This window comes from Cupriavidus sp. SK-3 (assembly GCF_000611145.1).
GTDB lineage: Bacteria > Pseudomonadota > Gammaproteobacteria > Burkholderiales > Burkholderiaceae > Cupriavidus.
Map to the genome: position 1 here is coordinate 78056 of NZ_JFJV02000075.1, position 55821 is coordinate 133876.

Here is a 55821-nt window from a genome sequence, read left to right on the forward strand (position 1 = left end):
CGGGGCGCCCTTGTTTCCCTGAGCGAATACGGCTTTCCACAGGTCTCTGTCTCTACAGCCTACAGCCGACCCATCACGACCAGGACCACGATGATCAGCAGGACCAGTCCAAGGCCGCCGCTCGGGTAGTAGCCCCACCCGGTGCTGTACGGCCAGGTTGGCAATGCGCCGACGAGCAGCAGGATGAGGAGGATAAGCAAGATCGTACCGATGGCCATGACGGGCTCCTTGGCGAATGGATAAGCGTGAGGTGCTTATGGGTTGCCTATGGGGTGCTTATGGTTGTTCTGTGCGGGCTATGCAATGCGGTGCGGACTGGGGCCAGCGTTACTTGCCCAGTTCGTGGCCGATTACGCCGCCAGCCACCGCGCCGCCGATGGTTGCCGCCGTATTGCCGTGCGACAGTTCATGGCCTGCAACACCGCCGGCCACGGCGCCGGTAGCGGTACAGCCGTTCAGCCCGATCAGAAGTGCCGCGCCCGCGATGAGCGCGCTTGCCAGTCTCAGCATGTTGGTCTCCTTGATGCGTGGTGCCGGTCGCGTGACAGGCACGCCAGCCATGCCTACAAGATAGCCGGGCAGGTTGGCGGCACCAGCGGGGCTGCCTCTGATAAGGATGTAGGAATTGGACGACGCCGCGAGCGCGGCGTCAGGGAGGGGGGCGGTCCAGGCGGAAGGGGAAGTCAGCGGGCAAGGGCTGCCCGCCAGCTGTTACCGCAAGCGCTTGATCAGCGCGGAGGTGTCGGCGCGGCCGCAGCCGTCTTGCTGCAGGTCCGCGTAGAACTGGTCGACCACAGCCGTGACGGGCAGACTGGCGCCGTTGCGGCGCGCTTCGTCCAGGCAGAGGCCAAGATCCTTGCGCATCCAGTCCACCGCGAAGCCGAAGTCGAACTTGCCTTCGATCATGGTGGGGCCGCGATTTTCCAGTTGCCACGAGCCCGCGGCGCCCTTGCTGATCACGTCGAGCACGACCTTCATGTCCAGCCCGGCGCGCTCGCCGAAGGCGATGGCTTCCGACAGGCCCTGCAGCAGGCCGGCAATGCAGATCTGGTTGACCATCTTGGCCAGCTGGCCGGCGCCCGCGCCGCCGATCCGGGTGACCGCGCGCGCATAGGCGCCCAGCACCGGCTCGATCTGGGTGAACACGGCCTCGTCGGCGCCGCACATGATGGTCAGGATGCCCTTTTGCGCGCCGACTTCGCCGCCCGACACCGGCGCATCGACAAAGTGCAGCCCTCGCTCGCCGGCGGCGGCGTACAACTCGCGCGCGACATTGGCGCTGGCGGTAGTGTGATCCACGAACACACAGCCTGCCGGCGCCGTGCCGAAAGCGCCATTGGCGCCGGTGAGCACCGCGCGCAGGTCATCGTCGTTGCCCACGCAGGAGCAGACCACTTCGGCGTCCCGGGCGGCCAGCGCCGGGGTGGCCGCCGATTTGCCGCCGAAGGCCGCGACCCACTGCTCGGCCTTGCTTGCCGTGCGGTTGTACACGGTGACCTGATGGCCCTTGGCGGCGAGATGGGCCGCCATGTGATAGCCCATGACACCCAGGCCGATAAATGCAACACGCATGACTAGGAAACTCCAGGACCCGCGGTGAGCGCGGGCGAATGTGACAAAGTGGGCAGCCCCCCCGAAGCCGGGAATGCTGCCATTCTTGCAATGCAGCGTCAACAAGCCTTGCCGGTGCTCCCGGTTGTCAGCATGCGGGCGATTGACGCGGCTGTGGCGGGAGCAAATTGTTGCACGCACTCGCGCGTCAGCGCCAGCGTGTAGGCCAGCGCCGTGATCCAATTGTCGAAAGTGCGGTTGAGCATGAATTGTGAGGAGAGCTCCATGCCGTTGCCCGGCTTGCATAAGCGGACGAGTGCGCCCCAGCGGCCGTCCTCCACCGGCAAGATATCCACGTCAATCGCATATTCTCCCTCCGTGCAGGTCCAGGCGGGCCCCGCGAGCCGCCGTTCCGCTTTGTCAGTCACCATGTCGTTCCTCCGCGCTATTCTGGCGAGAATCCCCGCGCACCGGGCCGTCCCGATGCCATGACTCCCGCTTCCTGGTCCGCGGTCATTGCCACGGGCCATGACTTCGTTGCAGGCGCCGGGCTATTTGCCGGCAGCCCGCGCATGTCCGCCAGCGGGCACACCGCGCAGGCGCGGCAACCGGCTGGCATGTTCGGCGTTGACGGCGCCATCGGGTATGCATCCGCGCAGCAGGTCTTCCACCTGGCGCACGGCACCCATGGCCTGGTGGATCGTGCCCCCGTCCGACATCCAGCGCGCACCCGCCGAGATGCCCCCGGTTCAACGCGTGCAGCAGTGCCGGCTCATCCACCAGATCACCACGTGAAGCGTTGATGAAGCAGACGCCGCGATCGAACAGATTGAGGGTGCCCGGCATGACCGCAGCAAGGCAGACCACGAAGTCGGCGCGCGACAGCAGGGTGGGCAAGTCCAGGCGCTCCAGCGTGAGGTCATCGATGTCCGCATAGGGATCGCTGACCAGCACCTTCATGCCGAGTGCACGGCCGAGTGAGGCGAGATAGCGGCCGATGGTGCCGTAGCCCACGATGCCGAGGCTGGCGCCCCGCAACTCGCAGCCCATCGCGGGCGTCGCGTGGCCCCAGTTGCGATAGCTGGCGCTGGCCCGGCTGATGCCGCGGCCCAGGCCGATCATCACTCCCACCACCCGTTCGGACACCGAGGCGGCGAATCCGGGCGAGGCTCGCGTCACCAAGACGCCGTGACGGCTTGCCGCCTGGACGTCGATCTCCCGTATGTCCACGGCAACCCGGCACACCGCCACCAGGTCCGGCAATGCCTGGAACACTGCGGCGGACACCGCCAGCTCGCGCGAGGCGACAATGATGTTGCAGCCCGCCGCGGCGCTTGCCAGTTCGTCCGGCGCGAGCCCGGCCTCGCTGTCATTGAGCCTGAGCGCGGCCACCGCACCGAGCCTGGCGAGCGCGTGGCAGCTGAAGTACAGCGCGCGCGCTGGGCCCATGCGTCAGGCAGATCGTGCGCATGACAACTGTCTTGCATGGGTTCGATGCATTCCGCTCCCTCGCCGTCGTAAGCAACGCTTGAGTAAATCGATTTACTAAATCGATTTACTAAATCGATTTACAGGATCATAGGCGAATGCCTGGCAAATGCAAGCGGGTATCGGAACGGGCCAGGACAACGGGCTTTGTGGCGTTCAGTCAGGGGATCATCAGAGGCCAGCCTGCGCCCAATCGGGTTCGGCGGCGGCAGGCGAGACCCCGGCGGTCCTTGCCAGGCCCGCCGCCTGCCTGCCCGGCACCGCTGCCAGCAAGGCCTGCGTGTACGGATGGCGGGGCGAGCCGAACAGCGCTGCGGTATCCGCTTGCTCCACCACGCGCCCGTCCTTCATGACAGCGACGCGGTCGCAGACTTGGGCGGCCACGCGCAGGTCGTGGGTGATCAGGATCAGCGACAAGCCGGTGCGCGAGCGCAGGTCGTCGAGCAGCGCCAGGACCTGGGCTTGCACGGAGACGTCCAGCGCCGAGACCGGCTCGTCGGCCACCAGCACGTCAGGCTCGAGCGCCAGCGCCCTGGCCAGGCCGATGCGCTGGCGCTGGCCGCCGGAGAACTCATGCGGATAGCGGTCGAGCGCGCTGGGGTCCAGTCCCACCTGCTCGAACAGCTCAGCCGCTCGCTGGCGTGCCCGCAGCGGGTGCTCCCCGTGAATCAGCGGTCCCTGCGCAACGAGTTCCCCCACGCGCCGGCGCGGGTTGAGCGAACCGAACGGGTCCTGGAACACCATCTGGATGCGGCGGGCGCGTCGTCGGCGCCGCGCCGCGCCGCCGGCGAGAAGATCTTCGCCATCGAGCCGCAGGCTGCCGCGGTCCGGGTCTAGCAGTCCCACCAGGCAACGTGCCAGCGTGCTCTTGCCAGAGCCGCTCTCGCCCACGATGCCCAGCGCGCCGCCGCGCGGCAGCGTCAGGCAGACCTGGTCGAGTGCATGGACCTGGCGCTGGCCCCGGCCGAGCCAACTGCCGCTGCGATAGGTCTTGCCGATACCGTCGATGGCGAGCAGCGTGTCACCCGCCACCACGCGTGGCGCCGGCGGCTCCAGCGCGGGCACGGCGGCCAGCAGCGCCTGCGTATAGGGGTGCCGCGGCCGCGCCAGGATCTCGGCGGCGGGCCCGGTTTCCACCACTTCCCCCTGGCGCATGACCGCGATGCGGTCGGCGATCTCCGCCACCACGCCGAAGTCATGCGTGATGAATAGCACCGCCGTGCCTTTGCGCCGCTGCAGTTCGCGGATCAGCCGCAGGGTCTGGCCCTGGGTAGTGACGTCGAGCGCGGTGGTGGGCTCGTCGGCAATCAGCAGGCTGGGTTCGAGCGCCAGCGCCATGGCGATCATGGCGCGCTGGCGCTGCCCGCCCGACAACTCGTGCGGATAGGCGCCGGCGGCAGCATGTGGCTGCGGGATCTGCACGTCGTCCAGCAGACCCAGCACCTTGCGCGCGATTTCCGCCTTGCCCAGCCGGGTGTGGGTGCGGAACACCTCGCCAATCTGGTCACCGATGGTGCGCAGCGGGTTGAGCGCCGTCATCGGCTCCTGGAAGATCATGCCGATGCGGGCGCCGCGTATGCGCCGCAACCCGGCTTCCGACAGGGCGGTGAGCTCGCGGCCTTCGAACAGGATGTGGCCGGCGCTGCGCCGCACCCCGTCGGGCAGCAAGCCAAGCACGGCACCGGCGGTCATCGACTTGCCGGAGCCGCTCTCGCCGACCACGCACAGGACTTCGCCAGGCGCCAGCGCCAGCGAAACGTTGTTCAGCGCCAGCCCGCGATCGGCGCCGGCAGGCAAGGCGACGCTCAGCGCGTCGATACTGAGAAGAAAGGGCAAGGGTCCGCTCATGGGCGCTTCAGCCTGGGGTTGAGTGCATCGTTCAGGCCTTGTCCGACCAGCGACACCGCCAGCACGGTCAGCAGGATGGCAATGCCGGGAATGGCCGATACATACCATTGCGAACGCAGCACGCCGCGCCCGCCGCCGATCAGGTTGCCCCAGGAGGCCACGTTCGGGTCGGACAGGTTGAGGAAGGCCAGTGCGCTTTCCAGCAGGATTGCCAGCGCCATCACCACGCTGGCGTACACCACCACCGGCGGCAGCGCATTCGGCAGGATCTCGCGGAAGATGATCTGCAGGTCGCGCATGCCCAGCGAGCGGCACGAGTGGACGAAGTCGCGGTTGCGCAGCGTCAGGAACTCGGCACGGGTCAGCCGTGCCGTGGCGGGCCAGGACACGGCCCCGATCGCCAGCGTCACGGTGGCGATGCCGGAGCCGAATACCGAAACCAGCACCAGCAGCAACAGGAAGCTGGGCAGTGTCTGGAAGCCTTCGGTCAGCCGCATCAGCAGGTTGTCGGCCCAGCCGCCGTAATAACCGGCGAATGCCCCGATCAGGATGCCGATGCAGACGGCGATCAGCGTGGCCACGAAGCCGATCAGCAGCGATACGCGCGCGCCATGGAAGATCTGGGCGGCAATGTCGCGGCCGGTCTGGTCGGTGCCGAGCCAGAAGCGCGGGTCCTCCAGCGGCCATTGCAACGGGCGCCCGGCCAGCGAAAGCGGGTCGGCCGGGAACAAGAGCGGGGCGGAGGCCGCCATGGCGATGACCGCCAGCAACACCAGCAGGCCGAAGCAGGCGGCCGGGTTGTGCAGATAGCGTTGGAGCAGCTTCATGCCTTGCGTTCGTGAAGGATGCGGGGGTCGAGCAGCGCATACAGCATGTCGACCATGAAATTGATCGCGATCACCAGCAGCGCGCTGATAAAGACAATGCCCAGCAGGGTGTTCAGGTCGCGCTGCACCACCGAGTCATAGGCAAGCCGGCCCAGGCCGGGCAGCGCGAACACGCTCTCGATCACCACCGAGCCGCCCAGCATGGTGCCGAACTGCAGCCCCGCCAGCGTCAGCAGCGGCAGCAGCGCGTTGCGCAAGACATGCCGCACCAGCACCGCGTATTCCGCCAGCCCCTTGGCACGCGCGCTGCGCACGAAATCCAGGCTCAGCACTTCGAGCATCGACGCGCGCATGATGCGCAGGTAGATGGCCAGGTAGATCAGCGCCAGCGTCACGGTGGGCAGCACCAGGTGCCAGGCGATGTCGGCGATGCGCTCCAGCCCCTTGTATCCTGCGGCCACATCCAGGTAGCCGCCCGGCGGCAGCCACCCGAGGTGGATGGCGAATACCACGATGCCCATCAGGCCGAACCAGAACGACGGCGTGGCATAGAACACCAGGCCGAGCATGGACACCAGCGTATCCGGCCAGCGGCCGGCCCGGCGCGCCGCGGCGACGCCCAGCGCGACGCCGCACACGGCGGCCAGCACCTGGGCACAGCCCATCAGCACCAGCGTGACTGGCAGGCGCTCCAGGATCACCGCTGCCACCGGCTTGCCATAGATGGCGGAGTAGCCCAGGTCCAGATGCACGAGACGCCACAGGTAGCGGCCGAGCTGCACCGTGGTGGAGGCGTCCAGTCCATAGAACTGCCGCAACTGGCCAATGACCGCCGCATCGGCGCCACCCATCTCCGCCACCAGCGCGTCGACGGTGTCGCCGGGGGCGAATTGCAGCAGCAGGAACAGGCCGCACAGGATCAGCAGCAGGGACGGCAGGCTGGTGGCCAGCCTGCGCAGCGCGAGCAACAACACACGCATGGCCGGCTCAGGCCGAAAGCCAGGTGTCATACCAGCTGCTGGAGGGCCAGCGCGGCGTGTTGTGGTCGTTGTGCACGCGCTTGCTGGTGATCGAGTAGAACTCGCGCTCCGTCACCATCCAGACCGGCAACTCGTCGTTGACCTCCTTGACCCATTCGGCATAGAGCGCCTTGCGCCTGGCCGGGTTGATTTCCGAAGCGGCATCGTCGATCAGCTTGTCGACCTTGGCCGATTGCCAGCCGTACTGGTTAGTCCAGGGCGCGCCCTTGGGGCTGCCGGAGCGGTACCAGACGGTGGTCGAGACCGCCGGATCGCCGCGGTACTGGTGCCAGCCCGTGGCCAGGTCGAAATTCCAGTCGCGGTAGACGGTCGACAGCGCGCCGGCGATGTCGAGCTGCTGCACCGTGACCTTGATGCCCACCTGGGCCAGCGACTGCTGCACGAAGGTGGCGAACAGCGGCACGTCCTCGCCGTTCTGGATCGGCACCAGCTTGAGCGTGAAGCGGTTGCCGTCGGCGCCGCGCTTGAAGCCGGCTTCGTCGAGCAGGGCCTCGGCGCGTTTGCGGTCGAACGGGTAGGGCTGCTTGCCACCCGGATAGAAGGACGACGTCGATGGGATCGGGCCGGTGGCCGGCTTTGCGGTGCCGTACAGGAAATTCTTGATGAAGAATTCCACGTCGATGGCATGCGCGATGGCGCGGCGTACCCGTACGTCCGACAGCTCCTTGCGGCGCACGTTGAACTCCAGCGTGTTGTTGTACGAATTTGCCTCCAGGCCCCTGGTGGACACCTTGAAGCGACCGTCCTTCTTGAAGCGCTCGAGGTCGGCCAGCCCCACGTGCGAATAGGTGGTCAGCTGTGCCTCGCCGGTTTCGATCGCGGCGGCAGCGGCGGATTTGTCGGTGACGATGCGCCACACCACGCGGTCCAGGTAAGGCGTGTTCTTGCGCCAGTAAGCGGCATTGCGCTCGGCGATCACGAACTGACCCCGCTCATACTGGACGAAGCGGAAGGGACCCGTGCCGATGGGCGCGGTATTGGCCGGATTTTCCAATACGCTGGTGCCTTCGAACTTATGGCGTGGCACCACGTAGCCCAGGTCGCACAGCGCGCGCAGCAGCAGCTCGATCGGCATCGGGCGGGAATAGCGGAACACCGCGGTCTGCGCATTGGGCGTGTCGACGGCTTCCAGGTACAGGTGCAGCGCGGTGCCGTAGTTCAGGTGCTTCTTCCACAGCTCCAGCGCGTTGTACTGCACGTCGGCCGAGGTGAACGGCTTGCCGTCATGCCAGGTGACACCCTCGCGCAGCTTGAAGGTAATGATCTTGCCGTCCGGCGAGCTGCTCCAGCTGGTGGCCAGCACGGGTGCCGGCCTGCCGCTGGCGTCCAGGTCCACCAGCGATTCGATGATCTTGCTGGAGACCACGTAGACGCCGGTGGATGCGCGCAGCGCAGGGTTGAGGATGCGCTGCTCGCCGCCCAGCAGGACCGTCAGCACGCCGCCCTTGCGCGGCGCTTCGGCGGACTGTGCCAGCAGCGTGCCCGGCAGGGCGGCGCCAGCGGCAAGGGCGCCGGATTGAATCAGGAAGTCGCGTCGGGTCGGGGACATGGCTGGGGTTCCACAAGGATCGAGAAAAGCGCTAAGGCTGGACAGCCAGCGAGTGTAGGGGGCGCCGCTGCGCGAGGGAAACGCGCTTTTCGTCTAAGCAAAGACGGTAGTTGGCTGGTGGCGGCGCTCGCTGCGCTGCCGCCGCGGCATGGCATCGGCAAGCATAAGCAAAGACGAAACGCGCAGTTGGGTAACGGGCCTGGCTCACGTAATCTCCATGCGCTCCGGCCGCGGACATAGCGTTCCCATCCCAGCCCGCGCCCGTTCCAACGGAACCCTGAAATGCCGAACCTGATCCCGCTGCTCGACCACGTGGTCGTCAATGTCCACGAACGCCTGGATGACGCGGCCAGCCGCTATCGCAGGCTTGGCTTCCAGCTCACGCCGCGCGGCCACCATTCCCTCGGGTCGAGCAACCATCTGGCGATCTTCGACACGGACTACCTGGAGTTGCTGGGCTTCGAAGCCGGCAAGGCCACCACGGGCCGCGGCGACCTGCTGGCCGAGCCCCGGGGCCTGACCGGGCTGGTCTTCAAGAGCGCCGACTCGACCGGGCTGCACCGCGAGATCCTGGCGCGCGGGCTGGAGGTGGAAGGGCCCCCGCGCGAGTTCACGCGCCCGGTTGAGCTGCCCGGCGCAACCGCCGACGCGCGCTTTCGCACGGTGCGGCTGGCGGCCCACCAGGTGCCCAACGGCCGCATCTACTTCTGCCACCACTTCACGCCCGAGCTGGTCTGGCGCGGCCACTGGCAGGCGCATCCCAATGGCGTGACCGGCGTCGCGGAATACGTGATCGCGGCAGCCGACCCGGCGCGCACCATTGGCCTGCTGGCGCGGCTGTTTGGCAGCGAGCACGTGAGCCAGGGGCAGCACGGGCAACAGCTGCGCGCCGGGGGCGCCTCCGTGGTGGTGCTAAGCCCGGAAGCGGCAGTGCGCCGCTTCGGCGCCAGCGTGCCGCCACTGATCGACGGGGGGNNNNGGCGCGACCGCATGGTCGCGCTGGTACTGCGCACGACGGCGCTGGAAACGGCGCGTGCCGCACTGGCGGCGGGCGAGGTGCGCGGTATCGCGGAAATCGACGGCCTGTTAGTGGTGCCGCCGGCCGAAGCGGCGGGTGTCACCGTCGCCTTCACCGAATAATCGCGGACGATAGCCCGATGGATTTCACGGACTTCTACGCGCTGGACTACAGCGGCGCCCGCAACAAGTCTTCCAATTCGCACCGGATCAGGGATCCCTCTACCATCGCTAGCGATTACTTTAGGGCGAAGGCATTGATATTGGTAAGCTGCGCGGATAATTCCCAGAGACGCTCAGCCTGCTCAGGGTCAACGGCATAGGGCAGGACACCCGTGAAAGGTGGAAACTGCCCCTCGTTCAGCACTGCGACGTCGCAATCTTCGCAGTACACCCCCCCGATTCCGTTCAACTGCGCAGACGTCGCGGCCCACACCTGAGTGGCTGCCCCCTGTTGAGTCGTCTTGAACGTCGGATCAGCAGGATTCCCGTTGGGGTCGAGCCAGCCTGCAGCAATCATTTCATCTCGGGTTAGATGGCGCTGGAGCGGCGTAAAAATCTTGCCTGGATGGAGCGAGAAGGCGCGAACACCTGAATTCTGTCCCAGTCGATCCAAGTGGACGGCGAAGAGCGCATTTGCGGTCTTGGACTGGCCATAGGCTAACCATTTGTCGTAGCCATTGATAAGTTGCACGTCGTCCCAACGAATACCAGACTGATGATGACCCGCGGAAGACACGGACACGACCCTGGCACCACCTTGTAGTGCTGGCCAGAGCAAGTTCACAAGTGCGTAGTGCCCAAGATGGTTCGTGGCAAACTGTGCCTCCCAGCCTGAGCCCACACGAGTTTCCGGGCAAGCCATGACGCCAGCGCTGCCGATCAGGATGTCGAGGTGCCGACCTGCTGCAAGAAAGCGCTCAGAGAAATCGCGCACGCTGGCCAGATCAGCAAGATCCAGTCGGGCCGTCGCCACATTTTCCATGCCGGCAACCTTGCTACGAGCTCTATCGAGATCGCGTGCCGCGACAATGACGTGCGCGCCAGCCTCTGCCAATGCTCGCGTCGTCTCAAGTCCCAAGCCCGAATGCCCGCCGGTAACGATGGCCGTGACATTCGCAAGATCGAGCCCCTCGAGCACGTTCGCTGCTGTAGTCGCTGCGCCGAAGCCGGATTGGATGGAAGTTTGTTTATGTGCCATGCAGTCTCCTGTTAAGTTCCGGAAAGAAGCCAGAGAACGTTATAGGCGCATTGTGGAAGGTAGACTTGGGATCGTGAATGCAACAAAGTCCTATTTTCTGTCGAGAGCGTCCGGAGGCACGCATGGACCCACTTTCTGAAGTTCTTTCCCTACTGAGCACGCAAAGCTCATTTTTTTCCGGCCTGAAGGCGGGAGATGCGTGGGCCATCGACTTTCCTGCGCCGAACGGCATCAAGTTCAATGCCGTCGTTAAGGGGAGATGCTGGCTGGCCGTTGAAGGCGAGGACCAGCCTATCCAACTGGATGCAGGCGATTGCTTCCTGCTGTCCCGCAAGCGGGCGTTCTCACTTGGCAGCGATTTCGCGTTGCCAGCCGTGAAGTCTGAGACCGTTTATTGTCATGCAGTCAACGGCATAGCGCATTGCGGCAGTGCCGATGCGTTCTTCCTGATCGGCGGTCGTTTTGCCTTTGGTGAGGAAGCGCGCCTTTTGTTCGATGCGTTGCCCCCGGTGGCGGTTATCAAGAGCGGTTCGGAGCAGGCGTCCGTGCTGAGTTGGGCGTTGGAGCGGCTGGCCATTGAACTGACCAGCCCAACTCCAGGCAGCGCTCTCGTAGTCCAACACCTCGGCCACATCATGCTCGTGCAAGTCCTACGGATTTACCTGGAAAAAGAGGGAAACAGTGCACCGAGCTGGCTTCTGGCCCTATCCGACCCTCGCATCGGGTCTGTCATCCAGGCTATCCATGCGGATCCTGCTCGGCGTTGGACAGTCGCGAACCTGGCCGAGGTCGCCAGCGTCTCACGTTCGACACTTGCCCTGAAATTCAAGCTAAAGACTGGGTCCGGTCCTCTCGAATATGTTTCGCGCTGGCGTATGCAGTTAGCGACCCGTGCATTGAGAAGCAACCATGAGACGATTTCCTCCATAGCGCAAAAGCTGGGATACGACTCGGACAGTGCATTCAGCAACGCATTCAAGCGCATCATGAAATGCTCGCCACGTGAATACAGGGAAAGCCGGGGCCCCATCCTGCACCAATAGGCGGCGCAAATTGCGCACGTAACGTTGCGGGCCATGCTTCTTACCGATTTCCAAAAACCCCCACCGCCGCGCACCGTCGTGGCGATCTGCCGCCCCCGTCGGGCCTTCTGCGACACCAGACTTCAGCTGCACGCACATCTGGTAGAGCCCCTTCTTGTCGGCGATCGTTTATGGCGGCATAGCCGTCATTCGCCAGATGACTGCGAATGACAGGTGTGGGTCGATTAGAGGCGATCGCAGATTCTCGGCCAACGCCTGCCGCGTTTGGGCATCACAACATTGCCCCACTCTAGCTGGGGCACGTCGCCGGCATTGAGTTCGACCCGCCCGGCATTACGCCCGCGGCTGCCTGCGCCGTCTAAGCGCTTATCGGCGACAAGGCGATCGAATTTTTGGCTACGCCTCCCCAGGATCGCTCATGCGATCGGGCGCATCCCTGACATGTAGAGTCATTCGCTTGCTTCATTGCTCTGACATCCGCACATCCCATCCGCACCTGAAACCAGCCATTGGATTCGCGAAAACCAACCGCGAATTCGCCGGCGCGGACGTACCCAAGGCTGGGCACTCAGCGACAGTAGTCGTATTCGATCGGGGGCACGGCGCTCCCCGCCCGGCCCAGCTACGAGGCGGCTGATAACGGACAAGGCTTCATGATCGTGATGGCGTCCAGATTGTCCTTCCCCCGGCGCCTTTCCGTTCCCAAGTTGCAGGGCCGCAGCTTGTATCCTCATGCTTCTCTCCTAATATGAAGGCAATCCGCGCTGATAGTCAGCGACTGCGGAAACCGGATCTGGGAGGCTAAAAGTGAAACGGCTGGAATTTGCTCTGCTGCTTGCCTTGGCCATCGCGCCTCCTCTGTTCGGCCAGGAGGCCGCTTCGGTGGACAAGATGGAAATGCTGAATGCCGCGACCCTCAGATGGACAGATGCACCCAACGCGCTCCCAAAGGGAGCCAAGATTGCTGTGCTATACGGCGACCCGATGAAGGAGGGTTCGTATGTGATCCGGCTGAAGCTGCCGGCCGGATACGAGATCCCACCCCATTGGCACAAGCAGGACGAGAACCTTACCATTCTCTCCGGCGCACTCTATCTTGGGTCAGGCGACAAGTATGATATCAATAAAGCACATCAGCTAGTGGCCGGCGGCTTCCACCATCTACCTGGCAAGGCGCAGCATTACGCCTTTACGAAGCGGGCAACCATTGTCGAGATTCACGGAATGGGTCCGTTCGATATCCATTATCTCGAGGAAAAGAAGAAGGACTGACAGAATGCCTCAGTTGCCGTACTCCACCAAAACAAAGGCACCCCCTCGCGTTGGAGGGGCGCTACGGCAATTGGGCAGCGGGGCTCTCTTGGGATATCCAACGCCAGGTCGGACCGTGGCACGGTTCCATGGCGGCACCGTTGATCTTCTTTGGTGCCATGGCACATGGTATCGCTCAACAGCCGTGAGCCGATGACATGGCTTTGTTAGCTGCCCTTGTGCAGATGGCGGTTAACCTCGGAGAGCGGCCGTCCACATGGTGCAGAAGCCAACGGCGCAAGCGGGTCGGTCAGTGAAGGTCGCTTGTCGGCCATGAAGCGGACATCTCGTGGTGCCGCTGGATAGCGGTCAGTCGATACCCTTGTGCAGCCGCATAGCGTCAATCGGAGCGCACCCCAGCGCCGCCGATTTTCAGCACGTTGGTATAGATCAGCGTGGTCGAGACGTTGTGACCACGTAGCTCCTGCTCGGTGCGGACGTCGTAACCGCTCTACAGCAAGGCCGTCCCAAAGAAATGTCGCAAAGTGTGAGGTGTCGGACATACGCTTGCGCAGTCCGTAAGCTGTAGTGCTGATACCGAAGGCGCTACGCAATTGGTCCAGGGCCATGACCGAGCGCAACGGTGGCAGAGATTTCGGTGGTGATTTTCATGGAACGTTATTGCTGTAATTTCATACAGCATAGTGCGTTGATCGCCAGCAGACAAGCAGGTCTCGTCCGTATCACCGAGTCGATGTTATGCGGCAGCACTGTCTTCCTAAAACAAAGTTAGGCCATCCTTTACTCACCATTAGCTATTGAATATAGGAATAATTTATGACCGCCCCAGCAGGCAACGAACTACGGGATTTGCTAGCCGACGACGCTATCCCAACCCCGAAACTACTCAACGGCCAAGGCTTTCAGCTTCGCCCCAGTCGCGTCAAAGTATATAAGCCATCTGGAGCACCGGTTTATTTCTACGATGTGATGACGGATAGCAATACACGCGTTGGTATCGCAAACTTGATTCTCGAAAAGGACTCGCAACAAGTTTCCGAAATAGGTCATGTTTGTGCGAGGCTGTTAGAAGATCAGTACAGCACGGAACTACTCAAGCAGGTAGCAGAATTGCTTATTTCACATGGCCATGAATGCGGACTAACGGAAATTTGCATCGTTGTTCCTGAGCAATCAGAAGAATCAGTCAATGTATGTGAGTCGATAGGCAAAATTTGCAACAAAGCGAACTTAGATCGAGACGGGGAGAAATTTGTTTGGTTTGAATATTCTGCCAATGGGAATGCAGAACAAATGGCCTAACAATTCGGTCCAGCGGACAGTCAGCCAGGTTCGCTGTCTGACTGCCGCTGACCTCCCATGTTGAGCGACAGCTTCCTTAAGGTGCCAATGGCCGTTCTGGGTCGGGAACGGCCGCCGGATCGACCGGTTGAATCCGCAGTTGAAAACGGCCGTCCATCATCACCTTTGAGCCGCACGCGCTTGCATCGTCTGCGCAGCAATCCAGCCAATTCCGGATTCTCGGTCCAGCAAGAGCGCACCCAGTCCAGCAAATTCCGGTTACGTACAATGCGGAACTGCATGCCAGGCTGATTCCGGCGGCGTGGAGCTGGGATAGCGTTGCCGACGCGGAAGCCGCGCCGCAAGCCTACCGGGCCAGGCATGGCGCCGATGCCCTGTTCGACACGCGCGCGCGGCACCGGGCGTTATGCGCAGTTGCGGGCGGACATGCTCGATGCCTTCATCCCGCTGGCCCAGCCTTGGCGCGATGCCACGGTGCGGCATGGCGTTGCCATCACCCAACAGGCCGTGGACGGGCTGGCCGCCTGGTAGCAATCCGGCGCGCGGCTACTCGAAATACACCTGGCCCGAGCCGGTCCGGCTGACCGCGCGCTGGAGCGGCCTGCCGGCGACCACGATATCGCCCGATCCCGTCAGTGCCACGCTGACGGCATCCGAAGCGTATCCGAGGATACGTCCCGAGCCGCTCAGTTGCGCATCCAGCCTTTGCGCGCGCAGCGCGCTGGCGTCCACCTCGCCCGAGCCGGAGATGGCGGCGCGCACGCTGCCGACCTGTCCCTCGGCCACGATCGAACCGGAACCGGACAAGCGCAGGTCGATGGAAGCCTCATGCAGCCCGGACGCCCGCAAGGTGCCGGCGCCGGGAATGCTGACCGCCTGGAGCGATGGCCCGGTAATGGCTACCCTGAGCGGTGCCGCGAGCACGACTGGCGCGCTCAGGCCGATCGTCAGCCTGCCGTTGTCCAGGCTGGTGAGCACCAGCGGCAGGATGTCCGCGGGGCCGGTGATGGAAACGGAGTACGCGCGCGCAACCGAGAACACCACATCGGCCAGGGCATTGAGCTGCACGCCGGAGAACGCGCCGACCATGCGCTGCTCGGTCTTCTCGGGGCCGCCACCCTTGGTGGCGTCATGGGAAGTCACCACCTGGCCATTGACGATGACGACACTGCTCCCGGACGTGCCCGAAGCCGAAATGCCGCTCTGGTTGATAACCACGGTGCTTGACTGAGCCAGCGCCGTGCCGGCAAGGCAGGCGGATGCCAGCCAGGCAGCGCAAAGCAGGTTGATATGGGTCATGGCGATCCTTCGGGCTGGCAGGGTTCCTGGTGGAACGTGTACTTGTCCTTGCCGGTCCTCTTTGAATCATAGAGCGCTTCATCGGCTTTGATGAGCGCCTTGTTGAGCGTGTCGCCGCTGACCAGGTGGGTGACGCCAATGCTGATGGTCACGGGGGGCTCCGATGCCGCATCGCGGATGCTGCGGCACAGCAGGCCGATGCGGATTTCCACCTCGGCGCGCGTCATTCCCTTGAGATAGATGCCGAACTCCTCTCCGCCCAGGCGCGCATACTGGCAGTCCCCCATCACCAGCTTGATCCCCGCGGCCACGTGCTTGAGCACTTCGTCGCCAATGTCGTGGCCGTAGCGGTCATTGACCTTCTTGAAGTCGTCGACGTCCACCATCGCCAGATAGTGGTCTTGCTCCTCGGTGGCGCGCGGCACCAGGTTGCCCACGTTGAGCATGAAGGCACGGCGGTTGGGAATCTCAGTCAGCGCATCCACATAAGCCTGCTGCAGCAGGGTCTTGGCCATGACAAAGTTCTGCAGCTTCGCGCGCCGCAGCCTGACGAATGTGTACACCGTGATGCCGGTGAAATAGAGCGTGTAGCAAAGGATCAGGATCCCCTTGAGTTCCAGCAGATCCTGCACCGTCATCGCGGGGAAGAGCAGCACCCAAGCCAGCGCGACGACGCCGAAAAACGCCCTGTTGCTCAGCGGCAGCGAGGAGGCGCAGAACAGCACGCTGGCCGCCACCAGCATCGACCAGATCGGGCGGGTGGCGTCCGGCGTGCGGTCCAGCACCAGACGGGCACTTACGCAGAAGGCCGCCACAAAGGCAAGGCTGATAACCTGGAATTGTTGCGCGCGCCGCACGAAGGCCACGGCTACCGTCAGCGCCGATAACAGGGCAAGGTTGAGGGTCGAGTTGACTGTGAACCCCCGGGCTCCCGTGAAGCTGAGCAGCAGGTCGAACACGAGCCAGATCCCCGCGCCGGCCGCGAAGATCATGAGGCAAAAGCGATGCAGCCTCTCGAATTCATGCTGGGCAAACTCTGTTTGCACCGGCGCCGGCACCGGCTTGTTCAGCAACTTTGACTCGACGGTGCGAAACATCATTTGACTTGTCTCAGGAAGGCTCGGGTGGTCGGTGGGGCAGGGCGGTTCAATGAATCCAGCGGCAATCATACAAGGACTTGAAGCGTGCGCCGGCCGCAAGCGGATTCATCCGGGCGTTTGGACGCGCTGGTCGAGCGCCGCCCGCAGCGCACTTTTGCCGTCGCCGCGCTTGGTGGTGCGACGCTCACACGCTTGCACGGTGGGGTTCCCTGTGTCGGGTCCTGATGCCTATGCTAAAGGTGGCGGTGGATCGCTTCGGCTGACGTGGCGGTCAGCGCCGGAGTCGGGCAGCCCGTGCAAAACAGCACGGTGCCCGGCGCTTGCCAGTGCCGGAACATGCGATCCGGCGCGGGCGGTTCGTACGATTCGCGCTGGCAGTCGAGTAGGAGGAAACATGAGAACGCTGGGCTTGCTGTTCGCCACATCGATGGCGATAGCGCTACCGCTGCATGCGAATGCAGCGGGTTGCCAATATGACATGCAGTGCAAAGGGGAGCGAATCTGCCAGAAGGGCCAGTGCGTTTCCCCCGATGACGATGAGCAGGATGCTGCCGCCCAGGCCTCCAGGCAGCCAGCTTCCCGCGCCGCTCCCGCTCCTGCCCCCGCCCCGGTGCCCGCCGCAAACCCGGCGCAAGCGCCCAGCTCCGCCCGCATGGTGAAGAACCCGCCGCCGCCGCCGCCCACGTCGGCTGCTCCGGCTGCGCAGGCAACGTCGGAGCCGCGTTTTTGCTGCACGGTAGCCGGCCGGCTCAAGCCGTACAACAGCGCGGCCTTCGATGCCGATACCAATGTCGGTGACGCGTGCCAGGGCGTGACCCACTCGGGCAAGCCTGTGCCCGGTACCGCCTGCCAGTGACGGCCCATGCCGGAAAGCGGGGCGGCCTGGCGAGCGCTGATACGGACTTTCCTGATCAGCGCTTTCTTTTCGTGTGTACGGGGAGGGTTGAGATGGCATCGCTGACGCCGGTACTAGCCTATGAGCGAATTCATGCCGACGCAGCCGGAGAATCCCACTTCGGGCCGGTTGCGATCGAGACCGTCCCCCGCCAGTTCGCTCCGCCCGCGCCGGCGTTCAACGTTTCGGCGTTCGGGCAGGCATCCCGCTACGGTTTCCTGCTGCTGCCTTGCGGGTGGCGCGGCGAACTCCATCCTTCCCCAATCCGCATGTGGATTGTCCTGCTCAGTAGTGAGATGGAGTTCGAGGCTTCGGACGGGCAGCGCCGGTCCCTCGGCGCGGGAAGCGCATTGCTGCTGGAAGACGTTACCGGCAAGGGCCATCTGAGCCGGGTGACGGGCAATGCGGCGGCCTCCATGCTGGTGGTCGAGGTCTAGTTGACCTGGGCAACCGCGCTCCGGCTTATTCCGCTGCCGCGCCCGGCTTGGCGTCGGCCGGTGCTGCCAGCAGCGGCGTTTTGCGCTGCGCGGGTCCGGCCGTTGCTGCAGGCAGCGGCTTGGCGCCTGGGAGGCAGGCCGCGACCCACCCCGTCATCGCCACGCTCATGTTGGGCAGGGTGCTGCCATAGTCCGGCAGGAAATCCCGTCCCATCAGGCACCACTGAAACGGATCCTGACCGGTCATCGCGGCAAGCTGGCGTTGCAGCTCGCCGGTAAATTCCCCGTTCGCGCCGAACAGGATTTCTTGCAGGCTGTTGGCATACGCGGCAAAGTGCTCGGTAATCACGTCGGCCAGTTCCGGCCGGAACAAGGCGAAGCCCAGCGGCTGCGTTACCGCTTCGCGAAAGTACTCGCTGCTCTCGGCGACCGCGGCCTTGGCGGTTTCCAGGTTCAGCGCACCGATCTTCCGGGCCACTTGCGCCCACGCGCCAACCAGGCCAAGAGCCATGCCCGGATAGGGCGCGGGCACTTCGATGACTTCGGAGTGAGAGGGGGTGGCCATAAGCGTCTCCGATGGACGATGCAACGCGTGCGAAGGGATTTCGCCGGTGGCAATCATTGCTTGCTGCGGCGCAGCATTGCGCTTGTCATGATAGGCGCAATCATCGGGGTGTCAAGAGCCGGAGCGAACTGCGCTCGCCGCGTCACTTGCGCGACGGGGCGGGCAACTCCATGCCGGATGCGAGGGCTCGCATGGCCAGCCCTCGGGCGTTCCGCCGCGCTTGGTTCCGCCGCGTTTAGTTCTGCGGCGATTACTCAGGCTTGACACCGGCTTCCCGGATCACCGCCGTCCATTTCGCCAGCTCGGACTTGATGCGGGCCTGCGTTTGCGCCGGTGTGGTCCAGGTGGCGATGGCACCTTGCTTGAGCAGCGAGGCCTTCACGTCGGGTTCGGCGAGGATCCTCTTCAGTTCCGCGTTGAGCCGGTCCACCACCGGGGCCGGGGTGCCGGCCGGCGCCACGATGCCGAACATGGAGTTGACCTCGAAGTCCTTCAGGCCCGCTTCGCTGGCGGTCGGGACATCAGGCAGCGCCGTCACGCGCTCGCTGGTGGTGACGGCCAGCGCGCGGATCTTGCCGCCTTTGACGTAGGCCTGCGCCGCCGGCACGGTCTCGACCATGCTGAGCACCTGGCCGCCGATCAGGTCGGTCATGGCGGGGCCGCTGCCTTTGTACGGCACGTGCAGCATGTCCACGCCCGCCATGCGCTTGAACATCTCGCCGGCCAAGTGCTGCGGCGACCCGTTGCCGGCGGAGGCGAAGGTAATCGTGCCGGGGGTGGATTTGGCCAGCGCGATCAGTTGCGGCAGGCTGCTGGCCTTGACGCCGGGATTGACCACGAACACCAGCGGCACGGTGCCGACGATTGCCACCGGGGCAAAGCTCTTCTCGATGTCATAGGAAACGCGGCTCTTGTATAGCGCAGCGTTGATCGCATGGCTGGTCAGCGCGCCCATCAGCAAGGTGTAGCCGTCGGCCGGCGCCTTGGCCACCAGTTCCGCCCCGATATTGCCGGCCGCGCCAGCACGGTTGTCGACCACGACCTGTTGGCCTAGCGCGCTGGACAGGTGCTGGGCCAGCGTGCGGCCAATGACGTCGGTGGCGCCACCAGGGGGATAGGGCACAACCAGGCGGATCGGCTTGGAAGGATAGTCGGCCGCGGCGGCCAGGCCGGGGAAGGCGGTGGCGCCTGCCAGCAACGCGCCGGCAGTGCCCAGGACGGAAAGCAACAGTTGGCGCCTGGGCGCGGAAACGCTGCGGCGAGCGGGGCGTCGAATGCCGGTCATGAGGATCTCCTGCGCCGGGTTGGTATGAATGGGAAAACTTGCGCTGCAGTGCAGCGCGGGACGCCCGGCTCGTCGCTACGGCAGAGTGTAGGGGGCGTCTCTTGATTGAAGAATCAGAAGTTTTCTATCGACTGATCTGGATTTTCAATTAAAGCCAGCGGAGCCAATTTCCCGTTGCGTCGGTATTGCCGTGCCAGCTATCATGCTCTCCTGGATTATCAATAATATTATTGGAGATAAGAATGGCCGGCTCCCAAGACTCCCCCAAGAACCCCTCCACTGCGGCGCAGGACCCTTTCGAGCCCGCGCATGACGCCGAGAGCGGGCTGGGCAAGGGGCTGACCAACTACGGCGACAAGGGCTTTTCGCTGTTCCTGCGCAAGGCCTTCATCAAGGGCGCGGGCTATACCGACGACGCGCTTTCGCGCCCGGTGATCGGCATCGTCAACACCAACAGCAGCTACAACCCTTGCCATGGCAACGCACCGCAGCTGGTGGAAGCCGTGAAGCGCGGCGTCATGCTGGCGGGCGGGCTGCCGGTGGACTTTCCCACCATCTCGGTGCATGAGAGCTTCTCCGCGCCGACCAGCATGTACCTGCGCAACCTCATGTCGATGGACACCGAGGAAATGATCCGCGCCCAGCCGATGGATGCGGTGGTACTGATCGGCGGCTGTGACAAGACCGTACCCGCGCAACTGATGGGCGCGGCCTCGGCCGGCGTGCCGGCGATCCAGCTGGTCACCGGTTCGATGCTGACCGGCTCGCATCGCGGCGAGCGCGTGGGTGCCTGCACGGACTGCCGCCGCTACTGGGGCCGCTACCGCGCCGAAGAGATCGACGCGGCCGAGATTGCCGACGTGAACAACCAGCTCGTTGCCAGCGTGGGCACCTGCTCGGTGATGGGCACGGCCAGCACCATGGCCTGCCTGACCGAGGCGCTCGGGATGATGGTGGCGGGCGGCGCCTCGGCGCCGGCGGTCACAGCCGACCGCGTGCGGGTGGCCGAGCGCACCGGCACCACCGCCGTGGCCATGGCCCGCGCCGGCCTGACGCCGGACCGCATCCTTACCGGCAAGGCCATCGAGAACGCCATCCGCGTGCTGCTGGCCATCGGCGGGTCCACCAACGGCATCGTGCACCTGACCGCCATCGCCGGGCGGCTGGGCATCGACATCGACCTGGCGGGGCTGGACCGCATGAGCCGCGAGACGCCGGTACTGGTTGACCTGAAACCCTCCGGCCAGCACTACATGGAAGACTTCCACGCGGCAGGCGGCATGCCGGCGCTGCTGCGCGAGCTGCGTCCGCTGCTGCATCTCGACACGCTCACCGTATCCGGCCGTACGCTGGGCGAGGAGCTTGACGCCGCGCCCGCGCCGTTCGCGCAGGATGTGATCCGTCCTTTCGACGCGCCGATCTACCCGGTGGGCGGCCTTGCCGTGCTGCGCGGCAACCTCGCTCCGGGCGGCGCCATCATCAAGCAGTCCGCCGCCGATCCGGTGCTGATGGAGCATGAAGGGCGCGCGGTGGTGTTCGAGAATGCCGAGGACATGGCCCAGCGCATCGACGACGAGACTCTCGACGTCAGAGCCGACGACATCCTGGTGCTCAAGCGCATCGGGCCGACCGGCGCCCCCGGCATGCCCGAGGCCGGCTATATGCCGATTCCCAGGAAGCTGGCACGCGCCGGCGTCAAGGACATGGTGCGCATCTCGGACGGCCGCATGAGCGGAACCGCGGCCGGCACCATCGTGCTGCACGTTACGCCGGAAGCCGCCATCGGCGGCCCGCTTGCCCACGTGCGCAGCGGTGACCGCATCCGCTTGTCGGTAGCCCGGCGCGAGATATCCCTGCTAGTCGACGACGCCGAACTGGCGCGCCGTGCGGCCGAGCATGAGGTGGTGCGGCCCACCGCCGAGCGCGGCTATCGCAAGCTGTTCCTGGCCACGGTGACGCAGGCCGACCAGGGCGTGGACTTCGACTTCCTCCGCGCCGCGCAGACCAACGAAACCGTGCCGCGCCAGTCCTGAGGGCCTTGTCATGGATAGACCAACCGGTGCAGGTACGCGCGCGCAGGCGGCGCAGGGCAACCAGGACGATGCGCCCGGCAGCGGTGCGGATGCGCTGCTGGCCGCCGCCGCCATCCTTGAGGAAGACATCGTCTTCGGCTTGCTGAGTCCGCGCGAGCGGCTGGTCGAGGACGACCTGATGGCGCGCTTTGGCCTGAAGCGCCATGTGGTGCGCCAGTTGCTTGTCACGCTGGAAGGCATGGGCGTGGTCGAGCGCAAGCGCAATGTCGGTGCCGTGGTGCGGGCCTTTCCGGCGCGCGAGGTGATGGAGCTGTATGCCTTGCGGGAGGTGCTGGAAGCGCATGCCGCCAGCCTGATCGCGCTGCCGGTGCCGCCGGCGCGCCTGCAGGCGCTGGTGTCGGTGCAGCAGGAACACGACGCCGCCGTGGCCGCCGGCGATGCGCGCGCCGTGTTCCGCATCAACCAGCGCTTTCATCGCGAGCTGTTCGCCCTGGTCGATAACGCGGTGCTGCGGCAAGCCATCGAGGAATACGCGCGGCGCGCCCATCCGATCCGTTTTGGCTCGCTGGCGGCGGCGGGCTATCGTGAGCGTGCCAGGCAGGAGCACTGGGCCATGATCGAAGCATTGCGCGAAGGTCGGCGTGAGGCATTGATTGCGCTGTGCCGCAATCACCTGCTGCCTTCGCGCGATGCTTACCTTGCGGCGGAGCGTGAACGCGCCGGTGGGCCGGCATAGTATTCGTTATCGGGACAGCTCCCGCGTTTATGTGGTGGACCGCGGCGGGGACGGCTATTTTTCATGCGGAAGATTCTCCATATCGCGGAGCGCTTGCGCGAGGCCGTGGCGCGAACGCCCAACCCGACGGGTGCGGTCATTACGATTTCGCTGGGCGTGGCCCGTTGCGCGTCATCGGCGGAGGACGTCGGCGGGGTGCTGAAGAAGTCCGATATCGCTCTTTATCAGGCGAAGCGCAATGGGCGGAACAACACGGTCCCGTACCCCGGGGGAGCTGGGCCGTCTCGTGAACCCCTGCTGACGAGCCACGCCCAGGCATGCCCAGGCGTGTGGATCTGCCGGCGCGAGCCGGCCTTCAGTCCGGTTCGCGCATCTCCGGCGGCACGTGCGGCCGCGCGGACGACATGGCGTTTGCCGCCGGCTTCCCCGATGCCGCGGCGGGTGGTGCCGCTGCCGATAGCGCGCTGCGCAGCGGCGGGCGTGCCAGGTTGGCCTGCCATGCGCGCTGGATGACTTGCGCAATCTGGTTGTAGGCTTCCCTGGAAATCACGTTCTCTTCGCGCATGGCCTCCAGCGAGCGCTGGCCCTTGCGCAAGGCGAACAGCATCAGCAGGCGTTTCTCCAGCGCCTCCGTGTAGCCGCCGAACTCCGCGCGCATCTCGTCCAGGCCGGCGCCCGCCGATTTGACGCGCTCTTCGAGCACGCCGTCGAGCACGGTCGTCAGCCGCGCCCCGAACACCGGCGTCAGCAGCGAGCGGTTGTACCGGCGCAGCCGCGCCAGCACTGTCTGGCGGCAGACCAGCAACTCGAACCGGTCGGCCAGCGCGCGGGCCAGCGGGCGGTCGATCGACAGGTGCCGGTGCAGGTACAGCGCCACACGGTAGCCGCGCTGATAGTCCAGGATGTGCCGGGCTGCCCGGTTGTAGCCCAGGCGGCCATGCTCGCGCGCGGCATCGATCATCATGGTGGTGTTGCGCACCATGGCGTCAAGGTTCGCCACCGAGATCACGCCGTCGCCGTATTCGGGAATCAGTTCGCGCTCGCGCGTGGCCAGCGTGACCAGGCCGATGGTGAAGCGGTCGCGCTCGGAAAGCGCGGCGTCGAAATCGAATTCCATCGAGCCCAGTTCGATCTCGCGCCGGTAGTGCTGCGCCACCTCGCGCGCCGCCGCGGGCGGCAGATCGAAGGTCTCCGCGATGCGGTCGAGCATGGTCTCGACCTCCTCGGTCGAGAGCTGGATCGCCTGCCTCTGCAGTGCCTGATCCTGTGGCGAGAGCCGGTCCAGGCCGAGTTTGTGGATCAGCCAGCGCAGCGTGGTGCCGTTCAGCAGCAGGCTTACCAGCACGAAACCGGTCGCCAGGATGGCGATGAAATGGCGCGCCGCATAGGGCAACGCGTCGTTCTCGGCGATGCCCAGCGCCAGCACCAGCGTGACGGCGCCGCGCAGGCCGCCCCATGCGATCGCCAGCTTGTAGGGCCCGTTGATCGGTGCGCTCAGCTTGAGCCTGGACAACAGCGGCAGCAGGCCGAACAGCGTAAGCAGGCGCGCCGCCAGCGCGGCCAGCACCAGCACCAGCAGCAACAGGCCGTGGTGGGGCGTCACGCCGGCCAGCAGCGACGGCACCCGTACCGCAGCCAGCAGAAAGACGATGGCCCCCGCGATGCCGGCGAATTGTTCCCAGATCATGCGCAGGTGGCCCCAATTGCGCGGACTCAGACGCGTCGGGCCCAGCGCGCTGACCATCAGGCCGGCGCACACCACCGCTACCACGCCCGAGACACCGATCAACTGGTCGGCCAGCAGGTAGAGCGGATAGGGCAGCGCCAGCGTGAGCGCGCCTTCGGCCAGGGCCAGCCCGGCCAGCCGCGGCAGCAAATCCGCCACCAGCCGTCCGGCGATCACGCCGCACAGCACGCCGCCGGCAAAGGACCAGGCCAGCTCGCGCAGCCCGGCGGCCAGCGTGGCCTCGGTGCCGTGGCCGGTCAGCATGGCCACCAGCACGCCGGCAATCGAGATGGCGGCGGCATCGTTGAGCAGGCTTTCGCCTTCGACCAGCCGGATCAGCCGGGCTGGCGCGCCGACATCGCGGAAGATCGCGATCACCGCGGCAGGATCGGTGGTGGCCACCACCGCGCCGAGCAACAGGCAGACCACCAGGCCGGCGCCGCTGGCCAGCGCGGTGACCAGCCCGATCACGCCGGTCGCCACGAGCACGGCGACAATGGCCAGCAGCAGAACGGGCGCGGCGTCCGGCAGCATATTGCGCACATCGGCGGTCAGCGCGGCATGGAACAGCAGCGGTGGCAGGAAGACCCACAGATAGGCCTCGGGCGGCAAGGCAGGGTCGATCAGGGGATGGAGGAAATGCCAGGCGAACTGCGGGGAGGCGGCGTCGATGGCGACATAGCCGGCGCCGATGGCGATGCCGATCGCCGAGAGCAGCGTGGATTCGGGTAGCCTCAGCCGGGCCGCGGCCACCTGCACCACGGCCACGATGGCCAGCAGCGCCCCCACCAGGACGAGTATGTCGACGACGATATTCAAGCGCGCCTCCGAAACCGGGCGCGGGCCGGCCCCGGCTGTGCTGCGGGCGACTGTGTCACTGCTGGATCCTTATGCGGCTGTCGGCTTCGAACATACCGCGAATGCGCGCGTGCTTTCAAGCATTGTGCGTCTTGCCTGACCGGCTTGCTCGCCGGGCGAGACGGCCGCCACGGCTCGCTCATACGGCTGCGGGCACGCCGCCGCCGGCCTGGGCCAGGTGGGCACGCAACACGCCGACCAGAGCCGCCGCCGCCGGCGACAGGCTGCGGTTGCGCGCTGTCACCAGCCCGATGGAGCGCTCCGTCACCGGCGCGGTGAGCAGGCGCTCGACGATGCCGGACTGGCGCACGGTGCCGGCCGCGATCTCCGGCAGGGCGGCAACGCCGAAGCCGCATTCCACCATCGCCGCGATGGTGGCGAGGTGCTCGGCCTCGAACACCGGCTGGAAGCGGATGCGGTTCTGCAGGAAAGCCCATTCGGCATACTGGCGCACGCTGCTGGGGTGCGTCATCGAAACGTGTTCGGCGCTGACGGTGTCGGCCCACCGCAGCGGCCCCTTGCCCTGCGCCAGCGGGTGCTCGCTGGGAATCAGCAGCACGAAGCGGTCCGACATCATGGGGTCGTAGTGCAGGTCGGCCTGCTGCGGATCGGCTGCGGTCAGCGCGAAATCCACCTCGCCGGCGCGCACCAGGTCGAAAGCGGGGCCGGAGAGCGTGTCGTAGACCTTCAGCGTGACCTTGGGGTGGTCCCGGCGATAGGCCATCAGCACGCGCGGCAGCAAACGGGCGGCCAGCGACGGCAGGGCGGCCACGGCAACCTGGCCGCGTTCGGCGCTGGCAATGCCGCTGACCGCATCGATGGCATCGCGGAAGGCCGCCTGCAGGATCGCCGCCTGCTGCATGAAGACCTCACCCGCCGCGGTCAGCCGCACGGTGCGCGTGGTGCGGTCGAACAGCCGCACGCCCAGGGAATCCTCGATGCGCAGGACCTGGGTCGAAAGCGCCGACTGCGACAAGTGCAACTGCCCCGCCGCCTGGCGGAAGTTAAGGGTCCGGCCAAGCACCAACGTGGTCTCGACATCGCGCATCGACAGGTTGATTTTCATGGGATTGATCTCGTTTGACGATCATTTTATCCGGAAAATCTGATTCATCAATCAAAGCGGCTTGTCTACACTGGCGCTCAATCCTGCTAAACCGGGGCCGTGAGGCACCGAAAAGTGGTGTTTTAGCCATATTTGCATGGCAAACGTGGTCACGCCGCCCCAACGACAACGCCTGACAGTACAAAGGAACACCATGCCCGAAGCTCCCGCAACCTTTCCGCTAGCCGCTCCCGGCGCCACCCACGCCGTGGTGGTGGGCGGCGGCACCATGGGCGCCGACGTGGCCGTGGTGCTCGCCCGCGCACACTGCCGCACCACGGTGGTGGAGCCCGAGGCGCAGCGCGCCGCCGCGGTGGCGGCAAAGGTCGCCGCCAATCTCGCGGCGATAGGGCCGGCAGCCGAAGCCGGCCTGGCCGGGCTGACCGTGGCCCCATCGCTCGAAGCCGTCGACTGGAGCACTGTGGACCTGGTGATCGAATGCATCCCCGAGCGGCTCGACATCAAGCGCGCCCTGTTCGCCGACCTGGTACAGCGCGCGCGCCCCGACGCCATTCTCGCCAGCAACAGTTCCAGTTTCCCGATCAGCGCCATCGGCGAAGGCCTGCCCACCCGCGAGCGCATGTTCGGGTTGCATTTCTTCATGCCGGCACACCTGGTTCCGCTGGTGGAGGTCGTGCTGGGAGAGGGCAGTGCCGAGGCTGGCGCGGACGCCCTGATCGCCTTCATGCGCCGTTGCGGCATGGTGCCGGTCAAGGTGAAGAAAGACCTGCCCGGTTTCCTCGCCAACCGCCTGCAGCACGCCTTGTCGCGCGAAGCCTTCGATCTGATCGACCGCGGCATCGCTTCGCCCGAGGATGTGGACGCGGCGGTGCGCTTCGGCTTTGGCTTCCGCTTCCTGGCCGCAGGGCCGGTCATGCAGCGCGACCATGCCGGCATCGACGTGCACGAGGCGGCCGGCGCTACCATATATCCCACCTTCAATAACTCGGCGGTGCCGGCCCGGTGCCTGACCGAGCGCGCGGCGGACGGCCGCCACGGCATGAAGAGCGGCGAAGGGTTTTACCAGTGGACGCCCGAGACCATCGCGGCCGAACGTGAGCGCTATGATCGGCTGTTGCGCGCAGGGCTGGACCTGATCGCGCCGGAACTGCCCAAGATCCAACCCTGAACGTTTCAGTATCCGCCCGAGGCCTGCCGGGCGACCCCGGACCCACCGACACCGAGTGCAATATGAGTGAACACACCTTGCTGGCGGATTCGCCGCTGATCATTACCGTGGCGCCCAATGGCGCCTACAAGACCGCCGCCGACCACCAGGCCGTGCCGATGACCGCGGCGGCGCTGGCGGCCGAGGCACGGGCTTGCCTCGAAGCCGGCGCGGCCATGATGCACATGCACGTGCGCCAGCCCGACGGGCGCCACTCCCTCGATGCGCAGATCTATCGCGAAGCGCTTGCCGCCGTGAAGCGGGAGGTCGGCGATCAACTGCTGGTGCAGGTGACCAGCGAAGCCGCCGGCATCTACCGCGCCGCGGAACAGATCGCGATGGTGCGCGAACTTCGTCCCGAGGCGGTTTCCATCGGCTTGCGCGAAATCGCGGTGCCGGATATCTCCGAGGCGGAACTGGCCGATTTCCTGGGCTGGCTGGCGCGGGAGCGGGTGATGGCGCAGATTATCCTGTACGACGCGGCCGACGTGGCGCGCTGGCAAGCGCTGCGCGCGCGTGGCCTGGTGCCGCCGGGGGCATGGTCGGTGCTGTTTGTGCTGGGCCGGTATTCGGCGGGGCAGGTTTCGTCACCGCGCGACCTGCTGCCGTTCCTGCAGGCCTTCGACGGCACGCTGCCGTGGGCGATCTGCGCCTTCGGGCGCGAGGAGAATGCCTGCGTGACCACGGCCGCCGCCTTTGGCGGGCATGTGCGGGTGGGCTTCGAGAACAACCTGAAGCTGCGCGACGGCAGCACCGCGCCAGGCAACGCGGCGCTTGTCGGGCAGGCGGCGGAGGGAGCGCGGACGCTGGGCCGCCCGCTAGCCACGGCCGCGCAGGCCAGGCATATCTACAGCGAGATCCGCTGAATCCCGGCGTTCAGCGAGGGGGCTCATGCGCCGTCGCTGAACTTGTCGCGCGTGCCGTTGCGGGCGCCGTCGGTGAAGGGGTCGCGCGCGCCGTTGTGCGCCCCATCGGTGAACGGGTCGCGCGCACCGAGCTTGCTGGCGCCCTGCGTATAGATATCCCGGGCCTGGCCGGTGGCGGCACCGTCAAGGTACGGGTCCACACTGCGCGAGGCGGCGCTGGCGAGGCCGGCGGCACCGGCCAGCGTGGTGGCAATGGCAGTGGCCAGCAGGGCTTGCTTGAGAGTACGCATTCTTTTTCTCCGAGGATTCAAGGGGGCGGCGACCGGCATGGATCGACCGTGCTGACAGTCTAAAAAGCATGCGCCCACGGCAACATGACTGGTACATGACAATGCTGTCATGCATCTCCCCGGCCGCCTGGCCGGGCAGCCAGATTCCCAACCACTGCCCGCGCTATGCCGTGCGGTTGCTGGCCCGGCCTTCCGATTTCTCCAAATTCGTGCAATTACGCGCAATGCCCGTCAGGACATCCAAAATATTGCGAAATCGCGCCGCATCTCCAATCATGTAAAGCAACGCTGCGCGCTGCCGCAGCCTGTCAAACGTGTCTTGAATGTGTCAAAAATCTCATTAATTCTTAAAAAATGACGTAAGCGCGCAATATCCGGCTATGCTTGCCGATTGTCGGGAACGCAGCACACCGGACGGGCGCCAAGGAGGCGGCCGGGAGGCTGGGGCAGGGAACTGACATGGCCGGTTGCCGTGCGTACGGGCACCATGGCCGCTAATAACATAAGGCCTCAACGGCCATGGAACATGACGCTTTACCAGATCAAACCGAAATTCCAGGCACTTCTGCGACCGTGGGTGAAGCGCCTCGCCGCGCGCGGCGTGACCGCCAACCAGGTGACGCTCGCCGCCGCCGCGGGCTCATTGGTCATTGGCGCCCTGGTGGCCGCGCTGGCCTGGCTGCCCGCAGTCTTCCTGCTGATGCCAGTCTGGCTGTTCGTGCGCATGGCCCTTAACGCCGTCGACGGCATGCTGGCGCGCGAACATGGCCAGCAAAGCGTGCTTGGCGCCTATCTCAACGAACTGGGCGACATCGTCTCCGATCTTGCGCTGATCCTGCCATTTGCCCTGGTTTCGCCTTTCGGCGCGGGGGAGGTCATGGTCTTCGCCGTCCTGGCCGTGATCGTCGAGTGCGCCGGCCTGATCGGGCCGCTGGCCGGCGCCAGCCGGCGCTATGACGGCCCGCTTGGCAAGAGCGACCGGGCCCTGGTGCTGGGCGCGCTGGGCTTGTGGGTCGGGCTCGGCCTGAGCCTCGCATATGCCGCGCACTGGTTGTGGGTACTGTTGTCGCTGCTGTCGCTGCTTACCATCGCCAACCGGGTGCGCCGCGGCGTGGCCGAGGCGGAACAGCTACGCCAGGCACGTGCACAGGCGGCACCGCGCGCCTGATCCTCTTCCCAACCCGTGGAGTGATACTACGTGGATAGTCAACCCAGCCGTACCCCCGTCGAGGCGCAGTTCGAAACCCACGATGGCCAGTCGCTGTTCTACCGGCATTGGCCAGCCGCGGACAATGCACCGCAGGGCGCCGTCGTGCTGTTCCACCGCGGACATGAGCATTCGGGCCGTATCGCCCACCTGGTGGATGAACTGGGCTTGCCCGGCCACGCATTCTTCGCCTGGGACGCGCGCGGCCATGGACGTTCGCCCGGCGAGCGCGGCTATAGCCCCAGCCTGGCCACGTCCGTGCGCGATATCCAGACCTTTGTCGACCATATCGCGGCGGTCCATGGCATCCCGGTGGAACGCATCGCGGTGGTAGCCCAGAGCGTGGGCGCGGTACTGGCTTCCACCTGGGTGCATGACTATGCGCCGCGGATTCGCTGCCTGGTGCTTGCCTCGCCAGCGTTCAAGGTCAAGCTTTACGTGCCGTTCGCGCGGTCAGGCCTGAAGCTCATGCACAAGCTGCGTGGCAAGTTCTTCGTCAACAGCTACGTCAAGGCGAAGTTCCTGACGCATGACCCGGAACGCATTGCCAGTTACCAGCAAGATCCGCTGATTACGCGTCCGATCGCCGTCAATATCCTGCTGGATCTCTACGAGACGGCCGATCGCATCGTGGCCGATGCGGCCGCCATCACGGTGCCCACGCAATTGCTGATCTCCGGCGCCGACTGGGTGGTGCACCGCGCGCCGCAGGACGCGTTTTACGAGCGCCTCGGTTCCAGAGTCAAGGAGCGCATCGTGCTGGACGGTTTCTACCACGACACCCTCGGCGAGCGCGATCGCGCGCAGGCTGTGGCGGCGGCGCGGGGCTTTATCGTGCGCGAGTTCGAATCGCCATCGCCGCCTGTCACGCTGCTCGACGCCGACCGCAGCGGTCCTTTCAAGGAAGAGTCAGACCGGCTGGCGCGCCCGCTGTCCGCGGCCAGCCCGGCCGGCATCTACTGGGCCTTGACGCGGGCTGGCCTGAAATTCGGCGGCCTGCTGTCCGACGGCGTGCGGCTCGGGCACCAGACCGGATTCGATTCGGGCTCCACGCTGGATTACGTTTACTGCAATCAGGCGCAAGGGCGGTTTGGCGTCGGTCCGGTGATCGACCGCAACTACCTGGACGCCATCGGCTGGCGGGGGATTCGCCAGCGCAAGGTGAATATCGAGGAACTGCTGGGCATGGCCATCGGCAGCCTGCGCGCCGCCGGCGCGCCGGTGCGCATCGTCGATATCGCCGCGGGCCACGGCCGCTACGTGCTGGAGGCGCTGGCCGCCAAGGGCTTCAATGGCACTGTTGCGCAACAGGTGCAAAGCATTCTGCTGCGCGACTACAGTGATATCAATGTCATGCAGGGGCGCGCGCTGATCCGCAGCAAGGGGCTTTCCGATATCGCCCGCTTCGAGAAGGGCGACGCCTTCGACGGCGACGATCTCGCGGCGCTCGACCCGGCTCCCACGCTGGCCATTGTCTCCGGCCTCTATGAACTGTTCGGCGACAACGCCATGGTGGCGCGTTCGCTGGGCGGACTGTCGCGCGCGGTGCGCCCCGGCGGCTATCTGGTCTATACCGGCCAGCCCTGGCACCCGCAGCTGGAATTCATCGCGCGCGCGCTCACCAGCCACCGTGCCGGCTCCGCGTGGGTGATGCGGCGCCGCTCGCAGGCGGAGATGGATGAGCTGGTCCGGCAGGCGGGTTTCGAGAAGGTCGCGCAGCGTATCGATCCGTGGGGCATCTTCACGGTCAGCCTGGCGCGCAGGACGGCATGATGCTGCGCCAGCAGGGCGAGGACAGGGCGGGAAGGGGCGCTGCCGTGGCGCCTGCCGAGGCTCGTCCATGGGGCCTGGCGCTGGTCCTGCTGGCCGGCATGGGGGCCTTGTTCTTTTCCTCGTATGGTCTGGCCAACTGGCTGGCGAGCCAGCGCGCCGAAGTCCCGTTCTTTTACTTTGAATGGGAGCGGCGCATACCTTTCGTGCCCTGGAGCATCATGCCGTACTGGTCCATCGACCTGCTCTACGGCTTGTCGTTCTTCCTGTGGCGCACGCGTGCCGAACTGCTCGTGCACGCCAGGCGCCTGCTGGCGGCGCAAGTGATCTCGGTGGCGTGTTTCATCGCTTTCCCCTTGCGCTTTGCCTTCGACCGCCCGCAGGCTGACGGCTTGCCCGGTCACCTGTTCACGTTGCTGGGTGGCTTCGACAAGCCGTTCAACCAGGCGCCGTCGCTGCATATCAGCCTGTTGGTGATCCTGTGGGTGGCTTACGCCATCCACGCGCGAGGCGGATGGCGCTGGCTGCTGCACGGCTGGTTCTCCCTGATCGGCGTGTCGGTGCTGACCACATACCAGCACCATGCCATCGACGTGCCTACCGGCTGGCTGGTGGGCTGGTTCTGCGTCTTCCTGTTTCCCTTCGGGCAGGGACGGTGGCGTGGCGGGCAAGCTGCCCGCGCCCGCACGCGGCAGCTTGCCGGGCGCTACGCCGCCGGCGCCCTGGCCGTAGGCGCGGTTGCCTTGGCGCTGTTGCCGGTGTCAGCGCTCGCGGCGTTGCTGCTGGGCTGGCTGGCCCTGTCCCTGGCATGTGTCGCGGCGATATACCGGCAAGGCGAGCCTGGCCTGTTCCAGAAGGGACACGACGGCACGATGCCGATGGCCGCGCACTGGGTGCTGGCGCCTTATCTGCTAGGGGCGCTCGCCAATTCGCGCTGGTGGACCCGCAGCCAGTCCGGCGCCAGCGAAATCGTGCCCGGCCTTTGGGTCGGCCGTTTTCCCGGCGGCGGCGAACTGCGCCGGCTCGGGGCGGATGCCGTGCTGGACCTGACCGCCGAGTTGCCGCGGCTGGCAAGCGCTACCCTGTATCGTTGCGTGCCGGTGCTGGACCTGACCGTGCCGACGCAGGCGCAACTGGATGAAGCGGTGGCCGTGCTCGACGCATGGCATCTCGACGGCCGCAAAGTGCTTGTATGCTGCGCGCTCGGCTACTCGCGCAGCGCCCTGGTGGCAGCCGCCTGGCTGGCAGGCCGTGCCGGCGCGCACGATGCCGGACAGGCGCTGGCGCTGCTGCGCAAGGGCCGGCCGGCCGTGGTGCTGGGCCCGGACAGCGTGGCCGCGCTGTCGCAATTCGTCGGCCGCCGGCAGGCGGCCGCACAGTCTTCAGGGGGAGCAGGCTATGTCGGTCCCGATGCATGATGACGAGGCCCTCGGCGTTGCCGCGCAGCGCTGGGTGGCGCACGCCGCGGTGGGTGGCCTCGACGGCGCGGCACGGCTGCTCTGGGCCGGGCTGGTGCTGGCGCTGATCAACCTGCTGCTGGCCGGCACCTTGTCGCCGGCGGGCCAGGCCTACCTGGTGCTGGGCATCGTGGCGGCCGTGCTCGGCGCCGTGCAGTTGTGGCTGCTGGCGCGGGTGGCAATTGATCACCGGCTGTTCGCGGCGCTTGCCGATATTTCGCAAAGTGCCGGCACGGACGAGATGCTGGGCTCGCTGGACCAGGCGCTCGTGCGGCTGGGCTGGGCCAGGCCCGGGTCCGGCGGGCGCTCCCTGGCGCAGCGCGCTCGCGGCGCATTGCGCTTCCTTCACTGGGCGGGGGCGCTGGCCGCCCTCCAATTACTGGTGGCCTTGCTGCTACTGCTGCTGAGATAACGGAAGATGTGGCTTTCCAAACTGGTGGCACGCGCCATCATCCTGTTCGCGCGCCTGTTGACCGGCATGCAGGCCCGCTGGAACGGCTGCCTGCCCGCCGCGGTGCAGCGCATCTACTTTGCCAACCACAGCAGCCACGGCGATTTCGTGCTGATCTGGGGCTGCCTGCCGCCGGACCTGCGGCCGCTGACGCGGCCGGTGGCGGGCGCGGACTACTGGAACAAATCGGGCTTGCGCCGTTTCATCGGCAAGGATGTGTTCAACGCGCTGCTGATCGACCGCACGCGCAGCGACCCGGGCAGCGACCCGGTGGCACTGATGGAGCAGGCCGTGCGCCGCGGCGACTCGCTGATCCTGTTTCCCGAAGGCACGCGCAATACCACCGACGAGCGGCTCCTGCCCTTCAAGAGCGGCATCTACCACCTGGCGTGCGTTTGCCGGGACGTGGAGCTCGTGCCGGTGTGGATCGATAACCTCAACCGCGTGATGCCCAAGGGCGAGTTCGTGCCGGTGCCGCTGCTGTGCACCGTTACCTTCGGCAAGCCGCTGACCCTTGGCGCGGAAGAAGCCAAGGACGATTTCCTGGCGCGCTGCCGCGCAGGCCTGTTGTCGCTGGCGCCTGCGCTGGACTGAGAATCCATGAACCTTCCTCACCTGACCATGATGCACGAGACCTGGCTGCTGTTCGGCGGGGTGCTGGGCGTGCTTGTGCTGGCCTCCACCGTGACCGCGCTGCTGCGCTGGCGCATCGCCCGGGGTGGCCCGCATGCGGTGATCGACAATCTGGCCGCCCGGGTATCGGCGTGGTGGTGGATGATCGGCGTGCTCGGGGTGGCGTTCGCCGCGGGGCGGACCGCCATTGTCGTGCTGTTCTATCTGTTGTCGTTCTTCGCCTTGCGCGAGTTCATCACCATCACCACCACCCGGCGCGGCGATCACCGCGCCATCGTCGCCGCCTTCTTCGTCTTCCTGCCGCTGCAGTATGTGCTGGTGTATATCGGCTGGTATGGGCTGTTTTCGATTTTTATCCCGGTCTACGCCTTCCTGATCCTGCCCATCCTCTCGGCGCTGTCGGCGGAGACCACGCGCTTCCTCGAACGCTGCGCGGGAGTGCAGTGGGCAGTGATGATCTGCGTGTTCTGCATCTCGCACGTGCCTGCGTTGCTGACCTTGCCGATTCCCGGCTTCGAGGATCGCAACCTGTTGCTGATCGCCTTCCTGGTGATCGTGGTGCAGGGCAGCGACGTGTTGCAGTACGTGTGGGGCAAGCTGCTCGGCAAGACCAGGATCGCGCCGCTGCTGTCGCCGTCGAAGACGGTGGAAGGCTTTATCGGCGGCGTGGCCAGCGCCACCGCGCTGGGTGCCTCGCTGTGGTGGATCACGCCCTACGGCTCTCCCTGGAAAGCGGGCCTGATCGCGCTGGTGATCGCCTTGATGGGCTTCCTTGGCGGACTGGTGATGTCGGCCATCAAGCGCGACCGCAACATCAAGGACTGGGGCCACATGATCCAGGGCCACGGCGGCATGCTGGACCGGCTGGATTCCGTGGTGTTCGCCGCGCCGATCTTCTTCCACATCACCCGCTACTGGTGGGTGCCCTGAGCGGAGCGTCCGCGCGCCGCTCCGTTCCTGCCCATTGGTCTCATCCTTTCACTTCGCCATTCAGTCCGTCACCTTGAGTTGCCTTGACGGCGTACGGACTCTTTACCGGTACGGCCCCCGAGGGGCCCGGCCGGCAGCCATATCATCATGTCAAGCAAGCGCATCGAGCAAATCGTTATTGTCGGGTTCGGCTGCATCGGCCAGGCCATCCTGCCATTGCTGGCCCATGCCTACCCGGAGGCCGCCGTCACGGTGGTGGACCGGGCGATGGACGCGCAGCGGCTGTCACTCGCCTCGCAATACCGCGCGGCGCCAGTGCATGCCACCGTCACACCCGGGAGCCACACCCGGCTGCTGGGCCCGTTGCTCGGGCCGCAAACCTTCCTGCTCAACCTGGCGCCTGCAGTATGCAGCCGCGATCTGATCGCGCTCGCGCAGGCACACCAGTCGCTTTACCTCGATAGCGGCATCGAGCCCTGGGACTACGAGGACGGTGCGGATGCTTCGCCGCTCAGCAATTACGCCTTGCGCAGCGAAATGCTGGCGTTTGCCCACGGCCGCGAGCGGATGTCCACCGCGCTGGTCGCGCACGGCGCCAACCCCGGCCTGGTCTCCCTGCTGGTCAAGGCCGCCTTGCTGAAACTGGCGCGGCACGCAGGCATCCCCGGTTTGCCCGACGCGCAGCCAGCGGATCGGGCCGGCTGGGCCGGGCTCGCGCGCCGGCTCGATGTGCGCGTGATCCAGGTGGCCGAGTACGACAGCCAGTCCGCGCCGGGCTATCCGGCGCACGGCGAGTTCGCCAACACCTGGTCGGCCGACGGCTTCATCACCGAATGCCTGCAGGACGCCGAACTCGGGTGGGGCAGCCATGAGCCCGCGCTGCCCCCGGAGGGCAGGCGCCACAGCTACGGCAGCGGCGCGGCCATCGTGCTGGACCGGCCCGGCCATCGCACGCGCGTGCGTTCCTGGTCCGCGCTGCATGGGCCGTTCGATGCCTGCCTGATCACGCATAACGAGTCGATCTCGATTGCCGAGTACCTCAGTTGTACCGCGCATGGGCAGCCGCCGTACCGGCCCACCGCCTACTACGCCTATCGGCCCACCCAGGCTACGCTGGCTTCGATGCAGTGGCTGGGCGAGCGCGACGCAGGCCGCATTGCCAGCCACCGTATCCTCAAGGCAGAGATCACGGATGGCGTGGACGAACTCGGCGTGCTGCTGATGAGCGGACGTTACGGCGCGGTGTGGCACGGTTCGCAGCTCGACATACAGCGGGCCCGCGCACTGGCGCCGCACAACTCCGCCACCAGCCTGCAGGTGGCTTCCAGCATCGTCGCCGCGATGCGCTGGGCGCAGGCCAATCCGGCGCGTGGCGTCACCGAGTCCGATGCCATGGATCATGAGGCGGTGCTCGCGCATGCCGCCGGGTGGTGGGCGCCGCTGGTTACCCGCTTTACCGACTGGACGCCCGTGCCGGGCCGCCGCACGCTGGCCTTCGACGAATTCCTCCTTGCCGCGCCCACGCCCCTGGCCGCGGAAATTGCCTTGCCATGAAACGTGTTCCACAGACCCCGCGCGCCGACTGGCCGCAGCAGCTTGAGCGCATCGGCTTTCATTTCCACTCGCTCGATGAACAGAACCTGCCGCGCCAGGTAGACCGCAATACCTTCTTCTACTGGCGCGAGGATGTTGCCTATGAGTTTGAGGCGCAGGAGATCGAGGCGCTGTATGCCGCGGCGCTGGACCTGAACCAGCGCTGCCTGGAGGCCGTGCAGCACGTAATCGACCACGACCTGTTTGCGCGGCTCGCCATTGCCCCGGATTTCGCAGAGCTGATCCGCACCTCCTGGGATCGCGACGAGCCGACGCTGTTTGGCCGCTTCGACATGACCATGGATGCGCTTGGCGTGCCCAAGATGTACGAGTTCAACGCCGATACGCCCACCTCGCTGATCGAGTCGAGCCTGGCGCAGTGGTTCTGGAAGGAGGCGGTGCGGCCGGATGCCGACCAGTTCAACAGCCTGCACGAAGCGCTGGTGTCGCGCTGGCAATGGCTGCGCCGCCATTACCGCGACGCCACGGTATTGCACTTCGCCTGCATGTATGACAGCCAGGAAGATGTCTGCAATGTGGAGTACCTGATGGATACGGCGCTGCAGGCGGGCTGGTCGGTCAAGATGACCGAACTGGCGGAGGTTGGCTCCGATGGACGCGGCGGGTTCTTCGACGGCGACGACCGGCCGATGGAACTGGTGTTCAAGCTTTATCCGTGGGAATGGATGGCCACTTCCGATTACCGTGCCGAACTGGCGGGCAGCGCGGTGCGCTGGGTCGAGCCGCCATGGAAGGCAGTGCTGTCCAACAAGGCCATCCTGCCGATCCTGTGGGACTTGTTCCCCGGCCATCCCAATTTGCTGGAGGCTTCGTTCAGCGAAGGCACCTTTGCCGGGCGCTCATACGCGAGGAAGCCCTTCCTGTCGCGTGAGGGCGAAAGCGTGTCGCTGGTGACGCCGCAGGGCCGCTTCGAGAATCCCGGCGAGTACGGCGAGGAAGGCTTCATCTACCAGGCCTACGCGCCCGCGCAGCGCTTTGACGAACGTTACACCACGCTCGGCGTATGGCTTGTGGATGACGTGCCCGCCGGCCTGTGCGTGCGCGAGGAACTGGGTCCGATCGCGAAGAACACCAGCTTCTTCGTCCCGCATTATTTTCAGCAATCGTAAGCCCGGAGAAAGACAGAGCGATGGCCAGGAAGAAAGGCAAGAAGGGCGGCCAGCCGTCAAAATACGGCAGCCCGTACCAGCGGCGGGCAAGCGGCTCCAGCCAGTCGGCGTGGTCCGTCCCCCGTGACCAGCGCAAATCCCGCTCGCCGGCCCTGTGGCTGATCGGCGCCTGCGCGCTGGCCGCCGGCGTGGCGGCCATCGGCTCATGCAGCGACGACGGCGACGATGAAGCCGTGACAGTGCGGCGCGCCAGCTACGCATCGCAGGCCGACTGCGAAACCGACTGGAACGCACCCGAGGATTGCGAGAGCGTGCCGCTCGACGACATCTACGCCTCCAGCCTTGCGGATACAGCCGGCAGCAACGCCGGCGGTGGCAGTGGGAGCAGCGGCGGCGGCCATGGCGGTGGCTATTATGGTGGGTATCATGGCGGCACCGTGGCCCGCTGGTACGGGCCGTACTACACCCAGTCGGGTACGGTCTACCATCCCGACGGCACACAGACCCGGCGCGATATGTCGGGCGGCGCCGCGCGTCCGATGGGCGTGTATGACGGTAGCGGTAATCTCTCCCGCGTCGCCGAGGCGACCGGCACGCCGCATGCGACGATGGTGGAGGAGGCCACGCTGCGCCGGAGCAGCCTCGGACGCGGTGTGGCCGGCGGCATCTCGATGCGATCGGCCGCCGTCAGCCGCGCGCCGGTATCCTCGCGCGGCGGCTTTACCAGCCGCTTTGGCGGGTCCGGCCGCTCAGGTGGCGGTTGAGGTGGCGCACCGCGCGATTCAGTTTCTTGCCTAGCTACACGAATTGACCTATCCGGCCTGCCGCGTCCGACCCAGGCGGCCGGTCCGAAATAACCAGGAGTCCAGATGACATTCCCGCTGCAGCCGGTTTACGCCTACCTGATTTATATTCTCGCCAGTTTCGCCATGCTGGGATTGTTCCTGCTGGTGTATACGCGCATTACGCCGCACCGAGAGTTCGAGTTGATCCGCCAGGGCAATGTGGCGGCAGCCTTATCGTTGGGCGGTGCGGTATTAGGGTTTTCTCTGACGTTGTCGGCCAGCATCCAGCACAATACCGCCTTCTCGATGTTTGTGCTTTGGGGGTTCGGTGCCTTCGTGGTGCAGGTGCTGGCTTATGTGCTTGTGGCGCGGGCGCTGCACGGCGTCAGCGAACAAATTACCGCGGATAACCGCGGCATGGGCGCATTGATGGGCGTCGTGTCGCTGTCCGCAGGCATCGTCAATGCAGCTTGCCTGGCATAAGAGCCTGGCCGCAATAGGGATATCGCTTGGGAAATGTCTGAGCCAGCATGGGCGCAAGACCCTGTAAAATCGCTCCTCACTGGTGGCTTGACCCGCCTGATTATCCCCCTTCCTCCGCTTTGCCGGCCATCCGCCGCCGGCAAAGTCAATTACGAAAGTCATGTCAGAGTCTGATGAAGCCAAAATAGCCGCGGCGACGTGGGTCCGTGAGCAGATGGACCGCCACGGCCTCACGCTCGACGATTTACTTGAAGCGGGCTGTTTTGCTGCACCCCCGGCGCCTGCCCAAGTGACACCGGCGACAACAGTTGCCGCTCCCGCGCCGGCAACAGGGGCGGAAATTCCCGCACGGCCGCTCTACCGCAATGCCATGGGGCAGAGCTGGGACGGAACCGGCGAGCGTCCGGAATGGCTGCAGCGCGCGGTCAATGCCGGACAGACGATCGACTTTTTCCGCGTCGGCTAACGCCCTCCGGGCAGCGCCCTGGCTTCAGCCTGCCAGGTGCGCCTCACTGCGCCGGCGGCTGCACCACAAGCGTGGTTATCGTCAGCACGCCGTTGGCGCGGGCCACGATGAACTTCACCCGGTCGCCTTCCTTGACCTGCCCCAGCAGGGCGGGGTCTTGCACGCGGAAGATCATGGTCATGGCACCCATATCCAGGTTGGCGATAGGGCCATGCCGGATGGTGAGCTTGCCGGCAGCGGCATCCACCTTGCGGATTTCGCCATCGGTCATGGGCGCAGCCTCCGCCTGGACCGCGCCGGGAGCCCCGGGAGCATTCCCGGTGTCCGCGGGGTTGGCAGTATTGCCAGTATCGGTGGCGGCGCGGGCCGGCAGGATGGTGGCGGCCGCCAGCAGGGGCAGCAGCGCGAGCAGGATCTTGCGGATTTTCATGGGGATGCCTTCCTGATTGCCTGGTATTCGATACATCGATCTTTAGCGCACGCTGACCTGTCCCCGCATGCCGGCGTCATAGTGGCCGGGCAGCAGGCAGCCAAAGGCGACGCGGCCGCCGCGCGTGAAACGCCACAGCATTTCTCCGCTCTGTCCGGCTTCCAGCGTGACGGCATTGGGGTCGGCGTGTTCCATCCCGGGCATTTTCAGCATGTCGGCATAGTGGGCTTGCAGGTCGGCCTCGCTGCCGAGCACCATCTCGTGCCGTAGCTTGCCGGCGTTGCGGACGACGAAGCGGATCGTTTCGCCGGCCTGCACGGTGATGTCCGACGGGCTGAAGCGCATGTTGTCGGTCATGTCGACCTTGATGGTGCGGTTCACGCTGGCTGCATCGCCAGGCTCGCCGATGGCGCTGGGGCCATCGCCATGATGGCTGCCGTGGTTGCCCGCGGCGAGGGCGCTGGCGCACACAAGTGCGATGGACAGGGCGCTGGCGGCGGCCGCGGCACGGGATTGCATTTTGCGCATCTTTTCTTTCCTTGATCGGGTTGACATGCTCATTGGTGCGATGAATGGCTTGCGCCGGGCGTGCCGGCGTACTCGAAGGCAACCGTGCCTTTCGGGTGGCGGTACCAGCCGGGGTCCCGGTAGTCGTTGCGGCCAAGGCCGGCGCGCACCTTGAGCACGCTGAACATGCCGCCCATCTCGATCGGCCCGAATGGTCCCTGCCCGGTCATCATCGGCAGCGTGTTGTCGGGCAGCGGCATTTCCATGCCGCCCATATCCGCCATGCCGGCCTCGCCCATCGCCATGTAGTCGGGCACCAGCGCATTCATGCGCTTGGCCAGGTCCTTTTGCTTGACGCCGATCATGGTCGGCATCTGGTGGCCCATGGCGTTCATGGTGTGGTGCGACTTGTGGCAGTGGAATGCCCAGTCGCCCGGGTTGTCGGCGACGAACTCGATCGCGCGCATCTGCCCCACCGCTACGTCGGTGGTGACTTCCGGCCAGCGCGCGGACGGTGGTACCCAGCCGCCGTCGGTGCCGCTCACCTCGAAGCGGTGCCCGTGCAGGTGGATCGGGTGGTTGGTCATGGTGAGATTGCCAAAGCGGATGCGCACGCGATCGCCCAGGCGCACCGGCAGGCTGTCGATGCCGGGGAACACGCGGCTGTTCCAGGTCCACATATTGAAGTCCGTCATCTCGGCCACGCGCGGTGTATAGGATCCGGGATCGATGTCGTAGGCCGAGATCAGGAAGACGAAGTCCCGGTCGACCCGCATCTGCGCGGGATCCTTCGGGTGCACCACCAGGAAGCCCATCATGCCCATCGCCATCTGCACCATTTCATCCGAATGCGGGTGGTACATGAAGGTGCCGGCGTGCTTCATCTCGAACTCGTAGACAAAGGTCTTGCCGGGTGGGATATGCGGCTGAGACAAGCCGCCCACGCCGTCCATGCCGGCGGGCAGGATGATTCCGTGCCAATGCACGGTCGTGTGTTCAGGCAGCTTGTTGGTGACGAAGATGCGCACTTTGTCGCCTTCGACGCACTCGATGGTGGGGCCGGGGCTCTGGCCGTTGTAGCCCCACAGGTGGGCTTTCATGCCGGGCGCGAATTCGCGCTCGACGGGTTCCGCTACCAGGTGGAACTCTTTCCAGCCTTGGCGCATCCGCCACGGCAGGGTCCAGCCATTGAGCGTGACCACCGGGTTGTACGGACGGCCGGTGGCGGGCGCCAGCGGCGGCTGGGTGGCGGCGCTGGCTTGCAGCGCGGCTTCGGGCAGCACCGCGGCGCCGGCACGCGTCACCAGCGCCGCGCCGAGCATCGTGGCGCCGGAGCCATGCAGGAATTGTCTACGGGTAACCATGGTCATTGTCCTTTGGGCGAGGCCGGAAATGCCGGGCTTGCGGGGGCCGGGGGCGCATTGGAGGAAGAGGGCGATGCGGGCGGCGGCCAGGCGCCAGCTTCCGGCAGCCGTCCGCCGAGCGCGCCCTGGAGTTCGGTTTCGGCCACCCAGTACTCGCGCAGCGCGTCGAGATAGCCATTCACCGCGCCCACCTGCTCGCGTGCATCGGCCAGCAGTTCGAATACGCTGACCAGCATGCCGTTGTAGCGCAGCAAGCCCTCGTCGGAGATGCGCTTGCGCAGCGGCACCACTTCGTCGCGGTAGTGCCGCGCGATGTCATAGCGCGCCTGGTAGCCGGCATAGCTCTCGCGGACTTCCGAGCGGGCATTGATGGCGCTCTCCGCCAGCCGGCTGGCGGCTTGCATATAGACCGCTTCGGCGCGGGCCACGCGGGCGCCGCCCCAGTCGAACAGCGGGATCTCGATATCGATGCTGTAACCCGTTTCGCGCGGCTTGGCGGTCTCCGAGTTGCTCAGGTAGCTCACGTCGAGCACGCTGATAAAGCGCGTCGCCCTGGTCAGGCCAAGCGAGCGTGCCAGGCTGTCCAGCTGCAACCGGCCGGCTTGCAGGTCAAGCCGGCTGGCAATGGCATAGCCCTCCAGGTCGGCCAGTGCGGGCCTGGCTTTCGGCAGGTCCGGCAAGCGCTCGGGGAGCCGGTATTGCGCGCCGGTACCCCACAGGCCGAGGCGGCGCGTCAGTTGTTCGCGCGCCGCCAGGGCTTGCTGGCGTGCACGCGCGAGTTGGGTGGCTGCGTCGGCATAGAAGGCTTGCTCGCGCGCGTGATCGAGCGCGCTGACGTTACCCGCCCGCGCGAGGTCGCGAGCGAACAGCGCGCCCGTCTCGGCGGCATTCTTCACCTGCTCGGCATAGCGTGCCGATTGTTCCGCGGCGACCGCATTGACGAAGGCCTTGCGCGTCTCCAGCGCTTGCCGCAGCAAGGTGTCGGCCACGGCAAGCCGGGTTTGGGCAAAGCGGTCCTGCTCGATGCGGGCCGCCAGCGGCAGCACCAGCAGGTTCATCAGGCCGACCGAGATGGCGCGGTCGATCTTCAGGTCGTCGCCCTGGCGCTTGCGGCTGAAGGAAAAACCAGGGTTGGGCAGGCGCGTGGCCTGCACGTATTCGGCCTCGGATATACCGAGTTCGGCAAAGGCCGCCTGCAAGCCGGCGTTGTTGAGCAGTGCGATCTGTACCGCGCTGTCGGCATCGAGCGGCTGCGCCAGCAAGGCCTGGGTACGCTCGAAGACGGCGGCGCGATCCTCATCGGAGCGCACCCAGAGGGCGTCCTTGCCAAGGCGTTCGCGCGCGGCGGTGGCCGCGGTGCCAAAGCCGCCATCAGGAGAAAATCCAGCGCAGCCGGCCAGCAGCAGGGCGCAAGCCGCTGCCGCCAGCCCGGGCCGGAATGGCAATCGGAGAGACATGCGGCGTCCTTAGTGGCGATGGCCGTGGCTGGCGCCCGCCTGGACAGGCGTGGCAGGCTTGCCGGCGGGCATCGGCGCGCCGGCGCTTGGCGTGTCCTTGCTTGCAGGGGGCGTGACCTGGGCATTGGACTCCCGCCATGGGGCGATCGCCTGGGCCTGGAACGGCACGTAGCCGGCGAGCACGTTCAGTGCCGGCAAGGGCGGCACGGATGCGCCGGGGTCGAGCGGATTGGCGGCAGGTGCGCTGGACTGGGCCGACGACAAGGCCGGCCCGAGCAGCAGGCAAGCCGCCGCGAAAATGCGGACGAAATGCATGACAACCTCAGTGTTCGTGGGGGGCGCGGTTAGCGGCGCGGGGCAAAACGAACGGGGGATGAGCGTGCGCTGGGCGCACCTCGGGTGTCAGCAGCGTGCGGCGGGCGGGCGGTACGAGGGAGAGGGAAGGAAGCCGGTGTAGGCGGCCAGGGCGGCTGCCGGTGCGGCATGGCCGTGGCTGGCCAGGGCGAGTTCAGGCAGGATCGTGGGCATGACCGCCCCGAGCGCACAGGCGGCACAGGCGCTGCAGGCCCCACCGGCGCCGTGGCTGGCGTGATGATCCTGGTGGTCCTGCTGGCTGGATTGGTCGGCGATGTCTGTCACGTCGGCCTGGTCATGCGCCGGGTCCACGGCGTCATGGCAATGCGCGCTGGCATGGCTGCCAAGCGCATCCTCCGCCTGCGATTTCATTGCCGCATGACGTAACATCATCGATGTCATGGCAGGCGAATCGGCCGGCAGCCCGTGGGACGCCTGCACCGACTGCGCCGCGCTGCAGACCATCATGACTGCCGCCGCGACACCCTGTGCGGGCAGCGCGATCATGGCGAGACATAGCAGGAAGGAGCTCAGGAGACGTTTCATCGGGGCAGGAAAATGGCAGCCGTCATTGTACCTGCACTGAAAGGTGCGAAAGCGTGACGCGAACATGACAAACCTGTCATCTTCTGCCGCGGCGGGTTTTCCTCGTATAGCGTGTCGGTCTTGCCGGGCCGACCACTAACCGGCGGATGGCCGGCAGATGGCTCGGAGTGAATGGAAATGCGCATATTGATTGTTGAAGACGAACCCAAGGCAGGCGACTACCTGCGCAAGGGCCTGACTGAATCCGGTTTCGTGGTGGACCTGGCACGCGACGGCGTGGACGGGCTTGCCCATGCGCGCGGCCAGGAATACGACCTGATCGTGCTGGATGTGATGTTGCCGGGCATGGATGGCTGGCAGGTGCTCCAGGAACTGCGGCGCGAGCGCGATACGCCTGTCTTGTTCCTGACCGCGCGCGACGAGCTCTCGGACCGGCTCAAGGGCCTGGAGCTGGGTGCCGACGACTATATGGTCAAGCCCTTCGCTTTTGCCGAACTGGTCATGCGCATCCGTACCATCCTGCGGCGCGGCCCCTTGCGTGAAAGCGAGCTGATCGAAGTGGCGGACCTGCAGATCGACACCGTCAAGCGGCGTGTCACCCGCGACGGGCAGAAGCTCGAGCTGACCTCCAAGGAGTTTGCGCTGCTGCAACTGCTGGCGCGCCGCAGCGGCGAAGTGCTGTCGCGTTCGCTGATCGCCTCGCACGTATGGGACATGAATTTCGACAGCAATACCAATGTAGTCGATGTTTCCATCCGCCGGCTGCGCGCCAAGGTGGACGATCCCTTCCCCCGCAAGCTGATCCACACCCGCAGGGGCATGGGCTACGTACTGGAAGAGGAGGCCTTGTGAGCCGGGCGATGTCAGGGGCCGCCTCTTGATCCGCGCCGTACTGCGCCTGCCGGCATCGCTCACGGCACGGCTTGCGTTGGCCTATGGCGCCGCCACTGTGGCCATCCTGGTGGCCGTAGGCACTTACCTGGCGAGCGCGCTTGCCGCCCAGTTGCAGGATCGCGACGAAAGCGAACTGGTCAGCGAAGTCCTGCTGGTGCGCCACCTGCTGCGCGAAGTCAGTTCGGAGGAGGAGATCCGGGCCGACACACATCGCTTTGCCGATCTCGCGCTGGGCCATGAAGGCCTGATCCTGCTGGTACGCGGCAGCGAGGGCACACCGCTGGTGAGCCTCAATCCGCGCCATGAACCGGTGCCGGTGTTGCCCGTGCTGCCTGCCGAGACGCACCCCGACAAATCGCGGCTGCACACCTGGTACCCGCGCAACGGCGTTGCTTCGCGCGGCATCTCCGCGCTTGGGCAACTGGGCGATTCCGATCGCGCGGTCGAGATCGTGGTGCTGCGCGACGCAGGGTACCGCGTCGCGCTGATGAAGGCATACCAGACCCAGATGCTCTGGGCCACGCTGTGCGGCGCGGCGGTGGCGGCCGGGTTGGGCTACCTGCTGGCCAGGCGCGGCTTGCGTCCGCTCAGGCGCATGGCCGAGGACGCCTCGGCCGTCACCATGAGCCGGCTTGCCACGCGCCTCGATGCCGGGCAGGCGCCCACCGAACTGCGCGCGCTGGTGGCTGCGCTTAACGACATGCTGGCGCGCCTGGAGGATGGCTTTCGCCGGCTCTCCGAATTCTCGGCCGACCTCGCGCATGATTTCCGCACCCCCATCAGCAACCTGATCGGGCAGACCCAGGTCACGCTCGGCCAGAGCCGCCCGGTGCAGGAGTACGAAAACCTGCTGGAGTCCAACCTGGAGGAATACGAGCGCCTGGCCCGCATGATCGAGAACATGCTGTTTCTCGCGCGTGCCGACCATGCGCAGGTGGCCATGAAGGTGCGCGAGCTGGACGCGAGGGCGGAGCTGGACAAGGTGGCCGAGTATTACGAGGCCGTTGCCGCGGACCGCGATATCAAGGTGCAACTGGCGGGGCAGGGCAGCGTGCATGCCGACCAGACCTTGCTGCGGCGCGCGGTGACCAACCTCGTCGACAACGCCCTGCGCCATGCCCCCGCCGGCAGCGCCGTGGACATCCGGGTGGTGGCGGACGTCCATGCCACCAGGATCCGGGTGGGCAACGGCGGTGGCGGGATCGCACCGGAGGCGCTGCCGCATGTATTCGGGCGCTTCTACCGGGGAGATCCGGCGCGCAGCAATTCGGCGGCCTCCACCGGGCTCGGGCTGGCCATCGTCGACACCATCATGCGCCTGCATGGCGGCAGCGTCAGCCTGCGCAGCCTGCCTGGCGAGACGGTGGCGGAGCTGACGTTTCCGCTGATGCCTCAGGCGACCGGCGCGCGGCCGGCCAAGGTTTGAAGGTTAAGGGACGAAGCGCAGGGGAGCCGCTTGTGCGGAGCCACGTCGACGGTTCTTCCCTGACAGGCCAGGCCGCGCCCAGGGCGGGGTCATCAGACCTCGACCACGCAGGCCCGTTTGAAGGGGCCCGCGTGAACTTCCCCGGGTCTTAGCCGTTGGGCAACGCTGGCGCCGGATCCGCACCGGCCAGGCGTTCGTTGCCGGATTCGCGCACCTGGCCAGCCTCATCCTCATCCCGCCGATGGGCCAGCCGGTAGAGCACCGGCAGCACCAGCAAGGTCAGCGCGGTGGAAGACAGGATGCCGCCGATCACCACCGTGGCGAGCGGGCGCTGCACTTCGGCTCCGGTCCCGGTGGCGATCGCCATCGGGATAAAGCCCAGCGATGCCACCAGCGCCGTCATCAATACCGGGCGCAGCCGGGTCAGCGCGCCAGTGTGGATGGCTTCATCCAGCGGCTTGCCTTCTTCGCGCAGGCTGCGGATGAAGGACAGCATGACCAGCCCGTTGAGCACCGCCACGCCGGACAGGGCGATAAATCCCACCGCCGCCGAGATCGACAGCGGAATGCCCCGCAGCCACAGCGCCAGAATGCCGCCGGTGAGCGCAAAGGGGATGCCGGTAAAGACCAGCAGGCCATCGCGCATATTGCCGAACATGGCAAACAGCAGTACGAACACCATCAGCAATGCCACCGGCACCACGATTTGCAGCCGCGTGGTGGCGGATTGCAATTGCTCGAAGGTGCCGCCCCAGGTGACCCAGTAGCCGGCGGGGATCTTGACCTGGCGATCGAGCATGGCCATGGCATCCGGCACGAAGGTGCCTACGTCACGCCCGCGCACATTGGCGCTGACCACGATGCGGCGCTTGCCGTTCTCGCGCGAGACCTGGTTGGGCCCGGGGGCGAGGGTGAGCGTTGCCACTTCGCCCAGCGGGATGTAGCTGGCGCTTGCCGTGGTTCCCTTGGGCAGGGGAATCGGCAGGCGCCGCAGCGCTTCCACATCGGCGCGGATGCCTTCCGGCAGGCGCACGCCGATATTGAAGCGGCGGTCACCCTGGAAGAAGATGCCGGCATCGCGCCCGCCGACGGCGATGGCCACCGTGTCCTGCACGTCGGTCATATTAAGTCCGTAGCGGGCCGCGCGGGCACGGTCCACGTCCACCGTGAGCACCGGCAGCCCGCTGGTCTGCTCGACCTTGACTTCGGTCGCGCCGGGGATGGATTGCAGCACGTTGGCGACTTTTTGCGCGGTATCCTCCAGCACGGCGTTGTCGTCGCCGAAGATCTTCACGGCCACGTCGCTGCGCACCCCGGAGATCAGTTCGTTGAACCGCAACTGGATCGGCTGCGAGAATTCGTACTTGTTGCCGGGGATGGTCGCCAGTTCGGCCTCCATCTCCGCCAGCAGTTGCTCGCGCGTCTTGGACGGATCGGGCCACTTTGCCCGCGGCTTGAGCATGATGTAGCCGTCGGACGCATTGGGCGGCATCGGGTCCGAGGCGATCTCGGCGGTGCCGGTGCGGGCGAACACGCGCTCGATCTCGGGGAATTTCTCCTTGAGGCGCGTCTCGATCTGTTGCTGCATCGCGAGGGATTGCGTCAGGCTGGTGCCGGGAATGCGCAGCGCCTGCACGGCGAAATCGCCTTCGTTCAGGTTGGGGATGAACTCGCTGCCCAGGCGCGTCGCCACCAGGCCGCTCAGCAGCACCGCCACGGCGGCAAGGGTCAGCACCACCGGTGTGTTGGCGATGGTCTTGCCGAGCATCGGCGCATAGGCGCGCTTGGCCCACAGCATCAGGCGGTTTTCCTTCTCGGCCACCTTGTCGCCGATAAACAGCGCTACCGCCGCGGGCACAAAGGTCACCGACAGGATCATGGCCCCGATCAGCGCCAGCACCACCGTCATCGCCATCGGGTGGAACATCTTGCCCTCCACGCCGGTCAGCGCAAAGATCGGGATGTAGACGATCATGATGATGAGCTGGCCGAAGATCAGCGGCCGGCGCGCCTCCCTGGCGGCGGCAAAGACTTCGTGGAAGCGTTCGCTGCGGGTGAGCGGGCGGCCGTGCTGTTGCTGGGCATGTGCCAGCCGCCGCACGCAGTTCTCCACGATCACCACCGCGCCGTCGATGATGATGCCGAAGTCCAGCGCGCCCAGGCTCATCAGGTTGGCGCTGATCTTGTAGGTCACCATGCCGGTGAACGTAAACAGCATGGATAGCGGGATCACCAGCGCGGTGATGATGGCGGCGCGCAGGTTGCCGAGGAACAGGAACAGGATCACGATCACCAGGATCGCGCCCTCGACCAGGTTCTTCTTGACGGTGGCGATGGCGCGGTCGACCAGCACGGTGCGGTCGTACACCGTGACGGCCTTGACACCTGCCGGCAGGGAACGGTTGATGGCCGCCATGCGCTGGTCTACCGCTTGCGACACGGCACGGCTGTTCTCGCCGATCAGCATGAAGACGGTGCCCAGCACCACCTCGCGTCCGTTGTCCGTGGCCGCGCCGGTACGCAGTTCACGCCCGATCCCTACCTCGGCCAGGTCGCGGATGCGGATGGGCTGGCCTTGTGCGCTACCGACGATGATCTCGCGGATATCGTCGATGGACTTGACCTGTCCCGGAGCGCGTACCAGGTATTGCTCCCCGCGCCGTTCGATATAGCCGGCGCCCACGTTGGCGTTGTTCTTCTCCAGCGCCGCCACAACGTCCTGCAGGCTCAAGCCGTAGGAAGCGAGCCGTTCCGGGCTGGGCGCCACCAGGTATTCCTTGGCGAAGCCGCCAATGGAGTTGATCTCTGTCACGCCCGGCACGGTGCGTAGTTGCGGCTTGATGACCCAGTCCTGGATCTCGCGCAGATCGGTCGGGGTGTACGGCGTGCCGTCGGCCTTCCTTGCGCCGTCCTCGGCTTCCACCGTCCACAGGTAGATCTCGCCGAGCCCGGTCGAGATCGGGCCCATCTGCGGCGCAACGCCCGTGGGCAGGTTCTGCGCCCCTTCCTGGATGCGCTGGTTGACAAGCTGGCGCGCGAAGTAGATGTCGGTGCCGTCCTTGAAGATCACCGTTACCTGGGACAGGCCGTAGCGCGACAGCGAACGGGTTTGCTCCAGCCCGGGCAGCCCGGACATGGCGGTTTCGATCGGATAGGTGACGCGCTGCTCGGTTTCGAGCGGCGAGTAGCCTGGCGCGGACGTGTTGACCTGCACCTGCACGTTGGTGATGTCGGGCACCGCGTCGATGGGCAGCCGGCTGTAGTTGTAGATGCCGAGCGCCGCCATGGCGAATACGGCCAGCAGCACCAGCCACCGCTGCTCGATGGCAAAGCGGATCATTCGTTCAAACATGATGGTGTCTCCGCTTAGTGGCTATGCTCGGCGCCGGCCTTGCCCAGCTCGGCCTTGATCACGAAGCTGTTGCCGGCCACGTACTTCCAGCCGGCCTGCATCCCGTGCGAGATCTCGACCAGCTTGCCGTCGCTGCGTCCGGTCTTGACCGGTTGCGCCAGGAAGCCGCCCGGCACGGCAACGAACACCACCTGCTGTTCGCCAATGCTTTGCAGCGCCTGGGCGTCGATGGCCACCGGCACCTCGGCGCTGGAATCGGTCACGCCCACGGTAACGAACAAGCCGGGACGCCAGGCCATCTTCGGGTTGGGCAGGGTAACGCGGGCTGTAGCCGTGCGGGTTTGCTGACCCAGCAGGGATCCGACATACGAGACAGTTCCCTCGGCCTTGCCGTCGAAGGCGGTGGAGGCGATCTTCACCTTCTCGCCGACGCGCACGCGGTCCAGGTCCTTGGGCGCGATCACGAATTCGGCCCATACCGTGCTCAGGTCCGAGATGGTGAACACGTTGGCGTCGGCCGCCACGGCTTCGCCAAGCGCAAGGTGCTTCTCCACCACGGTGCCGTCGAAGGGGGCGCGCAGCTCAAAGCGGTTGAGCGACTTGCCGCCCGCATTGCCGCTGGCGCCAATGGCGGTCAGCTTCTGCGTGGCGTTTTGCGTGGCGATGCGCGCTTCCTGTAGCGCGGTGCGCGCCGCCAGGTAGTCCTGCTCGGCGGAAATCTTGTCTTCCCAGAGCTTCTTCTCGCGCTGGAAGGTCGATTCGGCCAGTTCCAGGCGCTTTTGCGCGGCCAGCAGTTCGCTGCGCTGGTCGGACAGCGCGGTGCTGGCCAGCACCGCCAGCAAGTCGCCTTTTTTCACTTGCTGCCCAAGGTTGGCCGACACGCTTTCCACCACGCCGGCTACGCGCGGCACCACGTGGGCGGTGCGGTCCTCGTTGAAGCGGATCTCGCCGGGGAAGGAAACAGTGGCCTCGATACGCGCAGGTCCGGCGGCGAGCAGCGTGAGCCCGGCGCCCTGGATCTGCCCGGGCGTCATCTCGACGCGGCCTTCTTCCTTGCCAAGCTTGATTGCGATGGGTGCATTGCTGTCCAGCAGCGTCACATTCAGGCTGGCATCGAACGCGTGCGGCTCCGCGATCGTGGCTTCGCTTTGCAGGTAGGACCCGGCGGGCCGGAAACCCAGCGGTTCCTTCTCGCCGGTGAGGCGCTGCAGTTGCCCCGACACCTTGATGCCCGCCGGCGCCACGGCCTTGCCGCCTTGCGCGACCCAGATCCGCATGCGCGGGCCGCCTTCACTGGCGCCGGCTTCGGCCACCAGCACTTCCACGCTGGTATCGCCTTGCCTGAACAGCTGTCCGCCATTGGGGCCTGTGCTGCTTTCGTGATGCTCGCCGTCGCCATGTGCGGCGTCGTCGTCGTGCGCAGCGCCGGCTTTGCCGTCGTGATGCTCGCCGTCGTTGTGGGCGGCGGCCTCTGTATGCGCGCCGTGTCCGCCTTCGGCCGCGCTGTTGCCGCCGCCGGTGAAGATTAATGCCGCGCCGGCCAGCGCGCCGCTGGCCAGGATGATGGCGATGCTCGTTTTTTGCTTGCTGCTGATTGCCATGATGGGTTCCTTTGACTCAACGGCCAAGAATGCGGTCGATGGTGGTGGCAGCCTGGTAGGCGGTGGCGACCACGCCGAGATAGCGGATGCGCGCCTGGAACCAGGTGCGCTGCGCATCGAGCACGTCGAGGAAGTTGAACTTGCCGGCTTCGAAGCCTCGCGTGGCGGCCTCGTAGGCCTGCTGGGCGGCAGGCAGCACGGTGCCTTTGAGGGCTTCGGCCGAAGTCCGGGATACGGTCAGTTGCCGCGCGGCTTGCTGCAGTTCATTGGCGAGCCGCACCTGTGTCGCGCGGTACTCATCGGCGGCCTTGTCGGCCTGGCGCATGGCGGCGTACAGATTGCCCTGGTTGCGGTCGAACAGCGGCAACGGCAGCGACACGCCCAGCACAGGCATGGTGCCGCGATCGGAACTGTTGTCGCGCTTGCTGCCCAGGCTGACGGTCAGGTCTGGATACTGGCGGCTGCGTTCCACGCCAATGATGGCCTGCCGCCGCTCCATCTCCAGCCGGCTGTTCGCCAGTTCCGGCGCGCTATCCAGCGCTTGCGTCAGGGTGGCGCCGTCGGGGCGGGCCGGGAGGGTGTCCAGATTGCCGGCGGCCTCAAGGAAGCGGGCTTCGCTGCTGCCCCACAGGCCAGCCAGCGCCTGGCGCGCTGCGGCCAGGGCGGCCTCGGCGTCGGCGACTTCGAGTTCGGCATTGGCCTGTTCGACGCGCGCCTTGCTTTCCTCGAGCGGCGCGATCTTGCCGGCGGCCACGCGGCGGGCCGCGGCCAGCGCGCCCTTGGCGGCGATATCGGCCGAGCCCCGCGCAAGCTTGACGCGCTCCTGTGCGATAACCACCGCAAAGAAGCCGCCTACAACGGCGGCGCGCAGGTCGGTGCGGGTCGCGCCCAGTTGCGATTGCGCGAGTTCGCGCGCTTTCCCCGCAGCATCGATCCGCGCGGAGCGCTTGCCGCCAAGTTCGAGCGGCAGGTTGACCTGGGCCGTTGTGGTGCGAGTGTCGCGGCGGTTGTCTTCGAACAGCACCGCGACTTCCGGGTTGGGGATGGTGCGCGCCTGCATGATGCCGCCCTCGGCAGCATCAAGTTCATGGCCGGCAGCCGAGAGCGTGAAATTGCGTCCGGCCGCGAGGGCGAGCGCATCTTCCAGCGTTAGCCTGCCGGCAGGCTCCGCGATTTGCCGGGCTGCCTGGGCGGCGGGCAATGGCGTGGTCGCCGCGTTCTGGGCGAACGCGGCAGGGCTGAGCAAAGCTGCCGCCAGCCCGAGCGGCATCACAAGTGTTCTCATCGAATTTCACCGGGGAAAAAGCCAGGGAAGTTCGGCGAGACGAGAGTCTGGAGGTAAAGGGAGTCGTCTCGCCGGTCAGACGGCGAGAGACCACTGCGGGCGGTCGGGGGTGGCGCCGGGCGCCGACAGGTAGGACGCGGCAAGCGCCCGGTAGCTGATGGCCACGCCGTGATGCAAGGCGGTCGCGCCGAGGTCCGGCAGGACCAGCTGGGCGCTGGCAAAGTGGCAGACGGCGCAGTCGAGATCGGGCAGCTTGATATTGCCCTTGCCGTCCTTGCTGTCGGTACTGCCGTGCTGGCTGACCTTGCCCTGGTGGGCGTGGCTATGGTGGCCGAAATGCCAGTTGTCGCTGGCCGCGGCGATCGTGTTGTCCTGCGGTGTGCTTTCGTGATGGCAATACGCCGCCGCACCGGCCCAGGCGAACTGGAGCGGCAGCATGATGGCGAAAAGCAGGATCAGGAAACGTCGCATGCGGCGGATTATATAGGCAGGAAGCATGACCCTTGTGCGACTGTGGCTTAACACTGGCGCAAATGGCGGCGGCAGGTGCCATATCGGGTCAGCCGCTTGCATTCAAGCCGGGTTCGAGTGCGGGCCGCCAGCGAGGTTCCCCGCAGAGGCGCCGGACGTTGCACTTTGAGAATGATTCACAATGCGCTTGACCCTGTAGTCGCTCCAGGGTCTTTAATGGACGGTAAGCAATAACAAGCAGGAAAAACCGCCATGCCTAGCGCCACGCCAGACCAAGCCTCGCTTCGTGACCAGAAGGGTGTCGATCACGGGCATTCACACGCACATGACCACGCGCACAAGCACGAGCACAAGCACGAGCACGTGCACCAGCATGACCACGGCGAGGACCACAAGCATGGCCATGATCATGTTCACGATCGCCGCGCCCAAGCTGCCAGCCCGGCGTGCTGCGGCTGCACCAGTGCGGCTCCCGCGGCTCCCGTTTCGGTCCCGGCAGGCGCCGCCGCGGCCAGCTATCGCATCGACGCGATGGACTGCCCCACGGAAGAGACCCTGATCCGAAACAAGCTGAGCAGCATGGCGGGCGTGGCGGCGCTCCAGTTCAACCTGATACAGCGCGTACTGACGGTGCACCATACGCTGGATTCCCTGGATCCGGTGGTGCGCGCCATCGAGAGCCTCGGCATGAAGGCCGAACCGCTGTCGGAGCAGGCGGCGGAGCTGCCACTGCAGGCCGCCAAGCCGTGGTGGCCGCTGGCGCTGGCCGGTGTGGCCGCGCTCGGTGCGGAGGTGGTGGGATGGCTGCAAGTGCCTGCCCAGGATTGGCTGGCCCCCCTGTTGGCACTGGCGGCCGTGGCCATGGCCGGGCTGGGCGTCTACAAGAAGGGTTGGATTGCACTGTCCAACGGAAACCTGAATATCAATGCGCTGATGAGTATCGCCGTCACCGGCGCCATGCTGATCCGGCAATGGCCGGAGGCCGCCATGGTCATGGTGCTGTTTGCGCTGGCCGAGCGCATCGAGGCGGCATCGCTGGATCGCGCCCGCCATGCCGTGCGCGGCCTGATGGCGATGGCGCCGGAGCAGGCCACGGTGCGTCAGCCGGACGGCAACTGGCTGCCGGTGGATGCCCGCGCGGTGCCCATCGGCGCGCTGGTACGGCTGCGTCCCGGCGAGCGTGTGGCGCTCGACGGCCGCGTGCTGCGCGGCCAGTCCACGCTGGACCAGGCACCGATCACCGGCGAGAGCGTGCCGGTGGACAAGGCCGTGGGCGATGCGCTGTTTGCCGGCACCATCAACCAGGCAGGCGAGCTGGAGTACGAAGTCACGGCGCCGGCCAGCGGGTCCACGCTGGCGCGCATCATCCACGCGGTGGAGGCGGCGCAAGGCAGCCGCGCGCCCACGCAGCGCTTTGTCGACCGCTTTGCCCGCATCTACACGCCGCTGGTGTTCCTCGGCGCCGTGATGGTGGCCGTGGTGCCGCCGCTGGTGCAGGATGGCGACTGGAGCGCCTGGATCTATAAGGCACTGGTGCTGCTGGTGATTGCCTGCCCATGCGCGCTGGTGATCTCCACGCCGGTGACCATTGTCAGCGGGCTGGCCGCAGCCGCGCGGCGCGGCATCCTGATCAAGGGCGGCGTCTATCTGGAGCAGGGCAAGGATCTCAAATGGCTGGCGCTGGACAAGACCGGCACCATCACGCACGGCAAGCCGGTCCAGACCGATTTCCAGCCACTGGGCGAGATCGCGGCGGCCGGCGAGGCGGCCAGCGAGAGGGCGCGCGTCATCGCGGCCAGCCTCGCGGCCCGCTCCGACCATCCGGTCTCCATGGCCGTGGCGAACGCCGCGCTCTCTCAGGGCCTGGCGGTGCTGGAAGTGCAGGATTTCGCGGCGCTGCCGGGTTACGGCGTCAGCGGCAGCGTGAGCGGCCGCGCCTACTACCTGGGCAATCATCGTCTGATCCACGACCGCGGGCTATGCTCGCCTGAACTGGAAGCCACGCTGGAAGCGCTGGAGCGGCAAGGAAAGACAGTCGTGCTGCTGGGCGCCGATCACGGCGTCGAGGCGCTGTTCGGCGTGGCGGACACGGTCAAGGACAGCAGCCGCCAGGCGGTGGCGGAGTTGCATGCGCTGGGCGTCAGGACGCTGATGCTCTCGGGCGACAACCCACATACGGCTCAGGCCATCGCTGCCCAGGTACAGATCGATGAGGCGCGCGGCAATCAGCTGCCGCAGGACAAGGCGGATGCCATTGCGGCGCTGAGCGTGAAGGGGGCCGAGGGTGGTGCGGCCGGCGGCAAGCGCGTGGTCGTGGGCATGGTGGGAGACGGCGTCAACGACGCGCCCGCGCTGGCCCGCGCCGATATCGGCTTTGCCATGGGCGCGGCCGGGACCGACACGGCGATCGAGACCGCCGACGTGGCGCTGATGGATGACGACCTGCGCAAGATCCCGGCGTTTATCCGCCTGTCGCGGCAGACATCGACCATATTGAAGCAGAACATCACCCTGGCGCTTGGCATCAAGGCGGTGTTCCTCGCGCTGACGGTCATGGGCATGGGCACCATGTGGATGGCGGTGTTCGCCGATATGGGGGCGAGCTTGCTGGTGGTGTTCAACGGCTTGCGCCTGGCGAAGGCGGGGCGCGCCTGAAAACGGACGCGCCCCCTGGGAAGGGGGCGCGCGAATCCTTTCGTCCTTTTGTCCTTTTGCCGCGGTGTCAGGG

General features: G+C 66.1%; 54 protein-coding genes and 2 pseudogenes (1 of these 56 running past the window's edge). 27 read left to right on the forward strand and 29 right to left on the reverse strand.

Annotated features, from left to right (window positions below; translation table 11 throughout):
- Positions 1–59: 59 nt before the first annotated feature.
- From CF70_RS34590 to CF70_RS08030, 9 genes are all read right to left on the reverse strand, one after another.
- Complete coding sequence (locus CF70_RS34590) at positions 60–218, reverse strand: DUF3309 family protein (RefSeq protein WP_081862075.1); 159 nt, start codon at positions 216–218, stop codon at positions 60–62.
- A gap of 109 nt (positions 219–327) precedes the next feature.
- Positions 328–510, reverse strand: a complete 183-nt coding sequence (locus CF70_RS07995) for a glycine zipper 2TM domain-containing protein (RefSeq protein WP_035862797.1) — start codon at positions 508–510, stop codon at positions 328–330.
- A gap of 201 nt (positions 511–711) precedes the next feature.
- Positions 712–1572 carry an NAD(P)-dependent oxidoreductase gene (locus tag CF70_RS08000; RefSeq protein ID WP_035862799.1) on the reverse strand — a complete coding sequence of 287 codons (861 nt, stop codon included), beginning with the start codon at positions 1570–1572 and terminating at the stop codon, positions 712–714.
- Positions 1573–1670: 98 nt separating this feature from the next.
- Positions 1671–1982 carry a hypothetical protein gene (locus tag CF70_RS08005; RefSeq protein WP_035862803.1) on the reverse strand — a complete coding sequence of 104 codons (312 nt, stop codon included), beginning with the start codon at positions 1980–1982 and terminating at the stop codon, positions 1671–1673.
- 82 nt (positions 1983–2064) lie between these two features.
- A complete protein-coding gene (locus CF70_RS08010; protein ID WP_051648139.1) occupies positions 2065–3000 on the reverse strand; it encodes an NAD(P)-dependent oxidoreductase in 936 nt (311 codons plus the stop codon).
- Between the two features lie 210 nt (positions 3001–3210).
- Positions 3211–4887 (reverse strand): ABC transporter ATP-binding protein, encoded by a 1677-nt coding sequence (locus CF70_RS08015; protein ID WP_051648140.1) that lies wholly within the window; start codon positions 4885–4887, stop codon positions 3211–3213.
- Positions 4884–5714 (reverse strand): ABC transporter permease, encoded by an 831-nt coding sequence (locus CF70_RS08020; protein ID WP_035862805.1) that lies wholly within the window; start codon positions 5712–5714, stop codon positions 4884–4886. The genes CF70_RS08015 and CF70_RS08020 overlap by 4 nt, the downstream gene beginning before the upstream one ends.
- Positions 5711–6694: an ABC transporter permease gene (locus tag CF70_RS08025; RefSeq protein WP_035862806.1), complete on the reverse strand. Its 984-nt coding sequence runs from the start codon at positions 6692–6694 to the stop codon at positions 5711–5713. Before CF70_RS08025 ends, CF70_RS08020 begins: the two co-directional genes overlap by 4 nt.
- Before the next feature lie 7 nt (positions 6695–6701).
- Entirely contained in the window at positions 6702–8303 is a 1602-nt protein-coding gene (locus CF70_RS08030; protein ID WP_035862809.1) for an ABC transporter substrate-binding protein, read from the reverse strand.
- A gap of 282 nt (positions 8304–8585) precedes the next feature.
- On the opposite strand from CF70_RS08030, the gene CF70_RS08035 reads away from it, so the two are divergent.
- A partial coding sequence (locus CF70_RS08035) for a VOC family protein (protein ID WP_235184938.1) occupies positions 8586–9278 on the forward strand: 693 nt, incomplete at its 3' end.
- A gap of 280 nt (positions 9279–9558) precedes the next feature.
- Here CF70_RS08035 and CF70_RS08040 read toward each other — a convergent pair.
- Entirely contained in the window at positions 9559–10521 is a 963-nt protein-coding gene (locus CF70_RS08040; protein ID WP_035862814.1) for an SDR family NAD(P)-dependent oxidoreductase, read from the reverse strand.
- Between the two features lie 122 nt (positions 10522–10643).
- Between CF70_RS08040 and CF70_RS08045 the strand changes: the two genes are divergently transcribed.
- Both CF70_RS08045 and CF70_RS08050 read left to right on the forward strand, forming a co-directional pair.
- On the forward strand, positions 10644–11564 hold the full coding sequence (locus CF70_RS08045; protein WP_035862816.1) for an AraC family transcriptional regulator: 921 nt from the start codon (positions 10644–10646) through the stop codon (positions 11562–11564).
- An 807-nt stretch (positions 11565–12371) separates the two neighbouring features.
- Positions 12372–12836: a cupin domain-containing protein gene (locus CF70_RS08050; RefSeq protein WP_035862818.1), complete on the forward strand. Its 465-nt coding sequence runs from the start codon at positions 12372–12374 to the stop codon at positions 12834–12836.
- A gap of 379 nt (positions 12837–13215) precedes the next feature.
- Here CF70_RS08050 and CF70_RS34595 read toward each other — a convergent pair.
- A pseudogene (locus tag CF70_RS34595) lies at positions 13216–13371 on the reverse strand (tyrosine-type recombinase/integrase); the annotation flags it as partial.
- Positions 13372–13652: 281 nt separating this feature from the next.
- Between CF70_RS34595 and CF70_RS35760 the strand changes: the two are divergent.
- Both CF70_RS35760 and CF70_RS36510 read left to right on the forward strand, forming a co-directional pair.
- Positions 13653–14138 (forward strand): hypothetical protein, encoded by a 486-nt coding sequence (locus tag CF70_RS35760; protein WP_152561726.1) that lies wholly within the window; start codon positions 13653–13655, stop codon positions 14136–14138.
- 369 nt (positions 14139–14507) lie between these two features.
- On the forward strand, positions 14508–14669 hold the full coding sequence (locus CF70_RS36510) for a hypothetical protein (RefSeq protein ID WP_160172238.1): 162 nt from the start codon (positions 14508–14510) through the stop codon (positions 14667–14669).
- 15 nt (positions 14670–14684) lie between these two features.
- On the opposite strand, the gene CF70_RS33750 is transcribed toward CF70_RS36510, so the two are convergent.
- The gene (locus CF70_RS33750) at positions 14685–15437 is read right to left on the reverse strand and encodes a GIN domain-containing protein (RefSeq protein WP_051648141.1); all 753 of its coding nucleotides are present in this window, start codon (positions 15435–15437) and stop codon (positions 14685–14687) included.
- The gene (locus CF70_RS08060; RefSeq protein WP_235184939.1) at positions 15434–16537 is read right to left on the reverse strand and encodes a GGDEF domain-containing protein; all 1104 of its coding nucleotides are present in this window, start codon (positions 16535–16537) and stop codon (positions 15434–15436) included. Before CF70_RS08060 ends, CF70_RS33750 begins: the two co-directional genes overlap by 4 nt.
- A 394-nt stretch (positions 16538–16931) precedes the next feature.
- Here CF70_RS08060 and CF70_RS08065 point away from each other — a divergent pair, with 394 nt between their 5' ends.
- Together CF70_RS08065 and CF70_RS08070 are read left to right on the forward strand one after the other, a co-directional pair.
- The gene (locus CF70_RS08065; RefSeq protein WP_035862821.1) at positions 16932–17393 is read left to right on the forward strand and encodes a hypothetical protein; all 462 of its coding nucleotides are present in this window, start codon (positions 16932–16934) and stop codon (positions 17391–17393) included.
- A gap of 92 nt (positions 17394–17485) precedes the next feature.
- Positions 17486–17869: a hypothetical protein gene (locus CF70_RS08070; protein ID WP_035862823.1), complete on the forward strand. Its 384-nt coding sequence runs from the start codon at positions 17486–17488 to the stop codon at positions 17867–17869.
- Positions 17870–17894: 25 nt separating this feature from the next.
- Here the strand turns inward: CF70_RS08070 and CF70_RS08075 are convergent, their stop codons facing one another.
- Positions 17895–18434, reverse strand: a complete 540-nt coding sequence (locus CF70_RS08075) for a hypothetical protein (protein ID WP_063830438.1) — start codon at positions 18432–18434, stop codon at positions 17895–17897.
- Positions 18435–18684: 250 nt separating this feature from the next.
- On the reverse strand, positions 18685–19719 hold the full coding sequence (locus tag CF70_RS08080) for a Bug family tripartite tricarboxylate transporter substrate binding protein (RefSeq protein WP_035862824.1): 1035 nt from the start codon (positions 19717–19719) through the stop codon (positions 18685–18687).
- A gap of 242 nt (positions 19720–19961) precedes the next feature.
- On the opposite strand from CF70_RS08080, the gene CF70_RS08085 reads away from it, so the two are divergent.
- From CF70_RS08085 to CF70_RS37530, 3 genes and pseudogenes are all read left to right on the forward strand, one after another.
- On the forward strand, positions 19962–21752 hold the full coding sequence (locus CF70_RS08085; RefSeq protein ID WP_051648142.1) for an IlvD/Edd family dehydratase: 1791 nt from the start codon (positions 19962–19964) through the stop codon (positions 21750–21752).
- Positions 21753–21762: 10 nt separating this feature from the next.
- Positions 21763–22488, forward strand: coding sequence for a GntR family transcriptional regulator (locus CF70_RS08090; protein WP_235184940.1), 726 nt, complete (start codon positions 21763–21765; stop codon positions 22486–22488).
- A gap of 63 nt (positions 22489–22551) precedes the next feature.
- A pseudogene (locus CF70_RS37530) lies at positions 22552–22728 on the forward strand (diguanylate cyclase domain-containing protein); the annotation flags it as partial.
- Positions 22729–22843: 115 nt separating this feature from the next.
- Here CF70_RS37530 and CF70_RS08095 read toward each other — a convergent pair.
- A complete protein-coding gene (locus CF70_RS08095) occupies positions 22844–25033 on the reverse strand; it encodes a cation:proton antiporter (protein ID WP_035862825.1) in 2190 nt (729 codons plus the stop codon).
- 178 nt (positions 25034–25211) lie between these two features.
- Complete coding sequence (locus CF70_RS08100; RefSeq protein ID WP_035862826.1) at positions 25212–26138, reverse strand: LysR family transcriptional regulator; 927 nt, start codon at positions 26136–26138, stop codon at positions 25212–25214.
- A gap of 193 nt (positions 26139–26331) precedes the next feature.
- Between CF70_RS08100 and CF70_RS08105 the strand changes: the two genes are divergently transcribed.
- Both CF70_RS08105 and CF70_RS08110 read left to right on the forward strand, forming a co-directional pair.
- Complete coding sequence (locus CF70_RS08105; RefSeq protein ID WP_035862827.1) at positions 26332–27306, forward strand: 3-hydroxyacyl-CoA dehydrogenase family protein; 975 nt, start codon at positions 26332–26334, stop codon at positions 27304–27306.
- A gap of 62 nt (positions 27307–27368) precedes the next feature.
- Positions 27369–28211 (forward strand): 3-keto-5-aminohexanoate cleavage protein, encoded by an 843-nt coding sequence (locus tag CF70_RS08110; protein ID WP_035862828.1) that lies wholly within the window; start codon positions 27369–27371, stop codon positions 28209–28211.
- 23 nt (positions 28212–28234) lie between these two features.
- Here the strand turns inward: CF70_RS08110 and CF70_RS08115 are convergent, their stop codons facing one another.
- Positions 28235–28501, reverse strand: coding sequence for a hypothetical protein (locus CF70_RS08115; RefSeq protein WP_035862830.1), 267 nt, complete (start codon positions 28499–28501; stop codon positions 28235–28237).
- A 109-nt stretch (positions 28502–28610) separates the two neighbouring features.
- Here CF70_RS08115 and CF70_RS35770 point away from each other — a divergent pair, with 109 nt between their 5' ends.
- The 12 genes from CF70_RS35770 (at position 28611) to CF70_RS08170 (ending at position 39406) form a co-directional block, all read left to right on the forward strand.
- Positions 28611–28859, forward strand: coding sequence for a hypothetical protein (locus tag CF70_RS35770; protein ID WP_152561728.1), 249 nt, complete (start codon positions 28611–28613; stop codon positions 28857–28859).
- A 168-nt stretch (positions 28860–29027) separates the two neighbouring features.
- Positions 29028–29669: a CDP-alcohol phosphatidyltransferase family protein gene (locus tag CF70_RS08120; protein WP_035862831.1), complete on the forward strand. Its 642-nt coding sequence runs from the start codon at positions 29028–29030 to the stop codon at positions 29667–29669.
- Between the two features lie 30 nt (positions 29670–29699).
- On the forward strand, positions 29700–31481 hold the full coding sequence (locus CF70_RS08125; protein ID WP_035862834.1) for a bifunctional alpha/beta hydrolase/class I SAM-dependent methyltransferase: 1782 nt from the start codon (positions 29700–29702) through the stop codon (positions 31479–31481).
- Positions 31481–32896: a phosphatase PAP2/dual specificity phosphatase family protein gene (locus tag CF70_RS08130; protein ID WP_035862950.1), complete on the forward strand. Its 1416-nt coding sequence runs from the start codon at positions 31481–31483 to the stop codon at positions 32894–32896. Before CF70_RS08125 ends, CF70_RS08130 begins: the two co-directional genes overlap by 1 nt.
- Positions 32877–33347 carry a hypothetical protein gene (locus CF70_RS08135; RefSeq protein ID WP_235184941.1) on the forward strand — a complete coding sequence of 157 codons (471 nt, stop codon included), beginning with the start codon at positions 32877–32879 and terminating at the stop codon, positions 33345–33347. Before CF70_RS08130 ends, CF70_RS08135 begins: the two co-directional genes overlap by 20 nt.
- Before the next feature lie 6 nt (positions 33348–33353).
- On the forward strand, positions 33354–33980 hold the full coding sequence (locus tag CF70_RS08140) for a lysophospholipid acyltransferase family protein (protein WP_035862838.1): 627 nt from the start codon (positions 33354–33356) through the stop codon (positions 33978–33980).
- Positions 33981–33986: 6 nt separating this feature from the next.
- The gene (locus CF70_RS08145) at positions 33987–34949 is read left to right on the forward strand and encodes a phosphatidate cytidylyltransferase (RefSeq protein WP_035862841.1); all 963 of its coding nucleotides are present in this window, start codon (positions 33987–33989) and stop codon (positions 34947–34949) included.
- Between the two features lie 147 nt (positions 34950–35096).
- A complete protein-coding gene (locus CF70_RS08150; protein WP_051648143.1) occupies positions 35097–36503 on the forward strand; it encodes a saccharopine dehydrogenase C-terminal domain-containing protein in 1407 nt (468 codons plus the stop codon).
- A complete protein-coding gene (locus CF70_RS08155; protein ID WP_035862843.1) occupies positions 36500–37672 on the forward strand; it encodes a glutathionylspermidine synthase family protein in 1173 nt (390 codons plus the stop codon). Before CF70_RS08150 ends, CF70_RS08155 begins: the two co-directional genes overlap by 4 nt.
- Before the next feature lie 20 nt (positions 37673–37692).
- A complete protein-coding gene (locus CF70_RS08160; RefSeq protein ID WP_035862844.1) occupies positions 37693–38436 on the forward strand; it encodes a hypothetical protein in 744 nt (247 codons plus the stop codon).
- A 105-nt stretch (positions 38437–38541) separates the two neighbouring features.
- Positions 38542–38940: a DUF350 domain-containing protein gene (locus CF70_RS08165; protein WP_035862847.1), complete on the forward strand. Its 399-nt coding sequence runs from the start codon at positions 38542–38544 to the stop codon at positions 38938–38940.
- A 160-nt stretch (positions 38941–39100) separates the two neighbouring features.
- Positions 39101–39406, forward strand: a complete 306-nt coding sequence (locus CF70_RS08170; protein WP_035862849.1) for an H-NS family nucleoid-associated regulatory protein — start codon at positions 39101–39103, stop codon at positions 39404–39406.
- A 43-nt stretch (positions 39407–39449) separates the two neighbouring features.
- Here CF70_RS08170 and CF70_RS08175 read toward each other — a convergent pair whose 3' ends face one another.
- From CF70_RS08175 to CF70_RS08200, 6 genes are all read right to left on the reverse strand, one after another.
- The gene (locus CF70_RS08175) at positions 39450–39836 is read right to left on the reverse strand and encodes a copper-binding protein (RefSeq protein WP_035862851.1); all 387 of its coding nucleotides are present in this window, start codon (positions 39834–39836) and stop codon (positions 39450–39452) included.
- A gap of 42 nt (positions 39837–39878) precedes the next feature.
- Entirely contained in the window at positions 39879–40364 is a 486-nt protein-coding gene (locus CF70_RS08180; protein WP_035862853.1) for a cupredoxin domain-containing protein, read from the reverse strand.
- Positions 40365–40393: 29 nt separating this feature from the next.
- Complete coding sequence (locus tag CF70_RS08185) at positions 40394–41707, reverse strand: multicopper oxidase family protein (protein ID WP_035862954.1); 1314 nt, start codon at positions 41705–41707, stop codon at positions 40394–40396.
- Between the two features lie 2 nt (positions 41708–41709).
- Positions 41710–43164 carry a TolC family protein gene (locus CF70_RS08190; RefSeq protein ID WP_035862854.1) on the reverse strand — a complete coding sequence of 485 codons (1455 nt, stop codon included), beginning with the start codon at positions 43162–43164 and terminating at the stop codon, positions 41710–41712.
- Positions 43165–43173: 9 nt separating this feature from the next.
- Positions 43174–43479, reverse strand: a complete 306-nt coding sequence (locus CF70_RS08195; RefSeq protein WP_035862855.1) for a hypothetical protein — start codon at positions 43477–43479, stop codon at positions 43174–43176.
- A gap of 87 nt (positions 43480–43566) precedes the next feature.
- Entirely contained in the window at positions 43567–44064 is a 498-nt protein-coding gene (locus tag CF70_RS08200; RefSeq protein ID WP_035862955.1) for a hypothetical protein, read from the reverse strand.
- 177 nt (positions 44065–44241) lie between these two features.
- Here CF70_RS08200 and CF70_RS08205 point away from each other — a divergent pair, with 177 nt between their 5' ends.
- A complete protein-coding gene (locus CF70_RS08205) occupies positions 44242–44916 on the forward strand; it encodes a heavy metal response regulator transcription factor (protein ID WP_035862957.1) in 675 nt (224 codons plus the stop codon).
- A 25-nt stretch (positions 44917–44941) separates the two neighbouring features.
- Positions 44942–46384, forward strand: a complete 1443-nt coding sequence (locus CF70_RS08210) for a heavy metal sensor histidine kinase (RefSeq protein WP_235184942.1) — start codon at positions 44942–44944, stop codon at positions 46382–46384.
- Between the two features lie 148 nt (positions 46385–46532).
- Here CF70_RS08210 and CF70_RS08215 read toward each other — a convergent pair whose 3' ends face one another.
- From CF70_RS08215 to czcI, 4 genes are all read right to left on the reverse strand, one after another.
- Positions 46533–49736 (reverse strand): CusA/CzcA family heavy metal efflux RND transporter, encoded by a 3204-nt coding sequence (locus CF70_RS08215; RefSeq protein WP_035862856.1) that lies wholly within the window; start codon positions 49734–49736, stop codon positions 46533–46535.
- 14 nt (positions 49737–49750) lie between these two features.
- Complete coding sequence (locus tag CF70_RS08220; RefSeq protein WP_035862858.1) at positions 49751–51337, reverse strand: efflux RND transporter periplasmic adaptor subunit; 1587 nt, start codon at positions 51335–51337, stop codon at positions 49751–49753.
- Between the two features lie 16 nt (positions 51338–51353).
- Positions 51354–52622, reverse strand: a complete 1269-nt coding sequence (locus CF70_RS08225; protein ID WP_035862859.1) for a TolC family protein — start codon at positions 52620–52622, stop codon at positions 51354–51356.
- A 75-nt stretch (positions 52623–52697) separates the two neighbouring features.
- A complete protein-coding gene (gene czcI / locus CF70_RS08230; protein ID WP_035862960.1) occupies positions 52698–53093 on the reverse strand; it encodes a cation efflux protein, CzcI family in 396 nt (131 codons plus the stop codon).
- A 252-nt stretch (positions 53094–53345) separates the two neighbouring features.
- On the opposite strand from czcI, the gene CF70_RS08235 reads away from it, so the two are divergent.
- Positions 53346–55748, forward strand: a complete 2403-nt coding sequence (locus CF70_RS08235) for a heavy metal translocating P-type ATPase (RefSeq protein ID WP_035862860.1) — start codon at positions 53346–53348, stop codon at positions 55746–55748.
- Positions 55749–55815: 67 nt separating this feature from the next.
- Here CF70_RS08235 and CF70_RS08240 read toward each other — a convergent pair whose 3' ends face one another.
- Positions 55816–55821, reverse strand: partial view of a polysaccharide deacetylase family protein gene (locus tag CF70_RS08240; protein ID WP_035862861.1) — the end only. The gene runs 885 nt beyond the window's last position; the window shows 6 of its 891 coding nt (coding positions 886–891); its start codon lies off the right edge, out of view — the gene reads right to left on this strand; the stop codon is at positions 55816–55818.

Bases quoted from the DNA above. Each gene is read 5' to 3' on its own strand.
- CF70_RS08195 (WP_035862855.1), bottom strand. From the start codon at position 43,479: ATGCATTTCGTCCGCATTTTCGCGGCGGCTTGCCTGCTGCTCGGGCCG.
- CF70_RS08005 (WP_035862803.1), bottom strand. From the start codon at position 1,982: ATGGTGACTGACAAAGCGGAACGGCGGCTCGCGGGGCCCGCCTGGACC.
- CF70_RS08140 (WP_035862838.1), top strand. From the start codon at position 33,354: ATGTGGCTTTCCAAACTGGTGGCACGCGCCATCATCCTGTTCGCGCGC.
- CF70_RS08135 (WP_235184941.1), top strand. From the start codon at position 32,877: ATGTCGGTCCCGATGCATGATGACGAGGCCCTCGGCGTTGCCGCGCAG.
- CF70_RS08180 (WP_035862853.1), bottom strand. From the start codon at position 40,364: ATGCGCAAAATGCAATCCCGTGCCGCGGCCGCCGCCAGCGCCCTGTCC.
- CF70_RS08080 (WP_035862824.1), bottom strand. From the start codon at position 19,719: ATGACCGGCATTCGACGCCCCGCTCGCCGCAGCGTTTCCGCGCCCAGG.
- CF70_RS08100 (WP_035862826.1), bottom strand. From the start codon at position 26,138: ATGAAAATCAACCTGTCGATGCGCGATGTCGAGACCACGTTGGTGCTT.
- CF70_RS08025 (WP_035862806.1), bottom strand. From the start codon at position 6,694: ATGCGTGTGTTGTTGCTCGCGCTGCGCAGGCTGGCCACCAGCCTGCCG.
- CF70_RS08065 (WP_035862821.1), top strand. From the start codon at position 16,932: ATGAGAACGCTGGGCTTGCTGTTCGCCACATCGATGGCGATAGCGCTA.
- CF70_RS08160 (WP_035862844.1), top strand. From the start codon at position 37,693: ATGGCCAGGAAGAAAGGCAAGAAGGGCGGCCAGCCGTCAAAATACGGC.
- CF70_RS08060 (WP_235184939.1), bottom strand. From the start codon at position 16,537: ATGATGTTTCGCACCGTCGAGTCAAAGTTGCTGAACAAGCCGGTGCCG.
- CF70_RS07995 (WP_035862797.1), bottom strand. From the start codon at position 510: ATGCTGAGACTGGCAAGCGCGCTCATCGCGGGCGCGGCACTTCTGATC.
- CF70_RS08235 (WP_035862860.1), top strand. From the start codon at position 53,346: ATGCCTAGCGCCACGCCAGACCAAGCCTCGCTTCGTGACCAGAAGGGT.
- CF70_RS35770 (WP_152561728.1), top strand. From the start codon at position 28,611: ATGCATCTCCCCGGCCGCCTGGCCGGGCAGCCAGATTCCCAACCACTG.
- CF70_RS08115 (WP_035862830.1), bottom strand. From the start codon at position 28,501: ATGCGTACTCTCAAGCAAGCCCTGCTGGCCACTGCCATTGCCACCACG.
- CF70_RS08090 (WP_235184940.1), top strand. From the start codon at position 21,763: ATGGATAGACCAACCGGTGCAGGTACGCGCGCGCAGGCGGCGCAGGGC.
- CF70_RS08145 (WP_035862841.1), top strand. From the start codon at position 33,987: ATGAACCTTCCTCACCTGACCATGATGCACGAGACCTGGCTGCTGTTC.
- CF70_RS08015 (WP_051648140.1), bottom strand. From the start codon at position 4,887: ATGAGCGGACCCTTGCCCTTTCTTCTCAGTATCGACGCGCTGAGCGTC.
- CF70_RS08040 (WP_035862814.1), bottom strand. From the start codon at position 10,521: ATGGCACATAAACAAACTTCCATCCAATCCGGCTTCGGCGCAGCGACT.
- czcI (WP_035862960.1), bottom strand. From the start codon at position 53,093: ATGCGACGTTTCCTGATCCTGCTTTTCGCCATCATGCTGCCGCTCCAG.
- CF70_RS33750 (WP_051648141.1), bottom strand. From the start codon at position 15,437: ATGACCCATATCAACCTGCTTTGCGCTGCCTGGCTGGCATCCGCCTGC.
- CF70_RS08170 (WP_035862849.1), top strand. From the start codon at position 39,101: ATGTCAGAGTCTGATGAAGCCAAAATAGCCGCGGCGACGTGGGTCCGT.
- CF70_RS08150 (WP_051648143.1), top strand. From the start codon at position 35,097: ATGTCAAGCAAGCGCATCGAGCAAATCGTTATTGTCGGGTTCGGCTGC.
- CF70_RS08215 (WP_035862856.1), bottom strand. From the start codon at position 49,736: ATGTTTGAACGAATGATCCGCTTTGCCATCGAGCAGCGGTGGCTGGTG.
- CF70_RS08185 (WP_035862954.1), bottom strand. From the start codon at position 41,707: ATGGTTACCCGTAGACAATTCCTGCATGGCTCCGGCGCCACGATGCTC.
- CF70_RS08165 (WP_035862847.1), top strand. From the start codon at position 38,542: ATGACATTCCCGCTGCAGCCGGTTTACGCCTACCTGATTTATATTCTC.
- CF70_RS08120 (WP_035862831.1), top strand. From the start codon at position 29,028: ATGACGCTTTACCAGATCAAACCGAAATTCCAGGCACTTCTGCGACCG.
- CF70_RS08225 (WP_035862859.1), bottom strand. From the start codon at position 52,622: ATGAGAACACTTGTGATGCCGCTCGGGCTGGCGGCAGCTTTGCTCAGC.
- CF70_RS08105 (WP_035862827.1), top strand. From the start codon at position 26,332: ATGCCCGAAGCTCCCGCAACCTTTCCGCTAGCCGCTCCCGGCGCCACC.
- CF70_RS08010 (WP_051648139.1), bottom strand. From the start codon at position 3,000: ATGGGCCCAGCGCGCGCGCTGTACTTCAGCTGCCACGCGCTCGCCAGG.
- CF70_RS08190 (WP_035862854.1), bottom strand. From the start codon at position 43,164: ATGTCTCTCCGATTGCCATTCCGGCCCGGGCTGGCGGCAGCGGCTTGC.
- CF70_RS08205 (WP_035862957.1), top strand. From the start codon at position 44,242: ATGCGCATATTGATTGTTGAAGACGAACCCAAGGCAGGCGACTACCTG.
- CF70_RS08020 (WP_035862805.1), bottom strand. From the start codon at position 5,714: ATGAAGCTGCTCCAACGCTATCTGCACAACCCGGCCGCCTGCTTCGGC.
- CF70_RS08110 (WP_035862828.1), top strand. From the start codon at position 27,369: ATGAGTGAACACACCTTGCTGGCGGATTCGCCGCTGATCATTACCGTG.
- CF70_RS08155 (WP_035862843.1), top strand. From the start codon at position 36,500: ATGAAACGTGTTCCACAGACCCCGCGCGCCGACTGGCCGCAGCAGCTT.
- CF70_RS08220 (WP_035862858.1), bottom strand. From the start codon at position 51,337: ATGGCAATCAGCAGCAAGCAAAAAACGAGCATCGCCATCATCCTGGCC.
- CF70_RS08075 (WP_063830438.1), bottom strand. From the start codon at position 18,434: ATGGCCACCCCCTCTCACTCCGAAGTCATCGAAGTGCCCGCGCCCTAT.
- CF70_RS34590 (WP_081862075.1), bottom strand. From the start codon at position 218: ATGGCCATCGGTACGATCTTGCTTATCCTCCTCATCCTGCTGCTCGTC.
- CF70_RS08030 (WP_035862809.1), bottom strand. From the start codon at position 8,303: ATGTCCCCGACCCGACGCGACTTCCTGATTCAATCCGGCGCCCTTGCC.
- CF70_RS08070 (WP_035862823.1), top strand. From the start codon at position 17,486: ATGGCATCGCTGACGCCGGTACTAGCCTATGAGCGAATTCATGCCGAC.
- CF70_RS08200 (WP_035862955.1), bottom strand. From the start codon at position 44,064: ATGAAACGTCTCCTGAGCTCCTTCCTGCTATGTCTCGCCATGATCGCG.
- CF70_RS08130 (WP_035862950.1), top strand. From the start codon at position 31,481: ATGCTGCGCCAGCAGGGCGAGGACAGGGCGGGAAGGGGCGCTGCCGTG.
- CF70_RS08175 (WP_035862851.1), bottom strand. From the start codon at position 39,836: ATGAAAATCCGCAAGATCCTGCTCGCGCTGCTGCCCCTGCTGGCGGCC.
- CF70_RS08045 (WP_035862816.1), top strand. From the start codon at position 10,644: ATGGACCCACTTTCTGAAGTTCTTTCCCTACTGAGCACGCAAAGCTCA.
- CF70_RS08085 (WP_051648142.1), top strand. From the start codon at position 19,962: ATGGCCGGCTCCCAAGACTCCCCCAAGAACCCCTCCACTGCGGCGCAG.
- CF70_RS35760 (WP_152561726.1), top strand. From the start codon at position 13,653: ATGACCGCCCCAGCAGGCAACGAACTACGGGATTTGCTAGCCGACGAC.
- CF70_RS36510 (WP_160172238.1), top strand. From the start codon at position 14,508: ATGCCCTGTTCGACACGCGCGCGCGGCACCGGGCGTTATGCGCAGTTG.
- CF70_RS08000 (WP_035862799.1), bottom strand. From the start codon at position 1,572: ATGCGTGTTGCATTTATCGGCCTGGGTGTCATGGGCTATCACATGGCG.